The organism is Bremerella cremea (assembly GCF_039541315.1).
Taxonomy (GTDB): Bacteria; Planctomycetota; Planctomycetia; order Pirellulales; family Pirellulaceae; genus Bremerella; species Bremerella cremea.
Genome location: NZ_BAABFZ010000004.1, coordinates 576,717 through 634,387 on the forward strand (window position 1 = coordinate 576,717; position 57,671 = coordinate 634,387).

The following is a 57,671-nucleotide window of genomic DNA, read 5'->3' on the forward strand; positions in this document are numbered from 1 at the left end:
GCGGATGCTTATTCGCAGTTCTGCGACTGGTCGGCGATGCTGAACTTCATTTCGATGGGAAGTGACTTGCCTCAAGCACGGATGTCGCTCAATGCGGAAGTGAAGAGCCGTGGGGCCGTTCCGACCGAAGTTCGTAAGACGATTCGGAATGCCGATCCATCGAAGATTGTCTCGCTGAAGAGCCGCCACGAATATCGTTGGACGCTCAATGTCTCGGATGACAAGCTCATCCAGTCGATCGAGGCCGATCTGGCCAAGGCCAAGCCGGTCAAATTCGATGCTTACATCAAGCGGGCTTCTGCCGCACAAAAGTAAGTGGTTGCTGGATTGCGGAATAGCTCTCAGGTAGGATGAGAACAGTATTTGCTGTTCACCCCTTCGATATCCCACCCGAGTCCTAAGGATATGCCGCGCATGCACCGCTTGTTCAGTCTGCTGTTGCTTCTCAGTTTTGCCAGTGTTAGCGTCGCTCAGACGTATGAAATCACGCAAGAGGAGGACGGGCTCACCGTTCACTACGATGGCAAACTGGTCACTCGCTATTTGAAGAAAAGCGGCTCGAAGCCGATTCTATATCCTTTGCTCGGCCCTGATGGCGTGCCGATGACGCGTCGCTATCCGATTGAATCGGTCGGCGAGAATGAAAAGAACGACCATCCTCATCACCGCAGCGTCTGGTTCACCCACGGCAAGGTGAATGGCACGGACTTCTGGCTGGAGAAAGAAGGCGAAGGGGGCGTGATCGTCCACGAGAAGTTCGAGAAGATCTCGGATGGTGAGACCGCCCAGATCGTGTCGCTCAATCGTTGGGAAACGCCGGAAGGCAAAGTTCTATGCAAAGATCGCCGGTCGATCACCTTCGGCCAGGACGAAGGCCGACAGTACTTCGATTATGACGTCACCGTGACGCCTGTCGATGAGCCGGTCACTTTTGGCGACACCAAAGAAGGGACCTTTGGGATCCGCGTAGCCGGCACGATGAAGACCGACGCCAAGATGGGCGGGACGATCGTCAATGACAAGGGCGTGAAAAACAAAGATGCATGGGCCAAGCAGTCGGCCTGGGTCGATTACTACGGTCCCGTTCAGGGCAAGACCGTGGGCGTGACTATCATGAATCACCCATCCAGCTACGGCTATCCAACCTATTGGCATGTGCGTACTTATGGTCTGTTCGCCGCGAATCCATTCGGCGTGCATGACTTTGTTGGCAAGAATGTTCAGTCAGGCGATCACACGATTAAGCCAGGCGAAGAAATGAACCTCCGTTACCGCGTGCTGCTGCATGAAGGGACGACGGAAGAAGCCGACGTCGCTGGTGCCTTTTCGCGATATGAAAAGGTGCAGAAGTAATATGCCGAAGCTCATACCTTTCTCACCGGCCCAACAGCGGCTGTTGGAGCGGTTTGAGCGAGCAGGTGGCGTCGTCGAGTTTTTTCTTTGCCAATCGACGACGCCTCATCTGATCGAAAGCCATCGCGAGGCTGTTCGCCTCGCGTTTCTCGAGCTTGGAGATCACAATGAACGCTGGGCACAGCAAGTCGCTCAAGTCCGTCAAATCCCGCGTTGCCGGCTTCCGAACATTCACGACGAAGCGGCTGCCATCGACAGACTGAATCCAAAAACGATCACCGTCGAGCAGTTTCTCGGGAATCGCTACGACCTCGCGCGACGCGAGCTCATCGTTGATGGGAAAAGGGATTATCCGAACTGTTTCTTCTATGCCCATGCCGAGCCGAAGCCAGCGAACATTTTGCCTCGGATCGATGGTGGCATCTCAGACGGCCTGGCGTACGCAATGTCGAGCCCGCCGTATCGTTTGGATGAGACACCGGAAGAAGTCGATCGCATGCTGCAGTCGATGCTACACGGCCTACTGAACGATCTGGCAGACGACCCGTTGCTGTTGAGTTGGCCAACCGATTGGTGCAACTACTTCGATGCTGGCAACGAATGGTGGGGAAGCTTTTTGTGGAGTGTCGGCGTGCCGGCATGGCAGCAGATTGTGGTGATGGCAGCCTCTTCAACCGACTAAGTTCTCGGGAAAACTAGCGAAATCGACTCAAGCCTGGAGGTGAATCGCCTGCAGGCTTTTTGTTCGCGCATAGATCGTAAATTTCCCATGCTTCCTATCCTATCTATGTCAAATTTTGCCGTCCCTATTGCCGATACCTAACCTTGCAAACACTTAACCTAGATTACCCAAACGGCCTATGTCTGGTGGCGACTAGAGATAAGCCGGATCAATACGGAGCATCCCCAACCTATGGCCGCTGAAACTCCGTGTTTCACTCAGTTGGAACACCTTCGGCAGTACATTTACCAGATTCTATGTGACAAAGAGCAACTAGAGCCGGGCGTATTCCCCATGACCGAGCGCGTGATCGTGCGAGCCAAAGATCCCTGTGGGATCTATTTCTGCTTGCATGGCCCTCGTAGCGTCAAATGCACGGCAATCTGGGAGACCGATACCAACACGATTTTGTTCTATGGAGCCAGTGGCGAGCGGTTCCTCAGAACGCAATTGTCGAGTGCTTCCGCCTTGCAAGTGGCTGCCTAACACCAGGCAGCCGCGGCCAATGGATTGGCCGCAAGTCGCATGATTTCTGGATTTCAATCATTCTTACGACCGCATAAACATGGAGGTTTATTCATATGCTAGTCCTTTCCCGCAAGGAAGGTGAGAAGCTTCGACTGGGCGAAGAGATCCTAATCACCGTTGTTAAAGTCGGAGCCGATAAGGTCCGTCTTGGAATCCAAGCGCCTTCCAACCTGCTGATCCTGCGCGACGAGCTGGACGTGCACGAGATCGCAGATGTTGAACAAGAAGAGCGCATCACGCTGGTATTCACCCAGGAAGTGAACCAGCCGGCCACGAAACCGATGCGGATCGCGGCCTAATCACGCCAGGGGCGGGTGTGATTGTAGAAAACGTAGGATGGCTACGCCCTTCACAGTGCGATAGCCATCATCCAAGTAAGGTGCGTCAGGCGGACATCGATGGCCGTCCGCTAGCGACGTGAGTAGCCATCCTACGAGAAGTGCGCGAAACCCGGCAGAAACGAACCATCAACTTTGACGATCGCGCATAAAAAAATGAGGGGTGCTACAATACCCCTCATTCATCTTGTATCATCCGATACGTCGTCAGCGAGAGATCACTCGCGAGGACGAATCGCTCCGGTCAGACCCGAGTAGTCGCAACGATCTTCTTCGTGCCACAGTGGTAGACCTTGTTCTACACGACGGCGAAGAACTTCGATCTTCGCTTCGGAACCGGCTGGGGCGTCGGTTGGGATGAACTCATCACCTGCATCCGGGACGAAGTCTTCGTCGTGGCCGAACTTCAGGATCGCATCGAAAACGTTCTTGATTTTCTGCATCTTAGGAAACACCTACTTTCAACATTTGAATCGCGCTGGGGCGTGACTTATATACGGCGTACGGTGCCGTTTGGTTTTGAATCGATCGAAGGAACTGGCAGTCAAATTTGTGCCAGCATTCCTTGCACGGGTATTAAGAGCAATATCCGTTCGCTCGTGAGACAGCACTAAGCCGAGAAGATAAATTTGGGGCTCTCGTCCCAACAGTTCTCGGCTTGCGATACTGACGGCCTCCACTTCGACCATTAAAAATTGGTAATTTCTTTGTGGGTCGGAAAGTCTTGAATCTTGGCCGTTGATCTCCCCTATGGATCCTCCTAGGTTTCGATCAAGCACACGATTATTTATTGATCGCTTAACGTGTCAATAGATTTTTCCGCTGGTTGCCGCAAGGGGAGTTGTCTCGTTAACGTTAAGAAGCTCAATATCTTCCGATCTAAAGAATAGGTCGGAAGTAGCAAAAGGCAAAAACTACTACCAAACGAGCAAAACAGCCTGCGTTAACGTCAGTTTAAAGGAAGCTTCTAGCCCGTACCCGGTTCACCTTACGGGTTGCCGAAGCCTCAATGTCTGGTGAAGCTGTAGCGATCAGACAGCAAGACCCCTTGCGAAAAGTTTTTTCCTTGCTCCAAATTTTTCACGAACATGAAGGCATATTTGGGGGGCCAGAATGACCTGGATTCAAAAAGAAATCACCCTACGTGCAAGATCGCGTGGGTTCCATCTCGTCACGCGTGACATCCTCAGCGAGCTGCCGGAACTGGCCACCATTCGGGTCGGTTTGCTGCATGTCTTTATTCAGCACACCTCGGCGAGTCTCGGGATCAACGAGAACGCCGATCCCGACGTCCAGGTCGACCTGGAGATGGCCTTCTCGAAGATCGTCTCAGAAGACTTCCCGTATGTGCATACGATGGAAGGTCCCGACGACATGCCTGCTCACATCAAAGCCGCCATGCTGGGCAGTAGCGTCACCATTCCGATCACCGACGGACGCTTGAATCTTGGTACCTGGCAGGGGATCTATTTATGCGAACATCGCAACCATGCCAGTCGTCGCCGCCTGGTGGTGACAGTCCAAGGCGAAGCTCGTTAGAAGCGGGCATTCTTCAACACCCCAAATGAAAAAGAGCGGGCAACCTGACAGGCTGTCCGCTCTTTCTTTGTGAGAATCGAATTGCTTGCCAGTGGCAAACTACTGTGGCGGTGCCAGCGTCGTCGCTGCCCCTGGTGGTGGTGGCAGTTGGATCGCCCCGTTCTCGGCAGCCATCGCGGCCAAGGCATCGGTGTAGGTGATTAGCAGCCCGTGAACATGCTGAAACTCGGGCCGCTGCGTCAGCGGAGCATAGTTGGCGTTGCCAGCGACCTGATCGTAGCGGGCGATCGCCGCTTGCAGGGCCTGAGGACTTGGGTGCGGACCTTGCTCGTAAACTTGCTTCGGCAAGGCCAGGTAGCCCCGCCATTGTTCGTCGAGAACACTGCCGAGCCGGTTCGATGCGGCGGCAAGTTCCATACGAAGCTGATCGATGCCGAGGCCATTCTGAGGGGGCACCATCGCAGGCATTTCGGTGGGGGCAGGCGTTGGCGTGGCGTTCGGATAGACCGTGTTCGGTTGTGGTTCGAGCACAGGATTGTCCGAGTAACGGGTGATCGTCTGCAGCAGTTCCGCGGCCGAAGCCGGCAGGACTGGCGTATTGGTGGCTTGCTGACCGGTCGGTGTCAGGCCGGTGCTGGCGTAATAGTTGCGATTTGCGGTGGTGTCGATCTGCAGCGAACTTCCATCGACCGAGGCCCCGACGAACAAACCACGGCTGCGGCTGTACGAGTAGATTTCACTCTTCAGCGAAAGGTCGGTACCGGCCGAAGCGTTGCGTCCCACTGGGCCCGCGGACGCAGCGGCGTCGACACCAATGGTGAACTTGCCACGCAGAAGCCCTTCGACGCTTTGCTTGGTCTGGAAGACGAGTACGACGTCGGTGGCCTGAATGCCAGCTTGCCAGCCGACGCTACCGCCGGTCATGGTGACGAATTGAGGTGGTTGCCAGACGCGGTTTTCATCGCGGACCAGCACCACACCGCGGCCATGTCGCACACCGACGACAAAACCCCCTTTGATCATGTTGGGGATAATAACGACCCCCTCCGCCTTTTCGAGCATCACGTGAGGGATGCCGCTGGCAGGAATGGCCATGATTTCATTCAGCACGGCGGTCGACTGACGGACCACCACGTCTTCGCGGCTTTGGGCACCAGGAAAGACTTGCTGAGCAAGAACGCTATGAACAGAAAGAAGCGACAGGGTCAGTGTCGCCAGCATGAGTGACGGGTAACGGGACATCTCTAAATCTCCTCCGTGAATTTCGGCCTTTGCTAGCATTGCAGACGCAGCGCTGCGGCCAGGGCTCGCCCAATGTATCGCAGTCGCAATCGGTGACAAACCTCGATTTGACGATGTTTGCCGGGCGATGATCAATTTGTTCTACGAAGGAGGTGGCTGATCGTTCAAACGTGCCGTGGTTTCATGGCTCGATCGTTGTTTCTTGCTGAGCCATGTATTTTTTCAGCTTCTTTTCAACCCCTGGGATCACCTTCGCGGCGTTCTGATGATAGATCTTCTTGAGCACCTCGTCAGGCAAGCCAATTCCGTAGATGTACCACAGGCCTTGCGGGGGCGGGACTTTCTCGGAGTAGGGGAAGTACTCGTCGAAGGTCTCGAAGAACCGCCAATAGTAGTGCAGCCGCTGTTCCGGCCATGGTCCATCCGTACCGAATAAGATCCGATCCTGATACTTCATGATGAACTCGCGGGAAGTATAGGGCTGGCGCCCCAGTTCTGAGATTCGCGAGGCAGGCTCGACGTAGAGGTTCGGATACCGCTCCAGCCACTGCGATAATGTCGCCAGGTCTTCCGAGTTGTTTGCAAAGTGCGCCCCGATGAAGGTCGTCTCTGGATGACGAGCAATCACGCGGTTGCGTGCCGCAAGAAGCTCTTCGCGCGACGGAAATTGGTCGCCGTAGAAGCTCCAGTCAGGATGCCGCGAAAGTTCTTCCCAGCGTTCGTTGGTGTTGTCGATCGGCTCGAAGAATGCGGCTGGATCGGCAGTGTGGATGATCACCGGTAGACCGAGGTCGCCGCAGGCCTTCCAGATCGGATCCCAGCGGGGGTCATCGATTTTCAGCAGCGAAGCATCAGCATCTTTGTAGCCAAGTCCGAATTGCTTGAAGAGCTTCAGCCCGCTGGCGCCTCGTTTCTTCACCTCGGCAAGTTCCAAGCTCATGCGACGACCGAAGTCAGGACGCTGGCAAGCCCAGGTTTCTGGCTTATCCGGATCCCCCTCGCCTTGCCAGTCAATATTGGCGTAGATCAGAAACCGATCGGGGTACTTCGTCCACAGATACTTCGCGTGATCGTCGAAGTCGTCACCCAGGCGACCATCCAGACTCACACACAGTGCGATATTGTTGCGATCCATCACGCCGACAAAATCGTCTAGTTGTTCAGGCGAGTGCTTCAGGCGATAGCGGAAGTGGGTGTGATCGTCGACGACCGGAAACTTGGCGTGCGTGAGGTTCGTCTGGCGAACCTTCATCGCTGGCTCGGGTCGAAACTCTCCGATGGCCAGTGGTCGCCCGTCTTTCCCGTCGAGTGGCTCGGTGGTTTCGCTGGTCTGGGCAAGCGAAACCGACGTGCCGCCTGCCAGCAGCAGCATGGCGACCGCAGGCAAACGCAGGTGTCGGAGAAGATTACGCATGAAAATTTCCTTTCGTCGTCAACATTTTTCGCCGGTAATAGAAAACCCTCGTAACGCTTTTCACGATGTCGAGGAAATCTGGCGGTTGGTAACGATTGGTTCCGAGGTTAATTGGCCGTAAAATGAGGCGATCATTCCAACCTTCCCCTGCTTGCGATGCTATGAGCCTGGACGAAACGCAACGACAAACCCCGGGACAACTCAGCGCGGCTAAAAATCTCAGCCGTCCCAAGGGGAAGCCTCCGTGCGAAATCCCGGGCTACGACCTCGATTCTTTGCTGGGTCGTGGGGCCTATGGCGAAGTCTGGGTTGCCACCGCACAGAACACCGGGCGACGGGTCGCCGTCAAAATCTACCACCATCGAGGGTCGCTCGATGAAAGCATGGTGGCTGCGGAAGTCGAGAAACTCGTCTTTCTTTCCGCAGATCGCTATGTCGTGCAGCTTTTGGAAGTGGGTTGGAACGCGGAGCCTCCCTATTATGTCATGGAATATCTGCCCAATGGCTCGTTGGAGGATCACCTCCGTCGGGGCGGAGCCATGCAGGTCGAAGAAGCCATCAACATCTTTCGCGATGTCGTGATTGGGCTTCTGCATGCTCATGGTAAGGGCATTTTTCATTGTGATCTGAAGCCTGCCAACATTCTATTGGATCAGGACGGGAAGGCACGGATCGCCGATTTCGGACAGTCCCGGCTTTCCCACGACCAGCGACCTGCGCTGGGGACGCTGTTCTTCATGGCTCCGGAACAAGCGGACATCGAAGCAACGCCTGATGTCCGCTGGGACGTATACGCCCTGGGAGCCATCCTCTATACGATGCTGGTAGGCGAGCCTCCGTTTCGCTCTTCTTCCAGCGTCGGCGAAATTGATTCTTCACGCGGACTGCGACAAAGGCTGGAAAAATACCGCCACGTAATAGCCACTTCACCCCCACCCGAAGAACATAAGAAGATCCCCGGCGTCGATCGTGAACTGATTCAGATCATCGATCGCGCGGTCTCGGTGAACCCGCGACATCGCTTCCACAACGTTCAAGAGGTGCTCGAGACGCTCAACGAACGAGAACGTCAGCGATATCGTCGCCCGCTGCTGTTGCTGGGGATTTTGGGGCCAGCCTTGTTGTTGACGATCGGGTTGTTCTTCGGCTGGCAGAACTACCAGACGGCGATGCTGGCTTCCGAGCACGCTATGATCTCGAAGGCGTACGAGAGCAATCAGTTCGCCGCAGAGTTGGCCGCGACCAACGTTTCCAATGCCATCAATGCCCGGTTCGAGGAAGTCGAGCGACTGGCCAGCGATCCAGAGTTCATTAAGCTAGTCGTGCAAACGATCGAAGATCCAGAGCTCAAACCTCTGCTTGCCAGGCTGCACGAGGTACGTGCCACCGGCCGAGATCAAACGCCTGACCGCGTCGCCTTCCAGCAGCACCCCAATCGCGAACCACTCCAGAAACGCGTTCGCGATCAGTTCGAGTTGCCTTCCCAGAAGAATACGGCGAGTTGGTTCGTGACCGATGCCCAGGGATTTCACCTGGCGTCCTCCTTCGATCTCGAGCCGTCGGTCTCGCCGATCGGTGGTTACTTTGGCTATCGAACTTACTTCCATGGCGGACGGGAAGATCTTTCCCCGAACGCTCCCACGCCAGCGCCCGATGAGACAACGCATCTTTCCGCCGTGTTTCATAGTACGGCTTCGGGAACCTGGAAAGTTGGTATGGCGACACCGATGCGGCACGAAGGAAAGATCGTGGCCGTCGTGGCGATGTCGGTCGATGTTGGCAAGTTCACCAGCTTGGAACCAGCCGAGCATCAGTTTGCCGTGCTCGTCGATGGACGCGATGCCCCGACCAACGGTGTGATTCTGCAGCATCCGCTGTTCGACCAACTGCTCGAGAAGCAGCAGCAGGTTCCAATCCGGTTTTCGGAAGAAGATCGTTACCGGGTCAAGCTCGCAAAGTTCGAGCAAGGGAAGCCCGTTGTTGGTAAAGATCCTTTGGGTGGCGACGAGCTTGGGAAAGAGTACGACCAGAACTGGATCTTCGCCGCGAAAGAAGTCCCGCTGCCACATCGCCCAGGCAAGCCAATCAACGTGGAGGGGGCCACAGGTTTGGTGGTTGTTGTGCAAGAGGATCACTCGTTCGCCGTGAAGCCGATTTATGAACTCGGGAACCAGCTCTCGCGTCAGGCGATCCTGGCGGCAACGTTGATTGTTCTCGTCGTTCTTACGTTGTGGTATTTTGTGTGGGGGGCTCTGCGGCGTGTGCCGAAGGGAGCCATGGCAACTGGTGATACTGGCAGCGTGATTCCACCGCACGAATTAACGACGATCGTCGCGCCCTCGAAGACGGGCGTCGATCCCTGATATCGAGAGCTAGATGGCCGAACTGTTTGCCCGAGATACGCTCTCTTCGCAGCGATGGCGGCGTCGACTGGTCCCTAACCAGCCGTTTGTTGTGGGGCGAACGACGTCGATCTTTCCTGTCTCATGGGACAAACAGGTCTCGTCCAAACATGCTTCGCTGACCTGGAATGGCGTTCAGCTCGAGGTCCGCAAGATTGAAGAAGCGGTCAATCCGGTCTTCTACGATTCACGGCCTCGCATCTCGTTCATGCTCGACCCTGGCAAGCACTTCGTGATCGGGCACACCGAATTTCTGCTCGAGAACAGCGAGCCGACGATGCCATTGCCGCATCGAAGTCCCAAGACGGAAGTGACCATTCGCCCGGAAGAGATCCGGGCAACCTCGTTCCGCAAGACGCCAGGCCGGATCGAACTGCTCACCGAACTGGTCTCGAAGATGACTGCTTCGACCGATCACGAGCAGCTGCTGACGATCATGCTGCAGCAGTTATTGCAAGGGATTCCACATTCAACCGACGTCGTGCTGCTAGAGAAAGAGAAGAGCGAAGTCGCCGCCTACATACCGGTCGCGTGGGATAGCCGCGATGGGATCTCGACCCCCGGCGGATGCAGCCAAGGGTTAATCGAGAACGCTACGAAGACGCAAATGTGCGTGCTGCATGTTTGGCCGGTCGATTCCGACAGCGATGCTTCTGACTATACCCAGGTCGCCGGGCACGACTGGGCCATGTGCATCCCCTTGAAGATCAAGTTGCATCAAGAGGCGGCACTGTACATCTCGGGGACGCGAGCACAACTCGATGGCAACCTGCCGGAAGTCGAACTGCTGCAAGACGACATTAAGTTTGCCGAGCTTGTCGGTTCAACTTTCGCAAATCTCTCACGCAACCTGGCGCTCGAACGTCGTCAGTCGCAGCTCAACCAGTTCTTTACGCCAGGGCTGCTCGATCATGTTGTGACCGACCTGGAAAGCTTCCTCGCACCTCGCGAAGCAGAGCTGATGGTGATGTTTTGCGATCTGCGAGGATTCACCTCCGCGGCGGAAGAACACTTCGATCGCTTGATTCCGTATTTGAATCAGACGAGCGAAACGCTGTCGCTGATTACCTCCGCGATTCTGGCTCAGCAAGGTGTGATTGGCGACTTTCATGGCGACGCGGTGATGGGCTTTTGGGGCTGGCCGGTTCCCATGGAAGAGAACCCACTCGGAGCGATCCAGGCCGCCTGGGAGTTGGTACAGAAGCTGGCCGGGGAAGACTTCCTTTGCGGAGAATCTGCACCCAAGGCAGGGATCGGTATGGCAGCCGGGCCGGCGGTCGCGGGCATGATCGGAAGTCGCGATCAGGTTAAAGTCACCGCGTTCGGTCCCACCGTGAACCTTGCCTCGCGCATCGAGGGACTCACCAAGCCGCTTGGCATTCCGCTGCTGCTGGACGAGAACGTGGTGGCCAAGTTGCAGTGTCATCCGTCGATGCCGCCCAGTTCCTTCGTCCGGCTGGGGTGTTTTCGACTGGCAGGTCTTCGACATCCAACCCAAGTTTTCACCGTGAACACCGGCGACCACGACTGGGTGCCGACGTTTTCTCAGGCTCTCGTTCAGTTTGAAGATGGCGACTGGCAATCGGCCGGGCGATTACTTCAAGAGATCCCTGGCAGCTTTGGGCCAGGCAAGTTGTTGACGCAATTCATGCAACAACATCAGCAGCGACCGCCAGCCGATTGGGATGGCGTCATTGCACGAACCGGCAAGTAGCATTAGTTAGCTGCGGTCGAAGTGGCCGCGTTGTGGTTGGCGTTCGTCTCGCTCCAAAAGCGTTTGAATTCGGCTGCAATAAAGAACGAGCCGGTGATGACCAGCACGTCGTTTGCAGTTGTTTCGGTAAGCGCTTCGTCAAATGCGGCCTTGGCATCTTCGGTCGTTACCATCGAGGACCCTGCTTGCGGGGCGATCTTTTCAGCAATCGCGAATAACTGGTCAGGGCTCGTTGCTCGTGGGCTGAAGCCGTACTTGGTAAGCCAGACTTTGTCGAACGCTTTGAGCAGTTGCCCCAGGACGGCCGCGTGATCTTTGTCGCCGCTTGAGGCGAAAACCATGCGGCGGCGCGCCTTCGGGAAGTGCTTTTGAAGGACGCCTACCAGTGCGGCGGCGGACGCATCGTTGTGAGCCGCGTCGACGATGACGACCGGGCTTTCCGAAAGACACTCGATCCGGGCGGGCAGGGCAGTGGTGGCAAGGCCTTCGCGGATTGCTTCCCTGGAAACGGCGTGGCCTGCATCGTTCAGCAAACGAACGGCTGCGATAGCGAGCCCTGCGTTGGCAATCTGATGATCCCCTTTCACTCGCAGTGTGAACGATTGGGGTTTCTCGGACTTCCACTGGAAGTCGAACGCTTGTTGGAAGAGTGCCCCGTGAGCGTTCTCTTGCCACGAACCTTCGACCACGCGGCTTTGGAACTGCTCGCCCAAGTGATAGAGCGGTGCTGCGTGTTCGGCAGCGACCCGGGTGATAACAGTCTGGGCTTCGTCCGCAGTTACACCGCTGATAACCGGGATGCCTTGCTTGATGATGCCCGCTTTTTCACCTGCGATCTCGGCAAGTGTATTGCCCAGCAGGGCGGTGTGGTCTCGGCTGATGCTGGTGATGATGCAGAGTTCAGGTTCGCAAACATTCGTCGAATCGAGTCGACCACCCAGGCCTACTTCGACCACGGCGAAGTCGACGTTTTCCTGTGCAAACAGCAAGAAGCTCATCGCGGTGGTGATCTCGAAGAAGGTCAGCCGGTCGTCCGGGGTCGCCGTTTCGTCCATCTTGGCGACGATCGGACGGATGGTGTCGACCAGTTGGACGATGTCTTCCGCCGAACAGTTGTCGCCGTTGAGCCAGAACCGTTCTTCCAGGCGTTCGAGGTGAGGCGAAGTGAATCGCCCGACGCGATAGCCTGATTTCCACAGGATGTTCGACAGAAAGGCCGACGTCGAACCCTTTCCCTTGGTGCCAGCCACATGGACGATCTTCAATTGACGCTCGGGGTTTCCCAGAGCATCCATTAAGGCCTGCATCCGGTCGAGCTTGAAGCTGCGGGAACGGTAAGGGATATCGGTGGTCCGCTCGTAGTTGATTCGCTGGAACAAATAATCCAGCGATTCCTGATAAAGGGGCGAGTCGGGGGCGGTTTGACTGGCGTCCAACGAGGTGGCTTTCCCAGAAAGTCAGCAAAAGGGTGGCCTGAAACTCCCTTCATCTTAACGGAAAAAGATTTCCGCTAAATGGAGTATTTGCCTGGGCGACGCTGTAGCCGTGTCGAAAGTAGCAAACTGATTGTCCCAGGTTCGAAATAAAAAAGGCCGGTTCACTGCGGGAAGTAAACCGGCCAGGGATCAGGAGACGGACGTTTGTTGTCAGAAACGGGAATGTATGTCGTTGGACAGACGAAACACACTCTTTTTGGAGGATTGCACGACTGTTTCAGGGAACGGACGTACGAGCTTGGTTGAGCTAATTGCACCCTGCGTGCCAATGGAAGATGCGATTTCAAAAAGAAAGCCGTAACTCAATTAGTATGTGCAAGTTACGGCGATAAAGAAAATCTGCGGCCTGAAAGTGCTAGCAATGCGGTTTGTAAGGATTGCAATTTGTACAAACTGCCATTGAAGTTCCTACCCAATCCGCACGGCTTGCCAGCATCTTAAAGCTTGTTGCGGAGGGAGACTTCGCCACCAAATCGGGTGGCAACCGTGCGATAGACGTTAAGATCGACGGTTTCAGTCACCTTGCTTACGCTTCCGTCGACAAAGGCGACATTCACCACGCCAGGATGGAAGCTGCGAGCGGTCACCGCGGCCATGCAGGGATTGTCGGCCACATCACCTGCGCCTTCGCCGTTGTTCACGAAGTCGGCTGGCTGCAGACGCCCATCGATGTTGAAGATTGTGTTTGGGGTAAAGAACGCCGTGAATCCGGTTTGCTGAACGTTGCCGCTGACCCACTGGGTATGTCCGCTGGGGGCACTGCCGGAGGTCACGTTCGCGTTGATCAGGCCTGCGACGTCGGAAAGGCTAGGCGGGCTGGTCAGCGAGTTGTCGTACTCGGAACCCTGATAAAACCGCGTGAAGCTGTTCACTTCCGAAAGAGCCATTGTATTGCTGGTGCCGTCAACGAACTCGGAAATCCGCGTGAAACGGTTCGCACCGAAGGCCCCGTCACCCCCTTGGGCTCCGTCGTAGACCAAAAAAGTGCCGTGCGACATGGCATAGTTCGAGGGGAAATGGTCCGGCACACCATCGCCAGTAACGTCGACCGCCCGGAGGTTCACTTCCGAAGGGCACTTGAACATGTCGAGCTCGATCGCTGGAAGGGGCACCCCGACATTCAGGATATTCGCAGCCGACCCATTCGACTGATAGGCGGTGTAAGACGTTCCCCAGTTGATTGCGGCTTCCAGTGGACCTTGCTCGATAAACGGCAAGATTCGAGCTAAGCCCGACCATTGACCGGTGCCATCCCACGCGGGCGGAAAGGTGTCGTAGGTATCGTGATAGACGTGGGTAGCCAGCGAAAGCTGCTTGAGATTGTTGGTGCATTGCATACGGCGAGCAGACTCTCGCGCTTGCTGCACCGCAGGCATTAACAAACCGACCAGCACCCCGATAATTGCGATCACGACCAACAATTCGACAAGCGTGAAACCGGCACGGCGATTCATTTCGAGGCGATCCCTGAGAAGTCTAGGCAGGAGGTCTGGGGACAAGCGGAACGCTCCCCCACGCTAGGTACATGAATGATACCCGCGTTGACTCCTCAAACCGAGTGTTTTTGACACGATTTTTGACGTTATTTTGTTCGCTAGTGACCTGGTCACACGAATCGAACCGTTTCGGCTGAAGGGAATGCGGTAGGCTTTAATAAGTGACAAGTCCCTGTTAGCTACATACCCCAGTCCACCAGCTATGTTCCGCAGCCGCGGCGCGCTGAGGATTCGTAAACAAAATCCCCTCAATCGTGTGGGGCAGGTGTGGCTACGTAAATCGCAGATCAAGCCCGCATAAGCGGTAGAATGCGGACAATAACAGGGGAAGATCCCATGAAGTCACCAAACTGCCCAGGTTTGGTTCCTTGTCACTGGGGGAAGCCCCATTTATAGTCGGACTTTTCCCTTAAGTTCTTTCCGCTTCGTAAGAAGGCGAGAGAAAAAGCAGGCAAAGCTAGCCGAACCAAGCTGGCTCCGCTGCGTAGACAGGGGATATCGGACTGTTTTGGCGCAAGATCGCCCGAAGCAGTTCACTATTTTCCTCATCTTATCTCTTTCGTACCAACCATCACCGTGGCTTGAAACAGGTTCCATGGCATCGGTAGACACTCAACCGCAATCGTCCGCTCCCTCGTCCAACAACGAAGTCATCATCGAGACGCGAAATCTGACCAAGATCTACCGCGACTTCTGGGGGCGTCAAAAAGTCCGAGCTCTGAAAGCACTCGACCTTGAAGTGCGTCGCGGCGAAATCTTTGGTCTTTTAGGACCAAATGGTTCCGGCAAGTCGACCACGATGAAGTTGTTGCTGGGGCTATTGTTTCCCACCAGTGGTCAGGCACTTGTCTTCGGGCAAGATCCGACGAACATCGCCACGAAGGAACGCATCGGGTATCTGCCGGAAGAGTCGTACCTCTACCGCTTTCTGGATGCCCGCGAAACGCTGAACTTCTATGGCCAGCTGTTCAACATGCCAGCCGACGTTCGCCAGAAACGGGTGAACGACCTGATTGAAATGGTGGGTCTGAAGTGGGCGGCCAAACGCCAGCTGAAGGAATACTCGAAAGGTATGACCCGTCGTATTGGTCTGGCCCAGGCCTTGATCAACGACCCTGAGCTGATCTTCCTCGACGAACCAACGACCGGGCTCGATCCGATCGGTATTCGTGAAATGAAGGACTTGATCCTGAAGCTCAAGGACGAAGGCAAGACCGTTCTGGTCACCAGCCACCAGCTGGCCGACTTGCAGGACGTTGCCGACCGAATCGCCATTCTGCACCAGGGTGAATTGAAGGAATTGGGCCGTGTCGATGCCTTGTTGAAGGTGAGCGACGAAACCCAGATTCGTGCCAAGGGAGTCAGCGAAGAAGCGAAGGCTGAGATCCGAGCCATCCTCGAACGGGAAAACGCCGAGAACATCTCGGTCGAAAACCCAACGACCACGCTCGAAGAGCTCTTCTTGAACATTGTCCGCGAAAGCGAAGCCCGACCTGGCCGCCGTGCCGGTTCGGATCGCTCGTAGAACCATTGTTCAGCCCGTTTGGCCCTCCTTTCCACGCGAACCTTCGAGTAAGAAACAATCACCATGGGGATCGAAGATAATATTCAGCCGCTAAGCGAGTGGCTCCTTCCTATCCCGGGCGAGCAGTTCGGCGGCTTGCTTACCTACCTGATTGCCTTGGTCATCCTGATTTTGGCCGGGCTGGTATTCGGGTTTATCGTCTCCGTTTTCCGCAACGGTCCGTTCGAGGCTTTCTATGCCGTCTTCGGAACCGCTGTGAAATCGGTGCCGGAACTGCTTTCGATCTCGCCACGCCGTGTCTGGGCGATGACCTGGCTCGCGTTTCAGGAAGCGATTCGCAAGAAGGCGTTGCTCGTCTTCGCTTTGTTTATGGTCGTCCTGTTGTTCGCCGGGTGGTACATCAACCCAAGTGCCGAACAGCCGGTCCGTTTGTACCTGACGTTTGTGCTTACCTTTCCGAAGTGGTTGGTGCTGCTGCTCGTGATCGCGCTCAGCGTGTTCAGCCTGCCAGACGATATCAAACGCCGCACGATCTACACCATTTACACCAAGCCCGTTCTGCCGAGTGAATTGTTCCTCGGTCGTTTGTTCGGTTTTGTGGGCGTTGGTACGATTGTCCTCTTCGCGATGGCCTTCGTTTCGTACTTGTTCCTGATGCAGGGCTTCAGCCACAAGCATTACGTCAACGCTGACCAGCTGGTCCAGGGCGAGAACGAAACTCTTATCGGCGAAACGACCGAGACCGCCGGTCACAAGCACGCGGTGACGATCTATCCGAACGACACCGCTGAAATCGATCGCGTCCACGAACATCGTCACGATGTGACCATCAACGAGAACGGCGGCCCGGAAGACAAGTACGTCCTGAGCGGGCCGAACGACATGTTCCAGGCCCGTGTGCGTCACATCGGGTCGGTTCGCTTCCTCGATCGTTCCGGCAAGAACGCCGCCCCGCGTGGTATCAACGTCGGTAAGGAATGGGAATACTTCAGCTATATCGAAGGTGGTACGTTCAGTGCCGCAGTTTTCACCTTTGAAGACTTGAACGACGGCATGTTCGCCGAAGTAGTCGACGGCGACGAAACCAAAGAAATGTTGCCGCTCGAATTCAACCTGAGTGTCTTCCGTACCTACAAAGGTACCATCACCGAAGGTATTCGCGGTAACTTCTACTTCAAGAACCCTGAAACGGGCGAACGAAGCATTGCGATTCCGTTCACCGCGTCGGAAGAATCGGACCTGCATTACATCCCGCGAACCTTGTCCAACTTCAAAGCCAATAGCGACAAGCCGGAACTCGACTTGTTGGAAGATCTCGCCACGCAGGATGGCGGCCGTTTGGAGCTTTGGATCCAGTGCGCCGAGCCGGGCCAGTACTTTGGTGTCGCCCAGAACACGGTTTACGTTCTGGAAGACAATCGCAGCTTCCTGCTGAACTACGTTAAGTGCTACGTCGGCATCTGGTTGCAAGTCGTCCTGGTGATCACGTTCGGTTTGGTGTTCAGCACCTTCCTGAATGGTCCGGTCGCCTTGCTCGCCTCGTTCCTCTCGCTGGGCTACGGTAGCATCGCCGACGATGTGAAAGGCCTGGCCCGCAACGTGATCTTCAACGAGAAGACCGGTTGGTACGGGGGTGGTCCGGCCGAGGCCATGGTGCGACTATACACTCAGAAGAACATCATGACCGAATTGGAAGGTGCCATCTGGGTCGACGTCGTGAAAGCGATCGACACGGTCTTTGCCTTCATGATTTACGCCTTCGTCAACATGCTGCCTGACTACAGCATGTTCGATACCCAAGGCTTCGTGGTGGATGGTTACAACATCCCAGGAGCCGTTGTGGCAGAACAATTCATCACCGTCCTCGGCTTCCTCGTCGCGCTAGTCGCGGTTGGGTACTTCTTTCTGAAATCGAAAGAAATCGCAGCATGAGCAAGAATAAATCTTTTCAGCACAAGGTTGTTTACGGCGTTTGCATCATCGTGATCTTGATCGCGGTGTCGTTGATCAGCCGACCAGCAACCTCGAATCAGCCTGGCGGTATGCTCGCTCAAATGCGGCGCGAGTATCGCATCTCTGACGCTCAGCTGGGCAAGGTCGACCCAGCGAGTGAAGCGATGCGTTTGTCGTTGCTCGGTTTGGACGGCGTGGCGATCACGTTCCTGTGGAGCAACCTGAACGAATATCAGAAGACGGAACAGTACACCCTGATGGAGGCCACGGCCAAAACCATCTCGTACTTGAATCCGCACTTGTTGAAGGTTTGGGAATTTCAGGCCTGGAACCTGTCGTACAACGTTTCCCGCGAGTTCGATAACTACAAGCACCGTTATCTGTGGGTCAAACGGGGTATCAACTATCACATGGATGGTACCGAGTACAACTACAACGAACCCCGCATGATGAATTCGATCGGTCACTTCTTCGGCAACAAATTCGGCAACGCCGACGAGAAGAAGGAATACCGCGAGATCTTCCCGGACGACGACATCTTCCACGAAGAAATTCAGAAGCATCTGGAAGGTACGAAGTACTCGGTCGTTGAAGGTGCCGAAGGGGTTCAAGAGGGCAAGCCAGACAACTGGCTGGTTGCTCGTCTGTGGGACCAATGGGCCACGGAAGTGGTCGACAACGGCCTGGGTAGCATCGGTGCCATGTCGCCAACGATCTTCTATCAGTACCCTGCAAAACGCCTGATGAACTTCGGCGAAGCGGCCGAGAAAGATGGCAACATCTCGGAAAAGGCTCAGGCCGCTTGGGCTCAAGCCTATGACGAATGGCGTGAATATGGCGACCACGAGTTACCATCGACGTACGGTATTCCGATCAAGCTGAACGACGCAGATCGTCTGAAAGTTGAAATCGAAGAAGTCGGTAAGAAGTTCGACGACGCCTACGGACAGTACAAAGAAAAGGTCTATGCCGAGAAGTTCGCCAAGCTTCCTGAAGAGACGCGTAAGGCAATCGAAACGCCGAAGGCCGAACGCACGGAAGAGCAGATGAGCCTCGCCCGCATGGCCGAGCCATCGGTGAACGTTTCGCGATTTGAAGTCGTCGCGTACATGCGTGACAACAACATCGACGGCGTGCTGGAAGCTTCCAAGCTGGCCAACGTGCTGGATGAAACGGAGTTCATGCGAGGCGTGATCAACCGTCAGAAAGACATCGTCGCTTTCAACTACTGGCTGACGCGAGCCAAGTCGGAACGAACCGACCGTACCGTCGAAGCCCGGAAGTTGGTTTACGATGCTCACGAAGCCTACAAAGCGGCCGACCTTGTGAAGGCTCGCGAACTGTACGAACAAGCCTGGGAACTGTGGACCGGTATCTACGAAGAGTTCCCAGAACTGCGAGAAGATGCTTCGTCCGATGTGCTGGCCGACTCGATCAAAGAGTACCGCGAACTGCTGAATCACTTCGATCAGGACATCTCGCCAAACTTCCCGCTGATCGACATCTTGCGGGCCGAAGCGGGCGGCGATTTCCAGGAACCAGAATGGGTTCCGGAAGATGCTCCAAAGTCGGATGAAAAGGCCGAAGCCGAAGCGGGTGAGATGAAGTCGGAAGAAGCTCCGAAGGAAGAGCCTGCCGATGATCCGATGGAAAGCAAGCCTGCTGAAGTATCGGAGAAGCCTGTCGCCGAACCGAAGAAGGAAGAAGCTTCCGCCGAGAAACCAGCTGAAGAAAAACCTGCTGACGAAGCCGAGGCGGAAGAATCGAACGAGTCGAAGCCAGCCGAGGCCGCTAAAGAATCGGCGGAGTCGGGCGACGAAAAGAGTGCTGACCCAGAGTAGGACTCTGCTTCGTGGACAACGCTTTGAACGAAAAGACCGAGGCTCGATCCGGTGCGGATCGAGCCTTTTTCATTTACCAGCGGTTGGTCGCCTTGTTCCTGCTGCTGTTGATGGCGGCGACCTATCCGCTATGGATCGATCTCACCAGCTTCCCCGCCGTGCCGGTTTGGTCCTTTCTGTGTGATGTTCCGCCGATCGCCGATCAGATCTTGGCTGGCGGATTGGTCCTGGTAGCTGCAACGCTACTGATCGCCGGACCGCAAGGAACGCTCGCTTCGCGATTGTGGCTGACGCTGGCCGGAGTACTGCTGCTGACGTTTCTGTTGAACCAGCATCGCTTTCAGCCTTGGGCCTATCAGGTCGCGGTACTGAGCTGCTTTTTCGGCCTCGTGCCGGGAAGTCTGGCTCGACGACTGACGATGGCGGTCGCTTTGAGCGTCTACTTCTTTTCGGCTGTCTCGAAGCTGAATACCTCGTTCGTCAATGAACTGGGAAACGACTTTCTGGCGACGTTGTCCAGCCAGGTAGGAATGGCCTGGCGACCGGATCTTTGGAGCAGCGACAAGTGGTTTGCTCTCGCCTTTCCAGCGTTCGAGTTGATCACATTCGTTCTGCTCTGCATCCCGAGAACCAGAAAGCTTGGCGTTGTTGCCGCGTGTGCCATGCACATCGGTTTGATTGTTGTGCTGGGGCCGCTTGGGCTATCCCATAGCTGGGGCGTGCTTCTCTGGAATGTTTTCTTCTTCGCCCAAGCCATTCTGTTGTTCTGGTTTCCAGCGAACAGTGAGGAACAGCCTGTCGAAGCAACTTCCCCTTGGCGCGTTCGTTCCGCAATCGCGATTTGTGGTGCTGTGGTTTTGTTTCCACTATTGGAACTGGCAGGGATCGGCGATCCTTGGCCTGCATGGGGTTTGTATGCCTCGCACGTCGGTCGGACTTATCTGTTTGTGCCACGACACGTGTTGGGTTCTCTGCCGGAAGAGATGCAGCCCTACGTCGACGAGCAATCGAGTGAAGACTGGTTCGTGCCGATTCTGTTAGATCGTTGGTCGCTTGAAACGACCGGAGCACCGATCTACCCAGGCGAACGGTTCGCATTCGCCGCCGCGCGTTCGTTTGCCGTGAAGACCAAGACGGTCAACTTCGCTCGACTCGTGATCGAATCGCCCGCCGATCGTTTCTCAGACGAACGCCGGGCCGAGGCGTTCGCCGGTGATCAAATTAGTAAAGAAGCCCAACGCTTCTGGCTCAACACCGAGCCGCGTCGCGCGTACCTACGAGGCAACTAGCCTGCACTGCCTGCGAACATCGCGACCGATCCTTCGATGGCGATTTCAACCGCTCGCAGTTCGCCAGAAAGAACCTTCTGGAGCAAGTCCACCGAATCGTTCTGATTCCCAAAAATCCCGCGGCGATTGTACGATGCCATCACGCGACGTCCTAATCGACCTTTCGGGCGAGGCTCACCGAGGATCGTAGCTCCGAACAAGATTCCGCCTGGTTCCAGCGTGGTGGCCACGCGGCGGATCACTTCGCTACGGAATGACGTATCGCCCGGTAAGCAGTGCAGCACATACATCAGCGACGCTGAGCGGAAGCGTGGCAGCGTGGAGGGAAGTGGCTGAGCAAGATTGGCCAGCACAGTTGTTGGTTGAAGTCTCGCGATTCGTTTCGACGCGGTGTTCAAGCAGTTCTGGTTGGCATCGAGCAGCGTGACCTGGCTGGCAGAGTTCAGCCGCTGAGATCGATCGAGAAATAAGCCCGTTCCGACACCCACGTCGAGATGGCAATCAGTCACATGCCGATCGAACCAGGCCTGAAGTGTCGCCGTACGGCAGTGCCACAGAAAGCGATTCGAGAAACCATGCACCGCCAGATCGTACAGCGGCAATGACCACGATGTGTAAATCCGATGGCCTGCATCGGTGTCGATCGAAGATGGGTCAGTCGAGGCGTTCAAAAGTCGTGGCGGTATCTCGAAAACAGGTTGCGGAAACAAGCAGCCGACAGCGTAGCAGGTTCTCGCCTCGAAGGCCAAGGTACGCACTTGCTCCGGCATGAACGGTGCGTTGATCGCCGTAGCGGGTAGGGCTGTAACGTTCGTAGCGATTGTCGGATGGAAGTGGGCTCGGTTTCGGGAACCCGACTATTGTTTCCCACCAAGGTTCGGGGAATCCCAACCCGAATAGCGTCCTATGGTTGACCAAACGGGGCTGTCTATTCCTTATCCGCAATCGTATTCGCTGTGCACGATTCTCCGCCTCAAAACGATTCCCATCCGCTACGGTCATGGTCTGCTTGGGCCATTGTCGCAGGCACGCTATTGGCCGTTGCCATCGCCGTCAGTCCGAATGGTGCCGATCCCGATCTGTGGGGTCATGTGCAATATGGACGTGATGCTCTGCAGGAAGGTCTCGCGCGAACGACAACGTACAGCTACACCGCCAACGGTTATCGCTGGATCAATCACGAGAACCTCAGCGAACTGGCGTTGGCGATCGGTATCGACGCGATCGGCCCGAACGGACTGCTGCTGGTGAAACTGCTGTTGGGACTTCTGATCTGCAGCGTGCCGTTTTGGAAGACGAAAGACTTTGCCAGGTATCCTCTGCCGGTGATGGTGGTCTCGCTGTTGATGGCGACCAACTTCACCAATCATTGGAACGTGCGACCGCAATTGTTCAGCTTTGGCTTCTTTGCCTTGCTGCTCGTTCTGCTCGATCGCGCTTTCGTCGGTTGGCAGGGACATTGGAATCTGCCTTGGCTGACGTCGCTACGCCGTGGTGAAACGGCCGACGCTGGTAGCTGGAGCCACAAGTCGATGCGGCTTCTGTGGCTGGCGATTCCGCTTTGCTTTTTGTGGACCAATACCCATGGCGGCTTTATGGCTGGCGTTGGGGTGTTGGGCGTTTACCTCGTCTGCCGCATGTTCGAAGCAGTCGCGATGCGTGGCTGGGAAGCCTCTGGCATGCTGCGTCGTCTTAGCTTGATGCTATTCGGTGCGGTGATCGCCACGCTGGTGAATCCTTACAGTTATGAACTTCATCAGTGGATGCTGGAAGCTCTGCGTGTGCCTCGGCCTGAGATCACCGAGTGGCATCCGCTGTACTCGCTTGACATGTTCAGCGTGGCTTTCATCGCCTTGTTAGGGCTGATGGGCTTCTCGCTGGCTTATTCGAGGAAACCGCTCGACTTCACGCACTTGGTCGTGATGTTGCTGGTTGCCGCGCAGGCCACCATGCATCAGCGACACGCTCCGTTTCTAGCGATGCAATGTGGTTTCTGGGTGACTCCGCATGTGGTTTCCGCCTGGAATCGACTGACGGCGGTGAACAACGCAAATCAACGTAATCTGAACCCCGCAATTGCCTGGGGTGTGGTGATTCTGGCTGCAGGCATGTTTGCCTGGCCGTTGTACGGAAGGCTGAGCGTGATGCGTGTTGACCGCGATGTCTATCCGGTCTCGGCGATCGAATACATGGACCAGCATCACCTGCATGGCAAGACGATCGTTTCTTACAACTGGGCCCAGTACTACATCGCGGCCCGATGTGTCGATGGTGCTTCGAGCGTGCAGTTCGATGGCCGTTTTCGGACTTGCTATCCGCAGTCGGTCGTCGACCGGCACTTCGACTTTATTCTTGGTGACGCGCCAGGAATGCGTTTCCGCAAATTGCCCTCTCCGGTAAATCCGACGGCCGCGTTGGTCGAAGGCAATCCGGCACTCGTATTGCTTGACCGAGGTCAGCCCCACTCGGAGCAAACGATGGAGTCGGTACCAGGATGGACCCTTTTGTACCAAGACTCACTTGCTCAGGTATGGGGACGAAGCGACTTGTTCAACAATCCCCAATCACCTGAATTTGTCGCCCCCAACCAGCGTTCGATTTCGGACGCAAACCAGCACGGCTTTGTAGCCTGGCCTGCGATTCCATCGCAACCAGCCGGAGCCAACCCATCATCGCAACTGGCACGTGCCGTCAGCACGGCAACTCAAAGAGGGCAACCATGACCACCACGCTTTTCCCTTCGACTTCTCCCGCATCTACCTGGGAGCATCTCGACGACCACCCTTGGGACCTCGCACCATGGGAATTTCGTCTGGCGGAAACCGAGCATTTGCTCGACGAGCTGGAAACCGACAACCAGCAGCCAACCGACACACTCGACTATCCACTGCCAGTCGACTTCAAGCTTTCGGTGATCGTGCCGGTTTTTAACGAAGAAGCAACCACCGCCACGGTTGTCCAACGATTGCTTCAGCTTCCGTTTCGTACGGAAATCGTCATCGTTGAAGATGGCAGCACCGATCGAACCCGCGACGTGCTGACCCGGCTGGCCCACTTCTGCGATTTGAAGATCATCTATCACGCTCGTAATCAGGGCAAAGGAGCGGCGATTCGCACGGCACTCCGATATGTGACCGGCGACGTGGTGGTGATCCAAGATGCCGATCTCGAGTACGAACCGCAAGACATCGCCCAGGTCATTCGTCCGATCGTGACCGGCGAGGCCGATGTTGCTTACGGCTCTCGTTTTATGAGCGAAGCCAAGTACGACAGGGATTCGTGGCTGCATCGCCTCGGGAACCAGGCGTTGACCTGCGCCTCGAACCTGCTGACAGGCCTTCGCCTGACCGATATGGAAACCGGCTGCAAGGCATTCAGCCGCAACATTATCCAGCGGATCGAAGTTCAGCAGAACCGATTCGGCTTCGAGCCTGAAATCACCGCCAAGCTGGCCAAGCGGAAGTATCGCTTCGTCGAATGCCCAATCCAGTTCCGTACCCCGAACTGGGCCGCCAGCAACAAGGTTGGCTGGCAAGAAGGGCTATCGGCCTTGTGGTGTATTTTCAGGTACCGATTCTCGGACTAGCTCAAAACATCGTCACGGGATGGCTATCTGCCTCCTCCGCAGGTAGCCATCTCTTGTGGCGTTTAATTCTTAGGCTTCAATGGTTGAACCCGCGGTCGCCATGCTGGCAGGCGATTTCATTGCGGTCATCCGTCAAATATCCCCCAGAAGTCACAGCATACACCCCAAGAGGGTGTCTTTTTGGTGCCGAAAACAGCTCAATTCGGTTGAACCCTAGGCCCGCAAAGCCTATCCTTATAGTTTGGATCAATGTCCCTTCTCCCTCTCTATGGCAATAGGGCCTTCTGCGAAGGAGGTGGGCAATCGCGATCGGGCATCGGTTTGCCTTGCGATTGGATTCCGAGGAATCTGTTTCAATCACCGGAGAGAATCTGTGAGTACTTCGACTGAAAAAGCTACGAACAACCAAGTCATGCTGGGCGCCGACATTATGATCGAATCGCTGGTACGACATGGCGTAGAAGTACTCTTTGCTTACCCGGGCGGTTGTAGCATGCCTCTGCACCAGGCGTTGACCCGCTACAAGGACAAGATCCGCACGATCTTGCCACGTCACGAACAAGGTGGTTGCTTCGCGGCCCAGGGCATCGCTCGTACGACCGGTAAGGTCGGGGTGGCCATGGCCACCAGCGGTCCAGGTGCCACCAATCTGGTGACCGCGATCGCCGACGCCAAGCTCGACAGCATTCCGCTGGTCGCGATCAGCGCTCAGGTGCCTCGCGCCGTCATCGGTAGCGATGCCTTCCAGGAAACGCCGATTGTCGAAGTTTGTCGTGGTATCACCAAGCATCACTACCTGGTGACCGACATCAAAGACCTGTGTCGGATCATGAAGGAAGCTTTCCACATCGCCACGACCGGCCGTCCAGGCCCAGTGCTGATCGACATTCCGAAGGACGTTCAGCTGGAACAGTGCGTGCCTGACTGGGACTGCAAGATGAACCTGCCGGGCTACAACATTCAGCCTCGTCTGGCCAAGCCAGAACAGATTCGTCAGGTCGCTGCCGCGATCAAACGAGCCAAACGCCCGGTGATCTACGCCGGTGGTGGTGTGATCACTTCCGGTGCTTCGGAAGAGCTGCGTGAGTTGGTCAAGAAGACAGGTATTCCGATCACGATGACCGTGATGGGCCTGGGTGCTTACCCGAACGCCGATCCGCTTTCGCTCGACATGCTGGGGATGCACGGTACCGTATACGCCAACCTGGCGGTGAGCGAGTGTGACTTGCTGATCGGTTTGGGCGTTCGATTCGACGACCGCGTCACCGGCAAGCTGACTGAATTCGCCAAGGACGCCAAGATCGTTCATATCGATATCGATCCGAGCGAACTGAACAAGAACAAGCAGGCTCACATTCCGATCGTCAGCGATCTGAAGCCTGCCTTGCAGATGCTGAACGAAGTGGTCGAAGCTCCTGAAGACATCTCGGACTGGGTTGCCCATTGCCAGAAGATGAAGAAGGACGATCCGTTGACCTACAACAAAGAGTTCGACGGCATTCTGCAGCAGCACGCCATTGCCGAACTGTCGCGTTTGACCCAGGATCGCGAAACGATCATTTCGGTCGGCGTCGGTCAGCACCAGATGTGGGCTGCCCAGTTCTATCAGTTCAAGAAGCCTCGCACGTGGCTGTCGAGTAGCGGTCTGGGAACGATGGGCTTCGGTCTTCCGGCGGCCATGGGTGCCCAGGCAGCCAACCCCAACGCCCTTTGTATCGACATCGAAGGGGACGGCAGTTTCCAGATGAACATCCAGGAACTGGCGACCTGCTTCTGCGAAAAGCTGCCGGTTAAGGTTCTGTTGGTGAACAACCAGCACTTGGGCATGGTAGTGCAGTGGGAAGACCGCTTCATGGCTGGTAACCGTGCTCACACCTACCTCGGCCCAATCGATCACGATGAATGGGAAGGCAAGGGTAACGACATTTACCCAGTCGAACGTTACCCAGACTTCGTTCAGATCGCCAAGGGCTACGGCTGCGGTGCGGCAACGATCAGCAAGAAGAGCGAGTTGATCCCAGCTCTGGAAGAGATGATCAACTACGATGGTCCTTACGTTCTGGACGTGGCTGTTCCTTACCAGGAACACGTGCTGCCGATGATCCCAAGCGGCATGACCGTCAAAGAGATGATCAAGTCGTAAGCACGAACAGATCATCCATCAAGAAAAGCCAACGGGGAACGAGCAATCGTTCCCCGTTTTGCTGCGCGGCCACCTGAAGTGGATAGCCGGTTGCCGCATCTTATTCGCGTCCACTACAGCTTCGGAATCGGCACCTTTTTGTCGCTCTTGCGGCGACGGGTATCGAAGTAGTACGGACGCAGGCCAGAGCCGAAGCCGCGTTTGACTTCCCAGGCAGCACGCGTTGCCCAGGGGGTTCCGGCGTATTCTTTGGTCACGAAGGTGAGAAGTTCCTTTGCCCGATCAGCGTCGTCCTGAGTCTTGTCGGGGGCGACCAGATTCGAGTTCGTTCGTAGTTCCCAGCCGCGGAACTCCATGTAAGGTTCACGCTTCGGATCTGGCGGAGTTGGGTTCTTCAGGAACAGTTCGCTACTGACACCATACTCGTAGGCTCGACAGCGGTAGGCATACAGTTGCCCGAGCATCAGGTCGTAGTTTGCTTGCCAACGCAGCGAGGTCGACGCATCACGCAGGTCGCGGTTCTTTTCCAGAACCTTGATCGCCTTGTCGAGATATTGCCCGTATGGGATCACGTCGGCTTGTTCTTTGCGAACCTGCTTGGCCATTTCGTTGGGATCTTTGCTGTACCAATGGCGAATGGTCAGCACTTCCTTACGGTCTTCCTGGAATGGATTCAGGTCGTAGACGACATTCGTTACCAGGCTCTTCAGGGCGTCTCCTTTAATCTCGGAAACCTGGGCGGCGCGAGGTCGCAGGTCAGGGCGATAGAAATCCATCGTCTTGGCGTCGTACTTCCGATCGGTCACGTAGTGGATGTCGTCCTCTTGCCCTGGCAGCATAAAGAACCTTCCACCTGTTTCTTTGGCTAGGCGGACTTGCTCGTACGGACCAAATCCGCTGGTCATCGCATCCCAACGTTTGCCATAGCCATCGGTTTGAAGCTGTTCGACGTAGGCCGTTTCGGGCCCACGATCGATCCGCAACAGATGCATTTCGCCACTGAACGGGTGGCGCCATTCGTAGTGGGCATAGGGATAGCCAAACATCGCTTCGCGCCCCATCACGAACAAGCGGCAGTCCATCTGCTGTGCCATCTTGATGGCGTTTTCGAGCTGGGCACCATTGTCGTTCATGTTGCCGCTTTCGTCGGTGACCATGATCAACGCCACCTTGCGATCGGCGATCTGGGCATACTTGCGATGCCGCGACAAGGCTTCCATCACAGCGGAACAGGCCATCTCTTCGCCAGATTGATCAATCTGAATGGCATCGATCGCCGCCTGAATTTCAGAAAGGTTGGAAGTGGGGGCCTGAGTGAGTTGCTGGAAGCCTTGGCCGTAGCTGGTTACCGCGGTGGTCAACACATCGCCCTGACCTTCTTCTGTCAGGCCGATCTCGGTGTAAACGCGACCAATGCGTTCGCGGATTCGCTGCTGGTCATCCTTCATGCTTTCCGACTGATCGAAGAGCCAGATCACCAGGACCTTATTCTTCGACATCATCCAGATCAGCTCCTGGGTGATCTGGTCCATCGCTTCCTGATAGTTCGATACCACTTCCTGAGCCGAGCCGATGGTGCCTGAGGGGATCTCGCGAATGAGTGAATCGCTGTCGGTCGAGATCATGGCAATGTCGGAAAGCTCGACGCGAACGGTCTCGGTCGGATCGAGGGCCTCTTGCTGCAGTACCGGGGCCGACATCGAAGCGATCGCTTCTCCGGCCATGCCCATTTCCGATACCGGCATGCTGGCGGTCGCCATCTCGGTCGAGACGACGTCGAGCTGGTCGAGTTCAATCTCGAACGTTTCGAGGTCTTGGACCATGTCCGGCTCGATGACCGTTACCAGCGGTTGGGTGCGTTTTTGGCTGGTCAGCGTGAACATCGCCAACACCATGATCAACGCAAAGTGAAAGATGAATGACGTCAGGAACGCGGCCGAATGGTAGGCCGAGTGAGCCAAACGCTTCAGTAGCCCGCGCGGAGCTTCGTCGTAGGTTTCGATTTGGGGAATGGATTGGCTTTCCGAAGCAGGCAATTGCTGCGAGGGGAGTGGTTGCATGGGTCGGCCAAATGGGAAGAGGTTCGTCGAGCCAAGAAATTGCAAAAAGCTTCAAGCAAAATGCATTCCATTACCCATTGTGGCCGATAGGACCCGCAATTGCGACAAGAAAATGCCCTGAATGGGGAGTTTGGCGTGTCAACTCAGGTGACATGTATGCCGCTTGAATCGACATGCTAGAGGTAGCCAAAAGCTCGCAGAGCAGTGTCGACTTGTGCTTCAACCTGGGCCTTGGGGGCGCGATGGGCTTTGCCGAATAGGGCACTTAAATGATGGCGAGCCAACGCCGCGCTTAGCACGGTCGAGCTCCACTGTTCGTAGTCTTCCACCGCTGGGCCGATGCCTGCGTCGGCTGCCTGACGAATCGCTTGTTTCAAAAACTGTCGCCCCTTCGCGATCACCCGATGATGAAAGTCTTGGGCCAGCTTCGGTGTCCGTTCCGCTTCGGCGATCAACAGTCGCGTGAGACGGACCTGGCGGGGCGAGAGGATAAACGTGACCATCGCCAGCAAGCGTCGCCGGAGTTCTTCAGCCGGTGGAAGAGGAGGGGCAGCTTCAGGATTTTCCCAGGGGCAATCACCAAGCGAACCGACAACACCTTCGAATAGTCTCTCTTTATCAGGGAAGAGGGTGTACAGGGTCTTCTTCGACATGCCAGCCAGGCGAGCGATCTCTTCCATGGTGGCCGCTCCGTAGCCGATGGTGGTGAATACCTCTTCGGCTGCCCGCAACAAGAGCTGGGATCGCTCTTCTTCCGAGTAAACCGGCGGGCGACCTGGTTTAGAGCGAGACGTCGATGTGGAAGATCGCGGGGCCATTGGCGTTGACTTTTAGGTAGCTAAGCAATATTGTTCTATTTAAGAAACGATAGCGTTTCCAAATGACAAAGACAAGTTCTTGCCCCTGAAGTCGCCATGCAATCCTCGAGCCCGACCGAAACTCCTCCGCAGCTTTCGCCTTGGTTACTCGCGCCTGTGCTGGGCGTGCTCGGGGCGTTGGGGCCGATGTCGATCGATCTTTATCTGCCCGGGATGCCGCAGATTGTCGAGTCTTTAGGGATCGATGAAGGAACCGGCCAGCTCAGCCTGATGACCTTCCTCGGCGGGCTGATGCTGGGGCAATTGTTCTATGGGCCGACGTCCGATCGATTGGGACGGAAGCCGATGATCTTTGTCGGTCTGGTTCTGTTCTCGATCGCTTCATTGGGTTGTGCGTTCGTGCAAACCGGAGAGCAACTGCTCTTGCTGCGATTCATCCAAGGCTTGGGCGGGGCGATTGGACGAGTCGTGGGAATGGCAGTCGTTCGTGATTTGTACCGTGGCAAAACGGCGGCGATGCTGGTGGCCATGATGATGCTGGTGCTCGGGCTGGCTCCGATCGTCGCACCTCTAATCGGCTCGGCTATTTTGCTGGTGGCACCTTGGCAATGGCTATTCGTTTTTCTTACCTTCTTCGGCCTGGCATGCATTGTGATGGTGGCGGTTGCCTTGCCAGAAACGCGATTGGAAGCCCAGCGTACGTCGAGTCATCCCGTGGTGGCGATTCGCAACTACGGCGGGCTGCTGCTCAGCCGACAATACATGCCGTACGTGGCTGCTCTTTCTCTGGCCCAGGCAGGCTTCTACGCATACCTTACCGGATCGTCGTTCATCTTTATCAACCTGTATGGACTGTCGCCCACGATGTATAGCGTGCTCTTCGCAACCAATGCGGTGGGGCTGCTCATCGGGGCTCAGATTGCTCCGCGGTTGATCGGGCGTTTTCAGGCAGAGAACATCGTCCGTTCCGGACTGGTCGCGTACACGATGGCCGCCATGTTGCTGGTCACCTTACAACTGACCGGTGCGCTGAATGTCGTTCTGCTGTCGGTCTTGCTCTTCACGATCATCGTTTCGCTGGCGTTCGTGATGCCGATTGCTGCGGTGTTAGCACTGGAATCGCAAGGCAAGATCGCAGGCACAGCCGCGGCGATGCTTGGGGCGTGTCAGTTCGGCTTCGGCACGGTCGCGGCCTTGGTGATTGGCTTGACGGCGAACGGCACCGCGATGCCCATGGTCATGGTGATCGGACTGAGTAGCCTGGCAGCGATCTCGATCGCGTTCCTCACCTTCCCCGGCACTGAAGAAGTGTACCTGCAGGAAGAGGCGGCCTAGATCGCAGGTTTGTGATCGGCTTTGAAATACGCTCAACCCATAGAAAGAACCCGTCACTCAACTTCGACGACGCGGTGTCTTGCTGATTTTTAATTCGATAGACGCATAGTCGCCGAATCACGATCGGCCACTCCGGATCGACCTCGCGGAACTGGTTTACCGGAGGGCCTTCGGTAGCGATGGCAAGGTTGATGAGAATCTACCCGGGATCGAATAGGCCAATCGGGCTGGCCTTGGCCGGTTCTCGACTTCATTAGGGGAGGTCAGCTGTTCTTCATGGGGCAGATCCATGGCGAGTGTTTACTGGCAGGATCGTTCCGTTTCTATCAATTTTTCGCCCCGATACCGGGTTAATTGCCATGCCCGCCTTAGCGAGTTAGGATTAATTTCCCTATTCTTCATTCACCAACTCAATTTCTCTGCCCCCTTGGAGATCCCGCCCATGCGTTTTTCCCCCCTCAGCCTCGCACTCGCTCTATGCGCCGCGATTGCCGCCCCAGTCGTTGCCGACGATGTGAAAAAGACGATTGGCGAGATCGAACGTCTCGATCCAGCATTTGACAAGTTGGTTGCCCCTGAGGCCAAGATCGAAGTTCTGGCCGATGGTTTCGAGTGGTCAGAAGGACCCGTCTGGGCTCCGGAAGGGTTTCTGCTGTTCAGCGACATTCCGAACAATCGGATCGTGAAGTACAAGCCGGGCAAGGGAACCGACGTCTTCATGCAACCTGCTGGCTACACCGGCATGCCGAAGTTTGAAGGTCAGGAACCAGGCACCAACGGTCTTGCATTCTCGCCGGAAGGTAACCTGACGATGTGCTGCCACGGCGATCGCAACATCACGCAGATTGTCGATGGCGAACGCAAGGTGCTGATTTCGCACTACGAAGGAAAGCGACTCAATAGCCCGAACGATCTGGTCTTTCACGCTAATGGCGATCTCTACTTCACCGATCCTCCTTACGGATTGCCCGGCGGGTTGAACGGCAAGGAAGCCGAGCTCGACTACTGCGGCGTTTACCGCCTGGCGAAGGATGGCAAGTTGACGCTACTTACCAAAGAGTGCCCACGCCCCAACGGCATTGCATTGTCGCCAGATGGCAGCACGCTGTACGTGGCCGACTCGCAGGAATGTTTCGTCAAAGCATTTCCGATCCAAGAGGACGGCAAGCTGGGTGAATCCAAGAAGGTTTATGATGCCGCCGAGTGGAAGGGTAAGCGACCTGGAAGCTGCGATGGTTTGAAGGTCGACACCGACGGCACGCTGTGGATCACGGCCCCAGGCGGCGTGGTTGTTGTCACTGCCGAAGGGAAGCAATTGGGACGAATCAGCACTGGCGAGCGAACCGCGAACTGTGCATTTGGTCCTGATGGTACGTTGTACATGACTGCAGATATGTACCTCTGCCGCGTAAAGACGACCGCCAAGGGAACGATCGGTTCCGAGTAGGCAAACTCACCATAGGGTCTGCTGGGCGGACGGGAAGTGGATTGGTACCCTGTAACAGTACCTTCAAGTTTCTTGCCCCACCGACAGACCCTGAGCCATGCCTGCTGCCCGACAAACGACCGGTATTCCTAAACTCGACGAGCATCTTGGGGGCGGGCTGATTCCTGGCACGTTGACTCTGGTCATCGGAGCAACCGGAATCGGCAAAACCCAAATGGGTGTTCACTTCGCCCATGCCGGTCAGGCAGTCGATGGTCACAAAGGGGTGTTCTTCGATATGAGCACCCGGGGCGATTCGCAAAGCCATGTCGAATACGCCGACCGTATGTTCGGGTGGAAGCCGGTCGCGGCCGACTCGAACCAGGTGCCAGAACTCGAAAACTTCTTCGAGACGGAATTGACCCGCGGCGAAATGCTGCACGTCTTCGACTATCAGGGCAAACGGGTCTCGCGACGCGATATGGACTGGGACGAACTTGGGCACTGGCAGCGTCAGATCAACGAGAAGCTCGCCACGACGATTGGCTTTCTGTATGGCAACTTTGCTCATGGTTGCCGCCGCGTGGTGATTGATGGCCTGGAACCAGTGGACGTGCCTGCCGAATCGATTCAGATTGAATTGTTCGAGTACGTCTATCACCAGGTGCTGCGAAAAGACCCAATGTGGGTGGCTCGCGACTTGTTCCGGCAGACGTTCCGCAAGAACAGCGAGATGGCCGAAAAGCATTGCTATGCAACCGAAGAAATCGGCTGCATGATGCTGCAGACGTCCAAAGAAGCGATGCTCGATCAATTGATCTCGCGAAACCTGGACGAGGGAGACTTAATCAGCGGCGCGAATACCGTGATCTACATGGGAAAGATCCTCGACGGAACCAAGATCCGCCGAGCGATCTATATCAGCAAGCATCGTGGCAGCGCCGCGACCGACGAGATTATCCCGTACCACATCGACGACGCTGGCATTCAGATCGATGGCTAACCGAGCGAACTACATCCCGCCTCGGGAGGCGTCCGAGTGGTGCTTGGCTTGCTCCGCTTTCTCGATGTACACCGGATCGCGAGTCACCTCAAAAGCCTTCTGGTAGGTGACGCTCAAGGCGGTAAAGTTGAACGGATCGCCTGGCTCGAGCTGGCAGGCCGTTTCGGCGTGATAGCAAGCCTCGGCAAACTGGTTCAAGTTGCCGTAAGTGACGGCCAGGGCCATGTGCGAGAGAACGTGTTCCGGCTTCTCGGCCAGGACCGCTTTGAATTTCTCGATCGCTTCCTCGTATTTCCCTTCGTCTCGCAGCTTTTCGCCTTCGCTGTAAAGGGTAGACGTATCAGACATGGTCTCACATTCGTGTTAAAAGACGCAAAAGGGGTTGGGAACGTGCCTAGATTATATGAAAACGCCCCCGATTTGACACGACCCCGGACAGCTACCTCTTCCTGGGGCTGCTAAGTTTGGCCATGCTGGCACAGCATTGCTATCGCAAATTAGAGCGGAAGTCCGTAGCAAATAATTGGTTTCGATCGATCGGGCTAGACAGATTTTACCGATATAGCTTATCTAGGAGCGTTGACGCGCGGATCAGACAGCCAGGATGGCCTCTTTTCCTCGTAGCCCTGGAATCGCAATACCCATCTTCGACCTTCAGCAAAAGGATTTGCTGTGACTCAGATCCACCCTTCCGCAATCGTTCATGCTACCGCGGAAATCGGCCACGATGTCACGATCGGACCGTTCTGCGTCATTGAAGAAAACACGAAAGTCGGGGATGGATGCCAGATTAACTCCTTTGCGTCGATCAAAAAGGGGACCACTCTGGGGGCCAACAATAAGGTCCATGAACACGCCGTCATCGGCGGGCCTCCTCAGCATCTTCGCGCCGGGGTGGAACTAGGCGAAGTCATTATTGGTACGGGCAATGTCTTCCGAGAGTTCGTTACCGTTCATCGCGGTTTAGCTCCTGGCAAGAATACCGTCATCGGCGACAACAATCTGCTGATGGTCCAAGCCCACGTCGGCCACGACACCATCATCGGAAGCAACACGATCATCACCAACAACGTCATGTTGGGTGGCCACGTCGTCATCGAAGACCGAGCCTACGTCAGTGGTGCCGTCGCTGTGCATCAGTTCTGCCGTGTCGGCCGCAACGCCATGGTTGGCGGTCAGGCCCACGTCGTTCAGGACGTCGCACCTTTCGTCACGGTCGATGGCTGCAGCAGCCTGGTCGTTGGTTTGAACACGATTGGTTTGAAGCGAAGCGGCTATTCGCCGGAACAGCTTTCGGAATTGAAGCGTGCCTACCGCATCATCTTCCGCTCGAACCTAACCAACCGCGAAGCCCTAGAGCGGGTCCGTCGCGAGTTCCCTCAGAGCCCAGCGTTGCACTTCGCGACCTTCCTGGCCGATAGTGAACGTGGCTTCATTCAGGGACGCAGCCGTGGTCGCGGTGTCGACGTCAGCCGTCCGCAACTTCGCGTTCTGTCGGACGAGAAAGACAACGCAGCCGATTCCAACCGTCGCGCTGGTTAAGCAGGCCTCGCCGGTAAAGTCTCATTTGCTTGCTGGCCTCCATTCGCTGTGCTAGTTTGGCCGAAGCGTGTTTTCCATTCTTCGAGGCCAAGCCATGAGCAAACATTCCTTCTCGAGCTACACCGGCTTCATCTTTATGGTGTGCCTGGTGTTGGGAATGGGGCTTTCACTTGCCGTATTGTCGCCGCCTCTTGGCATTGGCTTTTTGCTGTGTTGGGCGTTGCCCAGCCTGGTGCTCGCCATGTTGACCATTGCCCGGCACTCAGACGATATGCCCTTGCCATGGGAAGATCAGGTCATCGCCGTCGTCGTATCGTTCGTCCTGCAGATTCCTCTTTGGATCGTAGCGAACTTCTTTGGATTTATGTTCGGCGGCTTGGTATTCGATCTGACGGTCGGAAGAGCGGAAGCGGCTTCGATTGTGCAGCTTCCGTTGATGACCATGAATATGCTTTGCTGGGCGGCGACGACCTGGGCGACTTATTGCTGCCTATTCATCGGGCTGCTCGTCTGGGGACGTGTTGGGGTCTACAACGATGATCCCAACAGCAAGCTGACCAGCATTCGCGACGCGAAAGCCGTTCATCATCCGTTCTAGGACCGACTAGCGGGCCTTCTCGACTTTGAAGTCGATGACGTTGGGCCCATCTTGGACTTCGGCCTTCAAGGGAGATTGTCCCTGGTTGGCGTACTTCTGATGGATCGGCGAGCTTTGACCGTAGTCGCTGCTGCCAATGACGGTCACTTCATAGCGTCCCTTCGGGGCACCATCGGTTTCCGAAAACGTGCCCAGCTCGTAGGTGCCATCTTCTTTAATGTAGCCGATCGAGCTCGAGTTTTCGTCGAGCGACGCAAAGACGATCGTGCCACCCTTGATCGGTGTGCCATCTTCAAAGGTGACCGTGCCGGTGACTTGTTCTGTGGCACCATTGGAGCCACTGCAGCCAACCAGGCCGAGCATGGTTACGGCGCAACACAAAGAGACGATCGACAAAAACAAAACTCGCATGATGGACATTCCTTCTTATTCCTGTGGGATTGGAGACCAAAGGCGGCCAACGCTCGGAAGCGTTGCCGCCCATATCTGTCAAATGCCAGCGACCGGAGATGACTATTGGTCGTAATTGTTCACGCGGCCGTCACGGCGATCTGCCATCAGCAGGGTGAACTCTGGATTGACGTTGTTGGCAACGTTTCGCACGCTACCATCACCCATCAGGAATTGGCTGATACCTGGGTGGAAGCTACCCATGCTCTTGCGATATTCGCCCGACGTGATGTTCGGGCCACGAAGGAGTGGGAACTTGGAATTTCGGATAATCATCCAGGTCTTCCAGTCGTCGATGTGCCAGTAGTACATCGTGCCGTCACCCACATTAGCGTGGCGGTTGAGCGAGCTGATAGGAACGTACTTTTCGCCCAGGATCGAGGTGTTCGACAGACCGTCGGTGATGCTGGCGAAGTTCGTTTGCGACTTCCAACCGGTCAGACGACCGCCACTGTCGACATTGCCACCCTTGGCTAGAACCAACGCACTGTAGTGCAGGGCAGGGGTCGCGTTATCGGCGTCCAAGCGATCGCATTCGTTGGTGCTTTCGCGGTTGCCGGTGATGCAGTAGTCGGTCGCGGCACCTAGTTCCGAGATCTGCGAACCGCTACGACGGCTGGGACACAGCAGGCCCGGCACACCAGCAGCATCGGTCTTGATGAACGTGTTGTTGGCGCCCGTGGTCATCGGCAACGCCAGGTCGAGCTGGTCGACGACGTTCTTCTGTTCCAGGTACGGCATGATCAGCGGGAAGAAGCTGGCGTATTCATTTCGCAGAGCCGCTGGCGGAAGCGAATTGAAAGTGTCGTGGAAGTTGTGGAAGGTCAGGCCGAGCTGCTTGAGATTGTTGCTGCACTGCATGCGGCGGGCGGCTTCACGAGCTTGCTGCACGGCAGGAAGCAAAAGAGCGATCAACACGCCGATGATGGCAATCACGACCAAAAGCTCGACCAACGTAAAGCCCTTTTGGGCTGCATGATGGGACTTCATCGATACCTCGAGTGACAAGATGAGAAAAGGTGCTTGTTACCTAGCGGAATTAAGAAGCTAGGAAAATAATTCGCAATGAATCGTAGCCAGCACGTCTCGAGGAGGCAACCTAAGGTGAGGCCATGTTGCGTAAACCCGCGTGTTTAGGGTGATAAGTGGCCGTAGATAGCAGATGCGGATGCCGAAACAGGTCTCAGTAGGATCGCCAGGGAACTTATTTTATCCCCGGGTGGGTGTCCTGGGGTTAGTTCGTATGGGTGTTGATTTGGGATAAATCCAGTCCATACATGATCGTGTTATAGTCGTAACGGGGGGTTGGGAATTTTTTTGCAGAAAATTGTTTGGTGTAGGTGCCATCAAAGTAGATTCTTCGCCCCCCATCCTGGTCGAGGAAGTCGTGGTGAACTGGGTTGTAGAAGGTGTAATGGTCGTGCGTCACGACCTTCTCTGCCTTAGACCACTGGCCCGGCAATGTCTTGGAAGTCAGGATATAGACCTCTCCGAGATTCGACGACTCGCCGTAGATTTCATTGGCGATCATCACCCAGCAGTCGAGGTAATCGTTCCAGCGGACTGAGCCACGATGCAGAACGATCTTCCGGCCTGATTGTGCATCGACCGTTTGAATCCAAGCTTCTTCCTGCTTGATCTCGCCTCGTTCGACGAGCTGTCGCTGCTGCTCGGCTCCGACCAGGTCGGTGTTCTTTCGCCAGGCATACTGCAACTTGCCATCCCCATCGCGAGCGAGCGCAGGCTTCTTTAAGTCGAGGTCGAAACCTTCTTCAAGGCAGGTCCAGGCTTCGTACTGCGTCGGATCGAGAACCGCGTCCCAGCGAGCCGCGACACGGATCAGCGGGTAAGGCGTGGCGAAGTAGATGTATTCCTGACCGTCGTCGACGTGGTGAAAGGACTGACCGCGAGGATAGAGCCGAGCTGGTTCCTCGAAGCGAGTGACCTGATCGAACTGCTCGGTCGACTCGTTGAACATCGCGATTCCTGCCCGGCGTTCTTTGCCGAGGCCTTCACGAATCGAATAGTGCGTCAGGACCTTCGTCTGCCCATTCGGGGCATCGACGGTGCACATGCCATGCATCCAGATTACGGTGCCAGGGATATCGTTCACGAACATCGGTTTGCTGAAGCCATCCTGGTCGACCAGGTACTGCTGATCGATCCCAATCGACGGATCCATTCCCCCCTTGGCCGGCAGCTTTGACCAGGCGCCTGAGGTTGCAAAGTTGCCCAGTGGATACGAGGGGCGAGCCGTATCCCCCCAGGTCCATAAGATACGATCGCCAAGTTGGATCGCCTGGGTCGAGTCTTGCCCCATCACTTCGCCGTTGAGATTGGCGTACTCCCAGGGAACTGGTTTGCCAAGCTTCACGCTGTGATGGAATTGCCCCTGACCAGTAACGCGATAGAGTCGCTCCGCCAGGTTGTGCCGCTGAATCTTGATGGTTCCAGTTTCGCCCGGTCGGACATCGAAGGCCTGGCCTCGATTGCCGAAGCCATCTGCTGGAAGCGAATAACCGTGCGATTTCACCGAGAAATAGACCCGTTGGTTCATCAACCCCGGCTCGTCGAAGGCGATCCAGCCTGCGTTGTCGGTGATCAGTCGGATATCGTTGGTGGTCGTCAGTTCGACCAGGGGAACACCGCGCCCTGTTTGTTCGTCGACAACCTGAATACCAAATGGGGCCGAAGTGGGAGAATCGATTGTTTGAGCGGAGAGGACGGTATGGATGAGCCACGCCAATAGAAGCGAGGCCAGGATCATCGTCCAGCGCGTGGGAGAACGAGACATGGGATTGCTGCTTGGATGGAAGGGTGCCGACAAGGTCCTGTCGAACGCTTGCCAGTTGGTAGGATCAGTGGGGAAGGGAGTTTTGATCAGTGAGTTTTATGATAACGGGTTTCCCCGGACTTTGGCCAGAGAATAAAATGCCTGGCTGATCGAGCGGGCGGAAAACCAAACGGAACGACTTCGCTAGCTTCGCCTTCCTTTGCTCAACCAGTGGGCACAAAGCAGTTGGAAGTCGCCAAATCGCATTCTACGATTCGCGTCTCGGTTGGACCTCTAGGATTCTCGTGGACACCATCTGCCCCTAAGTGCTCACGAAATTGCTTGCAATTGCCTGGGGCCGTCGTGAAGATGAGCCAAGGGGACCATTCGGCGATAGACACCATTCGCCGAAAACCAGAAAGGTAATCTCGAGTGTTCGCAATAGCGTATGCAAGTTACAGCACCGTCGATGCAGGAAAGCTCGACCTGGATGGAATAGCACGGGAAGCTGCGGTTAAGAACGCCGCACTCGGGATCACCGGGTATCTTTGTTACGACCATGGTGTCTTCTTTCAGTATCTGGAAGGGGAGCGACACACCGTTCTCGAACTGATGGATTCAATCGAAAAAGACCCGCAGCACGACGTGATCAACAAGGTGATACTGGGCGAATATGACCAGCGGGTATTTCCCGATTGGAGCATGCGGTACCTGAACCGCAGCGACCTCCGGCGTGTCGATTTGGAGCATGTCTTGGAGCATTCGCTGTTTCACATGGACTCGAAGCTGTACGGCCAAGAGAACATCGTGGCCCTGATTCGGGCCTTGGCAGCGAACATCGCGGCTCGCCAGGCACACCTGAAAGCGGCTTGATTTTCCCTTAGGGTCTGCTGAGGGCAGCTTGCAGCGGTTTTTCTGGCGAATATTGGAATCAAGAACAAAATTTGGTCGCTGGGGTCCTTGATCAAATGGGGTCTGCGAGGCATAAATAGTTCTTTCCAGCACACAGCTTAGGCCGAAGTGGCGGAATTGGCAGACGCGCTAGGTTCAGGTCCTAGTGGGGGTTAACCCCGTGGAGGTTCAAGTCCTCTCTTCGGCACTCAATAAAAAAACCACGATGGCGATTCCATCGTGGTTTTTTCATGCGCTGAGCTGGGCGAGCTTCGCCCGGCTGGCTTAGTTCTCTGAGAACATCGCGTTGGTGCGATCGCCTCGCGAAAGCAGGTAAGCCATCAGGTCCTTAATTTCTTCTTCGGTGAAGTTATCGAGGAGCCCTTCGGGCATCATCGAGGTTTCCGAAGGCATGATTTCGTCGACCTGATTGCGGTTCACGTGCGTGATGGCGTTTGGATCAAGCATGTTGGTGTTGATCTGCATGTTGTCGCCATTCAGGTTCACGATACGGCCAATCACCACGCGACCATCTTCGGTCAGCACCTTGATGGCCTGGTACTGATCGCTGACCTGCTTGCTCGGCAGGATCGTCGATTCCAGGATATCACGCGGGCTGAAACGGCCAGCCAATGCGGTCAGGTCAGGACCGATCGCGCCGCCCTGCTGGGCGAAACGGTGGCAAGCAAAGCAGTTTGCTTCGGCGAACAACTGCTGACCCTTGTCGAAGTTGCGGCCCTTCAGCGTGGCTGGATCGACAACGGTCGCCAAATCTTCCACGGTCCACTTCTTCACCAAGGTACGAGGCTTTCCGCTGACGGTTGGCATGCTGGAATCTGGCTTGTGATCGAGGATCGAAGCCAAGGCCGCCTTACGTTCGGGCGAGAGGTTCTCGACTGCTTCCTTCTTAATGTCCTGAACGAACAGGTCGAAGCTGGCACCACCACGGTAGTTAGCCGCCTTGTGGAACCAACGGAAATAGCGTTCCTGAAGTTCGTCGTTCCAGCCAGCCTTCAGCAGGCGAAGGCTCTTGGCCAGTTCGATCTGCTGTTCCTGGGTAGGAGCGGCTTCGAGCAGTTCCACCAGACGTGGGGCGGCAACTGGCGATTGCAGACGAACCAGCAGTTCGGCCAGCATGCGGTTTTCTTCCGGCGAACCGGCCGGCAGCAGCGGTTCAAGCTTCTTCAGGTAGCGATCACGTACTTCGGCGTCGTCACCCATACGCATCAGAACCAGGCCATAAGCCCGCAGCAGACCGAGCTTCTGCTGTTTGGTGGCTGAGGCATAATCGATCGCATCGAGCTTGTCGAGCAACTGGCCACGCAGCGAGTCGTCGCCAACGCGGGCAAGAGCAATGGCCGTATCGATCACGGCATAGGTGTTATCCAGCGCGATCGCCTTGTCTTGCCACTTGGCTGGGTCTTGATGTTCCAGGGCGATGCGAGCCGCCTGACGAATGAAGCGATCTTCGTTGCCCAAATTGGCCAGGGCCAGATCGATCCCGGCAGGGTCTTTCGAGACGTGATATTCTTCGAGCTGACGACGCAGCTTCATGGCGTCATTCAGCCCTGTGGGGGCGGCGTCCGCTGTCTTTTCGCCAACGTAAGTCACACGATACAGACCCGACTGGGTCTTACGGCCACCGACGGTGAAGTACAGAGCCTTGTCCTTCGGGCGAACGATGATGTCGGTCAGCGGCAGCGGGGTGCCGGTGATGAACTCTTCAGGCGTACCTTTGTAGGTCGCACCGTCCGCTTCGAGATGCACGGCATACAGCTTACCGTAGCTCCAGTCGCAAGCGTACAGAGCGTCTTGATACTTCTGTGGGAAATCGGTGCCATAACCGAAGGCAACACCGGTGGGCGAACCTGGGCCGATGTCGACCAGGCCTGGGGTGCTGTCTTCGTAGTAGGCTGGCCACTTGCCGGAACCATTACGCCAGCCGAACTCGGCACCGCTCACAGCGTGGCAGATACGGGTTGGACGATACCAAGGGGTATTCAAGTCCCATTCCATGTCGGCGTCGTAGGTGAACAATTCGCCGTCACGATTGAATGCGGCGTCGTATTCGTTGCGGAAACCAACGGCGAGCAGTTCCCATTCTTTCCCTTCTGGATCGATCTTGGCGATGTAGCCGCCGGGGGCCATCTTTTCTCGCATGAAGCCACGACCGTAAATACGTGGCAGCACCAGGTCTTCGTCCCAAACTTGAGGAACACGCGACGAAGCGAATTCGGTCTCGTTGGTCTGGTTGCCGCAGACAATCACCAGGTGTTCGCCATCTGGATGCAGCATCACAGCATGCGGGCCATGTTCGCCGCCACCACTTAGCTTGCGAAGCTGCGTCACTTTGTCGAGCTTGCCATCGCCGTCGCTATCGGTCACTCGATGCAGACCGCTGGGGAACTGACCGCTGTTGACCACCACGTACAAGCTGTCGAACGCCCAGACCAATCCTTGGGCACCACCAATCTGAACATCGATTGGCGTGACGGTGACTTCTCCCTTCTGACCTGCATCAGGCACGGCGACGTTATATAGCTTGCCGTATTGATCGCAGACGATCAGGTTGCCATCCGGGCCAACGCACATGCTGACCCACGAACCTTCTTTGTCTTTGGGAACCGAGTAGAGCAGTTCCACCTGAAAGCCGTCGGCAACTTTGAAGTGAGAAGGATCGGTCGCAGTTGGTTCTTTTGCCTGGCTGAGATTGGTAAGGCAAAACGCAACTACCAAGGTGCTAAGGCAGCACCACACCGTTTTCATTGTCATCAGGAGGATTCTCGCGAGGTAGGCTTAGGTGATTTCGAGAAAAGTGTTTTGAGTTGGTTTTCGCAACCTGCTCTAGAATAACCATAGCACTTTAGGCCGTTCAACTCCCGCAAATCAACGCGCAAGTGAATTTGCCACAAAAAAAGGCCCTGGAAAAACTCCAGAGCCTTGAACTTTTTAGTCAATAAGGGGGCACTTATCGACGCAAGTCGTAGCACATCAACTTATCCTGCTCTCGCAAGTAAAGCTTGCCGTCAACGATGACTGGGTGAGCCCAACTCTCCCGTTCCTGGTATTCCGGGGTAAGTGTCCCTTTCAGGACGTATTCCTTCGGATTGGCTTCTACCAGGGCCAGAATGCCCGATTGGTAGCGATAGATAATGTTGCCATCTGCGAACAGAATCGCGGCCGAACCCTTACCTTCGGGACGGAAGTCGCCACCCCACTGCACTTTGCCAGTTTTCATTTCGACGCAGATCGGGAAACCAGCGTTGTGCTTGGTGCCGGCGTAGATGTAGTCGCCAACCTTCACCATCCCACCATGGTGGTTCTGGAAGGTCTTCGAGTCGAGGAAGTAAACTTCTTCCGCGACAATCTTGCCACCCTTGTTCTGGATATGAACCAGGCCCGCTCCGGTCTGATAGCCGGTCGAAGCGAAAATGTAATCGCCATCGATGATTGGATCGGGGATGTTTGCCGTGCCGTTGGCAACCGCGTTGTACGACCACAGCAGTTCGCCAGTGTTCGCGTCGACACCAATCAAGCCGCGGCCGATCAGTTTGACGTATTGCTTGCGACCGGCTGCGTTGCAGACCAGCGTCGATGAATAGCCTGCTTCGTCCTTGCCCTGGTCGCCCAGTTCGGCGTCGCCGCGTGGGGTGACCCAGATTTCTTTACCCGTCTTCTTATCGAGGCAAACCAGCAAAGCCTTCGACGATCCAGCACCACAAATCAGGCGATCTCCGTCGATCAGTGGCGATTCGGCAAAGCCCCAGGTCGGCAGCGAGGCGCCGTATTCTTCCTGCAGATTACGTTTCCAGACGACGTCACCCGACTTGCGGTTCAAGCGAGCCACGGTCCCTTCCGACATCACGACGTACAAGTCGTCGCCATCGACGGTTGGTGTACAACGCGAGCCTTCGTAGCCGTGACGTGGCACTTTGTCAGTCAGAATCTTCTTCCAGGCGACCTTCTTCGAGTTCAAATCGAAGGCGACAACAGCCTGGCCGTCGTCGAAGTTGCCCGTGGTGTAGAGGTCGTCGCCGACGATTGAAACGCTGGCGTAACCGGCTCCCAGGCCTTCACCCATCCACAGCAACTTGGGCTGCTGATCTTCCCAGTTCGAGATCAGACCGGTCGCCGACGATTTGCCGTCACGATCGGGACCACGCCACTGGGGCCAATCCTTCGCGGTTTCTGCAGCGAAACCAGGAACGGCAAAACCAAGTAAAAGGATGGCAATCGCGCAAAGCCGGGTATTCATGCAGATTCCTTGATGCAATAAGGGGGAACTCAAGTTTGTCAGGCGACAATGGAAGGCAGGTTCGCCGTTGGATAGAATAGAGGCGTCTTATCTGCCAAGGGGAACCAGGTCCGGCGAAAGTTTAGACCGCCGTAAATTCCCTTGCAACTAATCGTTATATTCACTTATCCACAGTGACGACAGCTTCCCCACGCGAATTTAACGGGCCAGGCTCCAGAAAATGGGCTCGTTTTATCAGTCGGGAATGGTGACCGAACCCCTCGTTGTGCCCCTTTGTCGTAGGAATGGATCGGCCCGCATGCCTTCGCCCTCGTCCAGTTCAACTCAATCTGAATTGCGATGGTATTACGCCGTCGACGATGCCCACGTCGGTCCCGTTTCTGCCACCAAGTTCTGGCAATTGGCTGAAGAAGGTGTGATCAAAGGCGAAACACTCGTCTGGTGCACCGGCTATACCGATTGGGTCCCAGCACGCACGATCGATGGTTTATTCCGCTCTCGATTGGGAAGGTCGAGCGACTCGAGCTTCTCGGGCAGTTCGGCCAGTTCCTCCCAATTGCAGCCCACACCGATGAAGCCGCCGGTGGTTGAAACGCCCGAAGTCGAAAACGACACGACGCTGCTGATGCAAATCGCCAAGTCCGGAATCTTGCTCGGACTGCTCTGCGTCGTGTTTACCCGTGGCTGCGATCAAATTGATCAGGCTCGCGTGGAAGGTCTGGCAGCGGAACGAAGCATTTCAGAACAAGAGTTCGAGCAGCGCGAACAATCGGAACTGCGACCGCTGCAAGACAAAGTGACCGAGTTAAGTGCCCCCAATTACGTTACCGCCGAAGACAAAAAAAGTCTTCAGGAAGCGGTCGAGGTGTTGAAGACATCGAAGGTGCTATTCGCGACCGAACGAGAGCAACTCGAAAAAGAAGAATGGGGACCTCTTCGAGCGGAAGAGAAACGCGTCGCATCGGAAAAACAATCGGTGCAGATGTTCCGCAAGATTGCTTCGCTGTTAGGAACAACTCTGACGCTGCTCGGCCTCGGCGTCGCTCTATTTTATGGGCCATCGGACCAGCAACTGGGGATCTGGATTGTGCTGGGTGTGGTGATCGCGGCGGCCTATCTCGCATAATTATCAGGTTGCCTCAGGGTTGTAGTGATTTCTGCACGAACCCCAGCGATTTTACATTTGCCGGGGGAACTGTTTGGATTCGGTCCGGCAAGTTTTTACATTAGGCCTAGAAACTTTCCTGACACCCTCCCCTGCCCCTCCTCGGAAAGCTGATCCATGCCCCTGCCCTGTCCTTTCCTGCGCGGATCTGTCGCCGCATTGCTTCTCGCGACTTCTTTGGCCTTGCCATCTTTTGCGGCTGAAAGCGATCAACCCTTTGTACCTCGCCGGCAAGCGGGCGTACCTGGTCCGCCCCTTTCGCCTGAAGAAGCCATTGCCAAGATGTCCGTGCCGGAAGGTTTCTCGGTCGAGGTCGTGGCGGCCGAACCTGATTTGGTGAATCCAGTGGCGATGACCTTCGACGAGAAGGGACGCATCTGGGTAACCGAGAGCCTGGAATATCCTCGGTTCGAACCGGGCCCCGGCCGCGACCGAATCAAGGTGCTGGAAGATACCGATCAAGATGGCAAGATCGACAAGGTGACGGTCTTCGCCGAAGGGCTCAACATTCCTTCAGGCATCGCGGTTGGTTATGGCGGCGTTTGGGTGGCCAACGCTCCGGATATCCTCTTTCTGCAAGATACCGATGGCGATCTGAAGGCCGACAAGAGGGAAGTCGTGGTGACCGGCTTCGGTCGGACCGACACCCACGAGCTGCCGAACTCGTTGACCTGGGGGCCCGACGGTTACTTGTACGGGCTCAACGGCGTGTTCAATCACAGCCACGTCAAGCATCGTGGGAAAGACTTTGTTTTCACGTGTGCCCTGTTTCGCATTGATCCCCGGACCCGAGAATTCGAGCTCTTCTGCGAAGGGACGAGCAATCCTTGGGGTATCGCGTTCGATCCGAATGGCGAAGCCTTCGTGAGTGCGTGCGTGATCGATCATCTGTGGCACCTCACCGAGACTGGCTACTATCACCGACAAGGTGGACCGTATCCTCCACATACCTGGAAGATTGGTTCGATCGTTAAGCATAAGCACCAGATGGCGGCTTATTGTGGGATCGAGTATTTCGATAGCGATGCCTACCCAGAGGAATACCGCAACTGCTTGTACATGGGCAACATTCATGGTGGCTGCGTCAACGTCGACGTGCTGCAGCGTGATGGCTCGACGTACTTCGCCAAGCCTCGTCCCGACTTCATGACCGCCAACGATGTGTGGCACATGCCAGTCGATCAGAAGACCGGACCCGATGGCTGCTTGTACGTGCTGGATTGGTACGATCGCTACCACTGTTATCAGGACGCATTGGCTCGCCCGGCGGATGTCGATCGGTTGAAAGGACGACTCTATCGGGTTCGCTACCAGCAAACGCCCCGGGCCGAACCTTACGACCTGACCCAGGAATCGGACGAACAGTTAATCGCTCGGCTCGGTTCACCGAATTTGTTCTTTAGAGAGCTGGCTCAGCGTGTGCTTTCCGAACGCGCGAGCGAATCGGCTCGGCCGAAGCTGGAAGCGCTGGTGCTCGATTCGGCTGTCTCGCAAAAGATCCGGCTGCATGCCTTATGGTCGTTGATCGGTGCGCGACAGATCGAAGACGCATTCACGCTGAAGCTGCTGAGCAGCGACGACGAGCAGCTTCGCCGCTGGGCGGTTCGTTATCAAGGGACCGTGCCTTCTGCCAATGCCGACGTGGCTGCGAAGATCCGCGAGTTGGCCCACGATCGAAGTGCCGATGTTCGCCTGCAAGTCGCGATCCTGGCACCTCAGGTCGATTACTTGCCGACGGTCGAAACGCTGCTCGAGGTTCTGCAGAACTCTCCCGACGACAAATTGATTCCGCACATTGTCTGGCAGAACTTGCATCCTCAGCTCCAAAAGGAAACGCCCAAGTATCTGACGCTGATGAGTGCCCCGCCTTACTCCACCAGCCCTACGGCGTTGTCGCTGTTGCCAAGGGCCGCCGATCGCATTCTGGGGACGCCAGGGCTTTCGGTCGAGCATGTCTCGCGGCTCGTTCAGTTGTTGGCTTCGCAGCCAGGACAGCAAACGCAGCTCGCGGCTTGCCTCGCTCGGATCTCGGATCAAGCGCGCTCACGAGAACTAACCGGCGAGCGGTTGGCTCAACTGAAGAACGACATGGCGGAATCGCTTTCGTCGATCATGAAGGCCGGGCCAGATCATCCAGGCTATTACCATGCGGCGAATCTCGCCTTGGCCTGGCACGATGCTGACGCGATGAAGATCGTTCCAGGCGTCTTTGCCGCGGCGAAGACCGCGACCCCGCAGCGTGTCGCCGCTCTCGATGCGATGCTTTCGGCCGGCCATCCTCAGGCGATCGAACTTGTAACGACTTACCTGAAACAACCATCGGTGAACGAGGCCGAAGTGGGGCAGGTCATTCAAACGTTGGGCAAATCGACCTCGGATGAAGTAGGTCAGTTGCTACTTGCCCGGCTCGATTCGTTCTCGACAGCAAATCGCCCGAAGGTGATCGAAGTGCTCCTGCAGCGACCGCAATGGACGTCGCAGTTGTTGTCGCAGATCGAAGGCGGCCAACGCAGCAAAGATCTGCTCTCGGTCAACCAACTCCAGCGATTGGCCAGCAGTTCGACCGACTCGATCGGAAAGCAGATCGCTGCGATTTACGGCAAGATCAGCACCGGTCGCGATCCTTCGCGAACTTTCGTCGTGGCGCAGATGCGGCGGCTGGTAACTTCCGCTGAAGGTAATCCCCATCGCGGCATCGAGGTCTACAACAAGCTGTGTGGACAGTGCCATAAGCTGCATGGCGAAGGTCAGGAAGTCGGGCCAGAGATCACCGTCAATGGACGTGGAACGCTGGAGCAGCTTCTCTCGAACGTGTTCGATCCTAGCCTTGTCATCGGCAAAGACTACCAGGCCGTCACGGTGCTGACGGTTGAAGGACGCGTATTGTCTGGCTTGTTGGTCGAAGATAGTCCAGCACGCGTCGTCTTGAAGATGCAAGGTGGCAAACAAGAGACGATTGCTCGCGACGACGTCGACGAGATGAAGGTTTCGGACACTTCGCTGATGCCGGAAGGAATCGAGAAGCAGCTTTCGCCGCAAGAGATCGTCGACCTGTTCGCCTATCTATCGCTGACGAAGTCCCCCGACGATCCGGCAGCCGAGTTGATCGCAGGCGCCGGCACGATCGATCCGGCCAAGATTGTTCTGCCAGCGACGGCTCGCAATCTTTTCGTCGATGCTAAGGTCGCCACGAACATCGCTCAGTTCGATGCCGGCAACCGGGGGAATGCTCGTGACATGATCTTTGTGCCCGGGCAGAACAAGTTCGACCGCAACTCGCAGTGGCACGAGGCCGGCGTGGCCGGTGGTGCTGACCTGGGCGTGTTGGCGGAAGAAGAGGCAGTCACATGGACCGCAACGTGGGAGAAGCCGGTGGAAGTGAACTTCATCACGCTCTCGGGCGTGTATCCCAATCAGCCGCAGCCAGATACCGCTTGGGCAGTCGAAGTTCAAATCAATGGCAACTGGCAGACGCTCGAGCGAGGTGTCGGCGGCTGGTATAACAGCGGCCGATATGTTTGGGGCTGGCCGGGTGCGGTGAGTGTCTCGATCGAGGCCTTACGAGTAAAGGTGTTCAGCTCGAACGAAAAAACCCCTGTCCGCAGCGTTCATTTTCGCGGCGAAGAGGGGTTCTCGTGGTTTGCTGGCAGCCTACCGCCGGAAGCGAATGTGATCCGGCAGTAGGTTTAATCGGCTTCGGTTAGCTTGCCTTGCGGGTCGCAACGGTGACCGAGCCTTCGCGGTTGGCATGGAAGACGCCTGGATCATCCGTGCCATCGCCGTCCCAGTCGCCAACGGTTGGGATGTCTTCCCAGTCGCCGAGTTGGAAGACCTTGTCGGTTGGATCCATTTCGTGGTTGCCGTTGTCGTCCAGCATCCACTGGCCGCCACGGTAGACACCGATTTCGTCGATGCCGTCGCCATTCCAGTCACCTACAACTGGGATGTCGCCTTCCTGGCCGTAAGCGAAGATCTGATCGACTTCTGGATTCCAGCGACCGTCGCCATCGGAATCGATGTGCCACATGCCACCACGGAAGACAGCGATCGTGCTGATGCCGTCACCGTTCCAGTCGCCAACCAGGCCATGATCGCCACCCACACCGAAGTGGAAGGTGTGGTCGATCAGGTCTTGGCGGAACTTGCCATGCTGGGCGACCTTCATGACGCGGGTACCCAGTGGAGCATGTTCTTCGCGAGGCGGAACGTTCTTTGGCTTCTCGATCGAAACCAACTTGTTGGCAACGTCTGGTAGACCTGGATCTTCCTTGACGGCCCGTGGATCGTTGGGCCATGCCTGGCCATAGATACCGATGTCGTCTTTGCCGTCGCCATCCCAGTCACCCACGACTGGCTGATCGCCGTCGTAGCCGAGCTTGGCGTACATGTCTTCTTCGTCCCAGCGACCATTGCCGTTGAGATCGATGAACCAGTGGCCATCGATGAAGACGCCCAGTTCTGTCACGCCGTCTCCGTTGAAGTCGCCTGCGACCGGAATCGCATCCTTCGAGCCGAACAAACGTTGCAGCAGTTCGGATTCTTCACCATCGTCTCCTTCGGTCATCAAAGTCCAGCGAGCCTGGCCGAGGTTCTCGAAGTTCCACGGATTGATCTCGCCGCTGGCCGAAGTCAGCCAGAACGATTCCGATGTCGCGACCGGTTCTTTACCACGTGGGCTCCCGGCATCGACGATGCTGAGGTGCCAAGTGTAACCAACCGCTGAGCCACCGTAAGGTTGGATCAGCAGCGGCAAGTTCAGCAGTTCTGCCGGTGGAATCAAATCTGGTGTCGTCGGAGGAATGGCCACGATCGGTGGAGTAACCGGAGGCGTTCCTGGTGGAATTTCCGGTGGCGGAATGAACGGCACGACGCGGATTTCGCTGAAGTTGTTTTCCTGCGACTCGGTACCACCCACCACAAAGATGCGAATGATCGCGTCGTTGCCTGGATCGACCGACAGCGACGAGACTTCGGCACCGGTGGTGCCTGGGTTCACGGCCAGACCGCCCGTGGTACCAACAGAATCGATGCTGTCGATGTATCCTTCTGGGTGGATCTGATAGACGGCGTAGAAGCCAGTCTTCAGGCCCTCGAACTTGTAGAAACCATTGGCATCGGTCACCACGCGGATGGGACCGTCGCCGTAAATGCCTTGCAGCACCAGGTCGCTACTGCCGTAGATTGGCTGACCTGTGAAGCCATCTCGGAGCTCGAGCACGACACCGGCCAATGGCGTATCGTCAGCGGTTCGTTGACCGTCACGCAGCGAGCCGATGTTGTCCGGCACTTCGCCTGAGGCACTGCTGATGACATCGCCATCCTGGAACACATAACCTGAGAGAGCCGCCGGAGGCAGTTCACAGAAGTTGTGCTCGTCCAGGTGCTCGCCCGAGTGGGTTACGATGTTCGAGATGCGGTCGGTCACCGAAGCATCGGCCAGGCCATTGTGGTCGATCTGACCACCCTGGAAGTAGCCAGTCGGCTGAGATTCGACGACCGTGTAGGTACCAGGTGGCAAGCCGTTGAACTGGTAATGGCCGTTGGCGTCGGTCGTGGTCGTGGCGATCACGTTTCCGTTGGCGTCCAACAGGCTGATCAGCACGCCTTCGATTGGATCTTCATCAGGATCGAAGATGCAGTCCTGGTTCGGGTCGACATGGACGAAACCACCGATCGAAGTTGGCAGCACTTCGCCAAAGTCATACTCGATACCGGATTGACCGAACTTCAGTTCGATCGTGTGGATCACATCGCCAGGATTCGTGGCCGAACCCTTCGTGGTTCCATTGACCGTACCGGCAGCATCCAGACCGTCGAGGTAGCCGGTTGGCTGCGTTTCGACAATGCGGTAGATACCCTTGGTCAAACCAGTGAAGTGATAGTAACCGTTCGAGTCGGTCACCAGCGTATCGACCAGGTTGCCGTTCTCGTCGAACAAACGAACGGTCGTTCCGGCGATGCCTTCTTCGCCTGCTTCGCGGATACCGTTGTTATTGCGGTCGTGATAGACGTAACCCGACAGGTCGGCCGGTTCGCTTTCGCAGAAGTCGTATTCAACACCGTTTTGACCGGCCATCAGGACGATCGATTCGATGCGGTCGTTACCGTTGAACTGGCCGACAGTGATGCCCTCGATCGTACCGATCGAGTCGCCACCATCGATCAACCCCGGAGGCGTGACTTCGACAATCGTGTAACTGCCTGGCAGCAATTCGCCGAAGAAGTAGTCGCCGTTGGCGTTGGTGGTGGTGGTCTTCAGCAGGTTGCCATTGGCATCGTACAGATGAATGGTGACCCCTTCGAGCGGACGCGACGTTTCCGATTCGTGATCGCAGTTACCATCTTCGTCGGTCAGGTAGACGCTACCCGAGATCGACGCGTAAAGGTATTCGCCGAAGTTGTAGTTGATACCATGCTCGTCGGAACCGATCGTGATGCCGTTGATTTCGTCGCCAGGATTCACGGCGACACCGCGGATCGAACCGTTGATGGTACCTGCCGAGTCGAGACCATCCTGGTAAGCGATCGGATGGGTTTCGATCACGCGGTAGTTGCCTGGCGCCAGGTTCAGGAACTCGTAGAACCCGTTTTCATCGGTGGTGGTGATGAAGGTTTCGTTGGTGTCGGTGTTGACCAGCGTGACGGTCACGCCGCCGATACCTTCGTCGCCACTATCTTTGGTGCCGTTGATGTTCTGGTCGTGGTAAACGTACCCGCTCAACGAACCATGTTGGATTTCGCCGAAGTTGTACTCGATACCTTCGTCACCCCATTTGACGTCGATCAGGGTGAGTTCGTCGCCAGGGTTGATGGCGGTACCGACGGTCGTGCCGAAGATGGTACCGGCCGTGTCGAGACCATCGATGTATTCAAACGGTTGGATTTCCGCGATGCGGTACTGTCCCTTCACCAGGTCAGTGAACTGGTAGAAACCGTTGGCGTCGGTGATTGCCAAACCTGCTTGGATGCCGTTCTCGTCGAACAACTGAACCAGCACACCCTCGATGCCTTCTTCGCCTGCTTCACGGATACCGTTGTTGTTACGGTCGTGGTAGACAAAGCCAGACAACGTGGCTGGCAAGTGTTCGCAGAAGTCGTAGTTCTGACCCGAGTCGCCTGAGAACAGTTCGATGTTCGCGACTCGGTCGTTGCCGTCAAGGTTGCCAACGTTGATGCCGTTGATGGTACCGACATGGTCGCTACCATCGATCAGCCCCGGTGGGGTGATTTCTTCGATGGTATAAACGCCTGGCATCAGGTTGCCAAAGTAGTAGTTACCGTCGGCATCGGTCGTGGTCGTGGCGACCAGGTTGCCATTGGCATCGTACAGATTGATCACGGCACCTTCGATAGGCGTCGTGTCGATCCCTTCGCCGTAGCAGTTGCCTTCTGGATCGGTCAGGTGAACGTGGCCGCTGATTTCAGCCGGACGGATTTCGCCGAAGTTATAGTTCACGCCGGACTGGCCACCCTTCAGCGTGATCGCGCCGATGCGGTCGCCAGGATTCGTAGCGTTTCCCGTCGTAACACCGTTAACGGTACCAGCGGTATCCAGACCATCCTGATAGGTTGGCGGCTGGACGACTTCGATCACTTCGTACACGCCTGGTGGCATGTTGGTGACTTTGTAGTAGCCGTTGGCATCGGTGGTCACCAGGAACGACTGCGGATTGCCCAGTACGTCGACCCCTTGCACGCGGATCTGGACGCCAGCGATACCTTCTTCGCCTGCTTCCTTGACGCCGTCGTTGTCGCGGTCGTGGTAGACATAGCCATCGATCATCGCTGGCGTGGCTTCCGCGAAGTCGTAATCGACCGCGGCGGTTCCACCGAGTGGAATTTCGATTTCGGTCAGGATGTCGGGATCGCCGTTGACGATCGATCCGCTCGACGTGCCGTCGACGCTACCTGGGACGGCACCCACGCTGAAGTAACCGGTTGGCTGCGTTTCACGAACCTGGTAGGTGCCTGGATCGAGACCCAGGTCGGTACCAAACAGGTAGTTGCCATTGGCGTCGGTGACGACCGTGTGACCGGTGTTCACGAAGACGCCATTTTCTTTCTTCCACAGCGTCAGCGAAACGCCAGCGATCCCAACTTCGCCAGGATCTTGAGTCAGGCTGAGGTTTGGATCGTGATAGACGGTACCACTGATCGAGATTGGCAGCGGATCTTGCAGGATGCTGCCGAAAGCACCGTCGGTTCGGTCGCGGTGGCCGGTCGAATTGTCGGCGGGTAGGTCCAAGCCCGAGGCAATCAACTTGGGATCGTAGGCATCGATGAACTTGGTGTTGACGGTCGCATCTTTGTAGTGCGGTGCCGAGAATTCACCCGTCAGCAGCGTCCCGTGGAATTCGGCACCCGAAGCGATTGGGTCGATCAGCGTTTCGGCTGGATTGTTCGGATCGTAAATGATGATTTCATCAACGTCGATCGAGAAGCGGAGTTCTTCGCCTGCATCGAAGCCAACAAAGTCAATGATCAACCTCAAGCCGTCGTCCGAAACGGTTGCGACGACCGAATCGATTCCATTGGCCGAGATCAGCTGAAACGGGAAGAAGGCATCGGCACCGAGGCTACCTTCGGACGTGTCGAAGATCACGTCGCCTGCGCTCAGGCCAGGGATGTTGCCGAAGTTTTGGATCTGATCGCCATCGATAATCAGGCGAGTCAGTTGGGTGCCTTCCGCACCGCCATCGAAGGTCACGATGAACGTATCACCATGTTCGTCACCACCGGCGCCGTCTTCTTCGTGATAGATCGCACCCAGTTGGATGGGATCGGCGTCCATGACGCGTCGTGCTTCGAGAGCCTCGATGCCGCGCGAACGAACTGGACGATTGAAAGCTGCGTTCTTTCCGCCGCTGAAAAAGCTACGGAAACGTTGCAATGCATCTTTATAGTGGAAACCCATCAGGCGACTCCTGTGCCTTCCTTTCGCATCCATGCGAAATTGGTGACCAAATTATTTCGAGAAACGGCTGACCGGGACCGTTAACACGGGGGGGGATTTTTGCGCGGTGCCCAAGTCCCAAACGCGGATCGTGGTATCGAACCCGCTTGAGATCATTGTTTGCCCATGGACATCGAGCGTTGCGACAGTGCCTTCATGGCCTGCCACGTGATCAACTTCCTGATACGACGTCAGGCTCCACATGCGAACCTCGTTATCGCTTCCACCAGTGGCGACGGTGTCGTCGTTGGCGAGCGAAACGGAAAACGTCTTGGCATCTCCTGTCGAGATCGATGCCAATTGATGCCCGGAAGCGGCATCATGAATCTTTAGGGTGCGGTCTTCACCGCCCGAGATGACTTTGGAACCATCGGCCGAGAAAACCAGGCCATGGATACGGTCGGCATGAGCGCGGATATCACGAACACGCTCGCCGGTGTTGGTGTTCCAGATGCGGATGACGCCGCTACGTCCGGCGGCTGCCACCTTCGAGCCATCGGGCGAAAAGCAGACGGTTCGCTGGTCTTCACTGGCAGCCTTCAGCTTGTGAAGGACATCGCCGGTGGCTGGATTGTGGATCGCAATCACGTCGGCGAAGCCTGCCACAGCCAAACGCGAGCCATCGTGGTTGAAGTCGAGTGCCGTGACGACCGACGGAAATTCGCCGGTGCTTCGGAGTTGAATGTTCTCTTGGACATCCCACAGCAGCAACTGCTGATCGTTACCGGCAGTGGCCAGTGTCTTGCCATCGGGCGAGAAGACAGCGGCACGAACCCAATCGGTATGATCTTTCAGCGTGAACAGGACGCGACCGGTCGAGATCTCCATGATCCGGACATAGTGGTCGTCGCCTGCGACGGCCATCAGCTTTTCAGCTGGATGGATGGCGACTTGGGACACGACCGGTGGGTGAAGCCGATCGACCGCAGGCTTCAACGTAAGTGCGTGTGACAACCGAACCGGTGGAGCCTGGGCAAGGGTGATTGACGGAACGACCAGAGTGGCGACCGCAGCCGTGGCACCGAGAATGTGCTTATACATCGTGATGTTGCGTCTCCCTCGCTGAACCGATGCCTCGGACTATCCGTAGTTCCAAGGCGTACGAGGGTATTTATCGACACAACAGAAAGGACTTCCTCAGGCGATCGCCGAAAGTTCGCTGAAATAGGTAAACTTTTCCGGATGCGCGACCGCATGCGCTGCTGGCAATACGGGAAAGTCGCAAGGTCCGTTCAAGTTTATGGGGCCTGCGAATACCTATGAAAAAAGGACACCCGAAGGTGTCCTTGATCGTTGGTCGTGATTCGTCGCCAGCGATGCTATCGCTTTTCGATTGGGACGAATTCTCGCTTCTGCTCGCCGGTGTAGATCTGACGTGGTCGACAGATTCGCTTGGTTTTCGAGCCGTGCATTTCTTTCCAATGAGCGATCCAGCCAGGCAGACGGCCCATCGCAAACAGGACAGTGAACATCTGAACCGGAATGCCGATCGCTCGATAGATAACACCGGAGTAGAAGTCGACGTTCGGGTAGAGCTTGCGTTCGACGAAGTATTCGTCGTTGAGAGCAGCTTGCTCCAGCTTCTGGGCCACGTCGAACAGCGGATCTTTGATATCGAGCTTATCCAGCAGGCGATCGCAGGCCTTCTTGATGATGGTCGCACGTGGATCAAAGTTCTTATAGACACGGTGACCAAAGCCCATCAGGCGGACCTTGCTCTTCTTGTCTTTCGCCAGCTCGACGTATTTGTCGACGTCGCCGCCGTTGTCGATGATCTCGTCCAGCATGTTAACGACCGCTTCGTTGGCACCGCCGTGCAGTGGTCCCCATAGGGCACTGATCCCGGCCGAGATCGAAGCGAACAAGTTGGCATCGGCCGAACCGACCATACGGACGGTCGAGGTACTGCAGTTCTGTTCGTGGTCGGCATGCACAATCAGCAGCAGGTTCAACGCGTCGACAAAATCGGGGTCGACGTGGAACGGTTCGCTTGGGACTGCGAACATCATCTGCAGGAAGTTCTCGCAGTACGACAGGTCGTTCTGCGGGTAGATGAATGGCTGGCCGAAGGACTTCTTATAGCTGTAAGCGGCGATCGTTGGCAACTTGGCCAATAGGCGGTGAATCGAAACTTCCACCTGTTGTGGGTCGTGTGGGTCGAGCGAATCCTGATAGAACGTCGACAGGGCACTGACCACGCTGGACAAAATTGCCATCGGGTGAGCGTCGCGTGGGAAACCGTCGTAGAACGATCGCATGTCTTCATGCAGCATCGTGTGGCGACGGATCGAATTGCGGAAGTTGGTCAGCTCTTCTTCGGTCGGTAACTCGCCGTAGATCAACAAGTACATGACTTCGACGAAGTCACAATTGGCGGCGAGTTCTTCGATCGGATAACCGCGGTACCGCAGAATCCCTGCTTCGCCGTCGAGGTAGGTGATCGCACTGGTGGTCGAACCAGTGTTCACATACCCTTCGTCGAGGGTGATGAAGCTGGTATCGCCACGCAACTTCGAGATGTCGACCGCCTTTTCATCTTCGGTACCCACGACTACGGGTAGATCGATCTCTTTACCATCGACGATAAGCTTGGCAGTGTCGGACATGCAGACTTCCTCACAGGGGGCGTGCGCAGTTTTCCCAGATGCTTTCAGACTAGCATTTTTCCGCAACGATGAAGGCATCGCAAGAAGGGCAATGCGGCCAATAGGAGGCGCGGAAACAAACTCTGGTCAGGTTCTTTTGATCGCTACTTTACTCGATTGTTCGACCCAACAAAATAGGCGGTCATGAAACAATCGTAGCGCATTAGCTCTGCTTATCCTGGTTCTTCCGAAGGGCGAGACTATTTCTTGGTGAAAAGCACCAACCAGGCCCTAGATGAACGCCTGGGAAATCCGGGTAATTTTCAGAGGATTTCCCAATTGTGATAAGTCTGTCAGCCGTAGATACCCCACAGGGAGGCGGCTGAGAGCATTACTTCTTTTCGTCGAAGATGGTCCAGACCTGAGCTTTAGACTTCACGTCCTTCAGGTAGGCATCCATTTCGGCCTGACGACGACCGTTCTGGATCTTCTCTTTGATGCCGACCTGGGCCTCGGTAAAGGGAACCATACCCGATTCCTTCCGATCAACAACGCGGACGATATGAAACCCCTCAGCCGACTCAATAATCGGGCTGAGTTGGCCAATCGGCAGGCTGAAGATCGCCTGGTCGACGGTTTCGTTCTTCAAGCTACCCTTGGTGGTCCAGTCGTACTGACCGCCGTTGGCAGCTTTGATCCCCTGCGAGTGGCGTTTGGCCACGGCATCGAGCGGGGCGCCTCGCAGAACCTGGTTCCCCATCTCGGCGGTCGCTTCCCAGGCCGCTTGGCGGTTAGGGAACTCGGAGAACTTCACCATCAATTGTTCCCACTTGGCCTTCGCGGACACTTGGTATTCGTCGCTATGCTCTTCGTAAAAGTCGAGCATCTGCTGGTGGGTGACCTCTTCGTCCTTTTTGATCTTCCGTTGAATCTGTTGCTGGGCGACCAGTTTTTCGACGAACTGGCGTTTCTTTTTCGCCAACGATCCGCCCATTTCGCGAAGTTTCATGTCGAGTTCGGCCTGCGTGGTGACCTCGGCATTCTTCAGGTCGGTCTCGAGCTGGTACTCGTCGTAGTTCTTTTCGAGCATCTGCTGCATCTCTTCTTTACGATCGGATGGGACCGATCGCATGAAGTCGAGATAGACCACCTTAATGTCAATCAGCCCTGGCAGCATTTGCTTGAGGGCCTGTTCTTTGAACTGATCGATCTCTTCTTCCGAAACCGCGGCACGCTG

The 57,671-nt window shown here is 56.1% G+C and carries 41 protein-coding genes and 1 tRNA gene (2 of these 42 cut by a window edge); 24 read left to right on the top strand and 18 right to left on the bottom strand.

Features of this window, described 5'->3' with window-relative positions; translation table 11 throughout:
- The 5 genes from ABD890_RS16970 to ABD890_RS16990 all read left to right on the top strand — a co-directional run.
- Positions 1 to 315, top strand: partial view of a hypothetical protein gene (locus ABD890_RS16970; protein ID WP_345092291.1) — the end only. The gene continues 465 nt to the left of window position 1, outside the view; only the last 315 of its 780 coding nucleotides appear in the window; the start codon falls outside the window, past its left edge; its stop codon occupies positions 313 to 315.
- Positions 316 to 414: 99 nt separating this feature from the next.
- Positions 415 to 1,353 carry a DUF6807 domain-containing protein gene (locus tag ABD890_RS16975; RefSeq protein WP_345092294.1) on the top strand — a complete coding sequence of 313 codons (939 nt, stop codon included), beginning with the start codon at positions 415 to 417 and terminating at the stop codon, positions 1,351 to 1,353.
- Position 1,354: 1 nt separating this feature from the next.
- A complete protein-coding gene (locus ABD890_RS16980; protein ID WP_345092297.1) occupies positions 1,355 to 2,035 on the top strand; it encodes a hypothetical protein in 681 nt (226 codons plus the stop codon).
- 333 nt (positions 2,036 to 2,368) lie between these two features.
- Positions 2,369 to 2,560, top strand: a complete 192-nt coding sequence (locus ABD890_RS16985; RefSeq protein ID WP_345092300.1) for a hypothetical protein — start codon at positions 2,369 to 2,371, stop codon at positions 2,558 to 2,560.
- 95 nt (positions 2,561 to 2,655) lie between these two features.
- On the top strand, positions 2,656 to 2,901 hold the full coding sequence (locus tag ABD890_RS16990) for a carbon storage regulator (protein ID WP_345092303.1): 246 nt from the start codon (positions 2,656 to 2,658) through the stop codon (positions 2,899 to 2,901).
- Between the two features lie 257 nt (positions 2,902 to 3,158).
- On the opposite strand, the gene ABD890_RS16995 is transcribed toward ABD890_RS16990, so the two are convergent.
- Positions 3,159 to 3,383 carry a hypothetical protein gene (locus ABD890_RS16995; RefSeq protein ID WP_345092306.1) on the bottom strand — a complete coding sequence of 75 codons (225 nt, stop codon included), beginning with the start codon at positions 3,381 to 3,383 and terminating at the stop codon, positions 3,159 to 3,161.
- A gap of 670 nt (positions 3,384 to 4,053) precedes the next feature.
- Here ABD890_RS16995 and ABD890_RS17000 point away from each other — a divergent pair.
- Positions 4,054 to 4,479, top strand: coding sequence for a secondary thiamine-phosphate synthase enzyme YjbQ (locus tag ABD890_RS17000; RefSeq protein ID WP_345092309.1), 426 nt, complete (start codon positions 4,054 to 4,056; stop codon positions 4,477 to 4,479).
- Positions 4,480 to 4,578: 99 nt separating this feature from the next.
- Here the strand turns inward: ABD890_RS17000 and ABD890_RS17005 are convergent, their stop codons facing one another.
- Both ABD890_RS17005 and ABD890_RS17010 read right to left on the bottom strand, forming a co-directional pair.
- Positions 4,579 to 5,721, bottom strand: coding sequence for a lipid-binding SYLF domain-containing protein (locus ABD890_RS17005; RefSeq protein WP_345092312.1), 1,143 nt, complete (start codon positions 5,719 to 5,721; stop codon positions 4,579 to 4,581).
- Between the two features lie 181 nt (positions 5,722 to 5,902).
- Positions 5,903 to 7,093, bottom strand: a complete 1,191-nt coding sequence (locus tag ABD890_RS17010; RefSeq protein WP_345092430.1) for an amidohydrolase family protein — start codon at positions 7,091 to 7,093, stop codon at positions 5,903 to 5,905.
- Between the two features lie 203 nt (positions 7,094 to 7,296).
- Between ABD890_RS17010 and ABD890_RS17015 the strand changes: the two genes are divergently transcribed.
- Both ABD890_RS17015 and ABD890_RS17020 read left to right on the top strand, forming a co-directional pair.
- Positions 7,297 to 9,498, top strand: a complete 2,202-nt coding sequence (locus ABD890_RS17015; RefSeq protein ID WP_345092315.1) for a protein kinase domain-containing protein — start codon at positions 7,297 to 7,299, stop codon at positions 9,496 to 9,498.
- 13 nt (positions 9,499 to 9,511) lie between these two features.
- Complete coding sequence (locus ABD890_RS17020; protein ID WP_345092318.1) at positions 9,512 to 11,251, top strand: adenylate/guanylate cyclase domain-containing protein; 1,740 nt, start codon at positions 9,512 to 9,514, stop codon at positions 11,249 to 11,251.
- 2 nt (positions 11,252 to 11,253) lie between these two features.
- Here ABD890_RS17020 and ABD890_RS17025 read toward each other — a convergent pair whose 3' ends face one another.
- Both ABD890_RS17025 and ABD890_RS17030 read right to left on the bottom strand, forming a co-directional pair.
- Positions 11,254 to 12,687, bottom strand: coding sequence for a bifunctional folylpolyglutamate synthase/dihydrofolate synthase (locus tag ABD890_RS17025; RefSeq protein ID WP_345092321.1), 1,434 nt, complete (start codon positions 12,685 to 12,687; stop codon positions 11,254 to 11,256).
- Positions 12,688 to 13,184: 497 nt separating this feature from the next.
- Entirely contained in the window at positions 13,185 to 14,201 is a 1,017-nt protein-coding gene (locus ABD890_RS17030) for a DUF1559 family PulG-like putative transporter (RefSeq protein ID WP_345092325.1), read from the bottom strand.
- Between the two features lie 637 nt (positions 14,202 to 14,838).
- Here ABD890_RS17030 and ABD890_RS17035 point away from each other — a divergent pair.
- From ABD890_RS17035 to ABD890_RS17050, 4 genes are all read left to right on the top strand, one after another.
- Positions 14,839 to 15,768, top strand: a complete 930-nt coding sequence (locus ABD890_RS17035; protein ID WP_345092327.1) for an ABC transporter ATP-binding protein — start codon at positions 14,839 to 14,841, stop codon at positions 15,766 to 15,768.
- Between the two features lie 63 nt (positions 15,769 to 15,831).
- Positions 15,832 to 17,700, top strand: coding sequence for an ABC transporter permease (locus ABD890_RS17040; RefSeq protein ID WP_345092329.1), 1,869 nt, complete (start codon positions 15,832 to 15,834; stop codon positions 17,698 to 17,700).
- Entirely contained in the window at positions 17,697 to 19,562 is a 1,866-nt protein-coding gene (locus ABD890_RS17045; protein ID WP_345092332.1) for a hypothetical protein, read from the top strand. The genes ABD890_RS17040 and ABD890_RS17045 overlap by 4 nt, the downstream gene beginning before the upstream one ends.
- A gap of 11 nt (positions 19,563 to 19,573) precedes the next feature.
- Positions 19,574 to 20,851: a MauE/DoxX family redox-associated membrane protein gene (locus ABD890_RS17050; RefSeq protein WP_345092335.1), complete on the top strand. Its 1,278-nt coding sequence runs from the start codon at positions 19,574 to 19,576 to the stop codon at positions 20,849 to 20,851.
- Here the strand turns inward: ABD890_RS17050 and ABD890_RS17055 are convergent.
- The gene (locus ABD890_RS17055) at positions 20,848 to 21,621 is read right to left on the bottom strand and encodes a class I SAM-dependent methyltransferase (protein WP_345092337.1); all 774 of its coding nucleotides are present in this window, start codon (positions 21,619 to 21,621) and stop codon (positions 20,848 to 20,850) included. The genes ABD890_RS17050 and ABD890_RS17055 overlap by 4 nt on opposite strands.
- A gap of 264 nt (positions 21,622 to 21,885) precedes the next feature.
- Here ABD890_RS17055 and ABD890_RS17060 point away from each other — a divergent pair, with 264 nt between their 5' ends.
- The 3 genes from ABD890_RS17060 to ilvB all read left to right on the top strand — a co-directional run bounded on the left by ABD890_RS17060 (position 21,886) and on the right by ilvB (position 26,580).
- Entirely contained in the window at positions 21,886 to 23,574 is a 1,689-nt protein-coding gene (locus ABD890_RS17060; protein WP_345092340.1) for a hypothetical protein, read from the top strand.
- Positions 23,571 to 24,437, top strand: a complete 867-nt coding sequence (locus ABD890_RS17065) for a glycosyltransferase family 2 protein (RefSeq protein ID WP_345092343.1) — start codon at positions 23,571 to 23,573, stop codon at positions 24,435 to 24,437. The genes ABD890_RS17060 and ABD890_RS17065 overlap by 4 nt, the downstream gene beginning before the upstream one ends.
- 412 nt (positions 24,438 to 24,849) lie before the next feature.
- A complete protein-coding gene (ilvB, locus tag ABD890_RS17070; protein WP_345092433.1) occupies positions 24,850 to 26,580 on the top strand; it encodes a biosynthetic-type acetolactate synthase large subunit in 1,731 nt (576 codons plus the stop codon).
- 113 nt (positions 26,581 to 26,693) lie between these two features.
- On the opposite strand, the gene ABD890_RS17075 is transcribed toward ilvB, so the two are convergent.
- Positions 26,694 to 28,640 (bottom strand): vWA domain-containing protein, encoded by a 1,947-nt coding sequence (locus ABD890_RS17075; protein ID WP_345092346.1) that lies wholly within the window; start codon positions 28,638 to 28,640, stop codon positions 26,694 to 26,696.
- A 176-nt stretch (positions 28,641 to 28,816) separates the two neighbouring features.
- On the bottom strand, positions 28,817 to 29,458 hold the full coding sequence (locus ABD890_RS17080) for a TetR/AcrR family transcriptional regulator (protein WP_345092348.1): 642 nt from the start codon (positions 29,456 to 29,458) through the stop codon (positions 28,817 to 28,819).
- Between the two features lie 96 nt (positions 29,459 to 29,554).
- On the opposite strand from ABD890_RS17080, the gene ABD890_RS17085 reads away from it, so the two are divergent.
- The 3 genes from ABD890_RS17085 (at position 29,555) to ABD890_RS17095 (ending at position 33,222) form a co-directional block, all read left to right on the top strand.
- The gene (locus ABD890_RS17085; protein WP_345092351.1) at positions 29,555 to 30,793 is read left to right on the top strand and encodes a multidrug effflux MFS transporter; all 1,239 of its coding nucleotides are present in this window, start codon (positions 29,555 to 29,557) and stop codon (positions 30,791 to 30,793) included.
- Positions 30,794 to 31,235: 442 nt separating this feature from the next.
- On the top strand, positions 31,236 to 32,240 hold the full coding sequence (locus ABD890_RS17090) for an SMP-30/gluconolactonase/LRE family protein (RefSeq protein ID WP_345092354.1): 1,005 nt from the start codon (positions 31,236 to 31,238) through the stop codon (positions 32,238 to 32,240).
- A gap of 97 nt (positions 32,241 to 32,337) precedes the next feature.
- Positions 32,338 to 33,222, top strand: coding sequence for an RAD55 family ATPase (locus ABD890_RS17095; RefSeq protein ID WP_345092357.1), 885 nt, complete (start codon positions 32,338 to 32,340; stop codon positions 33,220 to 33,222).
- A gap of 9 nt (positions 33,223 to 33,231) precedes the next feature.
- On the opposite strand, the gene ABD890_RS17100 is transcribed toward ABD890_RS17095, so the two are convergent.
- Positions 33,232 to 33,570 (bottom strand): tetratricopeptide repeat protein, encoded by a 339-nt coding sequence (locus tag ABD890_RS17100; protein WP_345092359.1) that lies wholly within the window; start codon positions 33,568 to 33,570, stop codon positions 33,232 to 33,234.
- Positions 33,571 to 33,894: 324 nt separating this feature from the next.
- Between ABD890_RS17100 and lpxA the strand changes: the two genes are divergently transcribed.
- Together lpxA and ABD890_RS17110 are read left to right on the top strand one after the other, a co-directional pair.
- Positions 33,895 to 34,764 carry an acyl-ACP--UDP-N-acetylglucosamine O-acyltransferase gene (gene lpxA, locus ABD890_RS17105; protein ID WP_345092361.1) on the top strand — a complete coding sequence of 290 codons (870 nt, stop codon included), beginning with the start codon at positions 33,895 to 33,897 and terminating at the stop codon, positions 34,762 to 34,764.
- A gap of 94 nt (positions 34,765 to 34,858) precedes the next feature.
- Positions 34,859 to 35,362, top strand: a complete 504-nt coding sequence (locus ABD890_RS17110; RefSeq protein ID WP_345092364.1) for a hypothetical protein — start codon at positions 34,859 to 34,861, stop codon at positions 35,360 to 35,362.
- A 6-nt stretch (positions 35,363 to 35,368) separates the two neighbouring features.
- On the opposite strand, the gene ABD890_RS17115 is transcribed toward ABD890_RS17110, so the two are convergent.
- From ABD890_RS17115 to ABD890_RS17125, 3 genes are all read right to left on the bottom strand, one after another.
- Positions 35,369 to 35,773 (bottom strand): carboxypeptidase-like regulatory domain-containing protein, encoded by a 405-nt coding sequence (locus tag ABD890_RS17115; protein ID WP_345092367.1) that lies wholly within the window; start codon positions 35,771 to 35,773, stop codon positions 35,369 to 35,371.
- A gap of 102 nt (positions 35,774 to 35,875) precedes the next feature.
- A complete protein-coding gene (locus ABD890_RS17120) occupies positions 35,876 to 36,802 on the bottom strand; it encodes a DUF1559 family PulG-like putative transporter (protein ID WP_345092370.1) in 927 nt (308 codons plus the stop codon).
- A 244-nt stretch (positions 36,803 to 37,046) separates the two neighbouring features.
- Positions 37,047 to 38,606 (bottom strand): glycoside hydrolase family 183 protein, encoded by a 1,560-nt coding sequence (locus tag ABD890_RS17125; protein WP_345092373.1) that lies wholly within the window; start codon positions 38,604 to 38,606, stop codon positions 37,047 to 37,049.
- 411 nt (positions 38,607 to 39,017) lie between these two features.
- Between ABD890_RS17125 and ABD890_RS17130 the strand changes: the two genes are divergently transcribed.
- Positions 39,018 to 39,458 (top strand): BLUF domain-containing protein, encoded by a 441-nt coding sequence (locus tag ABD890_RS17130; RefSeq protein ID WP_345092376.1) that lies wholly within the window; start codon positions 39,018 to 39,020, stop codon positions 39,456 to 39,458.
- 141 nt (positions 39,459 to 39,599) lie between these two features.
- Positions 39,600 to 39,684, top strand: a tRNA-Leu gene (locus tag ABD890_RS17135).
- Positions 39,685 to 39,761: 77 nt separating this feature from the next.
- Here ABD890_RS17135 and ABD890_RS17140 read toward each other — a convergent pair.
- Together ABD890_RS17140 and ABD890_RS17145 are read right to left on the bottom strand one after the other, a co-directional pair.
- Complete coding sequence (locus ABD890_RS17140; protein WP_345092378.1) at positions 39,762 to 42,248, bottom strand: c-type cytochrome; 2,487 nt, start codon at positions 42,246 to 42,248, stop codon at positions 39,762 to 39,764.
- Positions 42,249 to 42,444: 196 nt separating this feature from the next.
- Positions 42,445 to 43,731, bottom strand: a complete 1,287-nt coding sequence (locus ABD890_RS17145) for a PQQ-binding-like beta-propeller repeat protein (protein ID WP_345092381.1) — start codon at positions 43,729 to 43,731, stop codon at positions 42,445 to 42,447.
- Positions 43,732 to 44,029: 298 nt separating this feature from the next.
- On the opposite strand from ABD890_RS17145, the gene ABD890_RS17150 reads away from it, so the two are divergent.
- Positions 44,030 to 44,857: a DUF4339 domain-containing protein gene (locus ABD890_RS17150; protein ID WP_345092385.1), complete on the top strand. Its 828-nt coding sequence runs from the start codon at positions 44,030 to 44,032 to the stop codon at positions 44,855 to 44,857.
- Positions 44,858 to 45,013: 156 nt separating this feature from the next.
- Positions 45,014 to 48,580 carry a PVC-type heme-binding CxxCH protein gene (locus tag ABD890_RS17155; protein ID WP_425548483.1) on the top strand — a complete coding sequence of 1,189 codons (3,567 nt, stop codon included), beginning with the start codon at positions 45,014 to 45,016 and terminating at the stop codon, positions 48,578 to 48,580.
- Between the two features lie 16 nt (positions 48,581 to 48,596).
- Here the strand turns inward: ABD890_RS17155 and ABD890_RS17160 are convergent, their stop codons facing one another.
- The 4 genes from ABD890_RS17160 to ABD890_RS17175 form a co-directional block, all read right to left on the bottom strand.
- Positions 48,597 to 53,810: an SdrD B-like domain-containing protein gene (locus tag ABD890_RS17160; protein ID WP_345092391.1), complete on the bottom strand. Its 5,214-nt coding sequence runs from the start codon at positions 53,808 to 53,810 to the stop codon at positions 48,597 to 48,599.
- A gap of 51 nt (positions 53,811 to 53,861) precedes the next feature.
- On the bottom strand, positions 53,862 to 54,890 hold the full coding sequence (locus ABD890_RS17165) for a WD40 repeat domain-containing protein (protein ID WP_345092394.1): 1,029 nt from the start codon (positions 54,888 to 54,890) through the stop codon (positions 53,862 to 53,864).
- Between the two features lie 278 nt (positions 54,891 to 55,168).
- A complete protein-coding gene (locus ABD890_RS17170; RefSeq protein ID WP_345092397.1) occupies positions 55,169 to 56,455 on the bottom strand; it encodes a citrate synthase in 1,287 nt (428 codons plus the stop codon).
- Between the two features lie 370 nt (positions 56,456 to 56,825).
- On the bottom strand, positions 56,826 to 57,671 hold the 3' portion of the coding sequence (locus ABD890_RS17175) for a peptidylprolyl isomerase (protein ID WP_345092400.1). It continues 636 nt past the right edge of the window; 846 of the gene's 1,482 nt are visible here — the last part of the coding sequence; the start codon falls outside the window, past its right edge — the gene reads right to left on this strand; the stop codon is at positions 56,826 to 56,828.

What these genes read in the sequence shown, in the direction of transcription:
- ABD890_RS16975 (WP_345092294.1), top strand. Translation starts at nt 415, where the DNA reads ATGCACCGCTTGTTCAGTCTGCTGTTGCTTCTCAGTTTTGCCAGTGTT.
- ABD890_RS16980 (WP_345092297.1), top strand. Translation starts at nt 1,355, where the DNA reads ATGCCGAAGCTCATACCTTTCTCACCGGCCCAACAGCGGCTGTTGGAG.
- ABD890_RS16985 (WP_345092300.1), top strand. Translation starts at nt 2,369, where the DNA reads ATGACCGAGCGCGTGATCGTGCGAGCCAAAGATCCCTGTGGGATCTAT.
- ABD890_RS16990 (WP_345092303.1), top strand. Translation starts at nt 2,656, where the DNA reads ATGCTAGTCCTTTCCCGCAAGGAAGGTGAGAAGCTTCGACTGGGCGAA.
- ABD890_RS16995 (WP_345092306.1), bottom strand. Translation starts at nt 3,383, where the DNA reads ATGCAGAAAATCAAGAACGTTTTCGATGCGATCCTGAAGTTCGGCCAC.
- ABD890_RS17000 (WP_345092309.1), top strand. Translation starts at nt 4,054, where the DNA reads ATGACCTGGATTCAAAAAGAAATCACCCTACGTGCAAGATCGCGTGGG.
- ABD890_RS17005 (WP_345092312.1), bottom strand. Translation starts at nt 5,721, where the DNA reads ATGTCCCGTTACCCGTCACTCATGCTGGCGACACTGACCCTGTCGCTT.
- ABD890_RS17010 (WP_345092430.1), bottom strand. Translation starts at nt 7,093, where the DNA reads ATGCTGCTGCTGGCAGGCGGCACGTCGGTTTCGCTTGCCCAGACCAGC.
- ABD890_RS17015 (WP_345092315.1), top strand. Translation starts at nt 7,297, where the DNA reads ATGAGCCTGGACGAAACGCAACGACAAACCCCGGGACAACTCAGCGCG.
- ABD890_RS17020 (WP_345092318.1), top strand. Translation starts at nt 9,512, where the DNA reads ATGGCCGAACTGTTTGCCCGAGATACGCTCTCTTCGCAGCGATGGCGG.
- ABD890_RS17030 (WP_345092325.1), bottom strand. Translation starts at nt 14,201, where the DNA reads ATGAATCGCCGTGCCGGTTTCACGCTTGTCGAATTGTTGGTCGTGATC.
- ABD890_RS17035 (WP_345092327.1), top strand. Translation starts at nt 14,839, where the DNA reads ATGGCATCGGTAGACACTCAACCGCAATCGTCCGCTCCCTCGTCCAAC.
- ABD890_RS17040 (WP_345092329.1), top strand. Translation starts at nt 15,832, where the DNA reads ATGGGGATCGAAGATAATATTCAGCCGCTAAGCGAGTGGCTCCTTCCT.
- ABD890_RS17045 (WP_345092332.1), top strand. Translation starts at nt 17,697, where the DNA reads ATGAGCAAGAATAAATCTTTTCAGCACAAGGTTGTTTACGGCGTTTGC.
- ABD890_RS17055 (WP_345092337.1), bottom strand. Translation starts at nt 21,621, where the DNA reads ATGCCGGAGCAAGTGCGTACCTTGGCCTTCGAGGCGAGAACCTGCTAC.
- ABD890_RS17065 (WP_345092343.1), top strand. Translation starts at nt 23,571, where the DNA reads ATGACCACCACGCTTTTCCCTTCGACTTCTCCCGCATCTACCTGGGAG.
- ilvB (WP_345092433.1), top strand. Translation starts at nt 24,850, where the DNA reads ATGCTGGGCGCCGACATTATGATCGAATCGCTGGTACGACATGGCGTA.
- ABD890_RS17075 (WP_345092346.1), bottom strand. Translation starts at nt 28,640, where the DNA reads ATGCAACCACTCCCCTCGCAGCAATTGCCTGCTTCGGAAAGCCAATCC.
- ABD890_RS17080 (WP_345092348.1), bottom strand. Translation starts at nt 29,458, where the DNA reads ATGGCCCCGCGATCTTCCACATCGACGTCTCGCTCTAAACCAGGTCGC.
- ABD890_RS17085 (WP_345092351.1), top strand. Translation starts at nt 29,555, where the DNA reads ATGCAATCCTCGAGCCCGACCGAAACTCCTCCGCAGCTTTCGCCTTGG.
- ABD890_RS17090 (WP_345092354.1), top strand. Translation starts at nt 31,236, where the DNA reads ATGCGTTTTTCCCCCCTCAGCCTCGCACTCGCTCTATGCGCCGCGATT.
- ABD890_RS17095 (WP_345092357.1), top strand. Translation starts at nt 32,338, where the DNA reads ATGCCTGCTGCCCGACAAACGACCGGTATTCCTAAACTCGACGAGCAT.
- ABD890_RS17100 (WP_345092359.1), bottom strand. Translation starts at nt 33,570, where the DNA reads ATGTCTGATACGTCTACCCTTTACAGCGAAGGCGAAAAGCTGCGAGAC.
- ABD890_RS17110 (WP_345092364.1), top strand. Translation starts at nt 34,859, where the DNA reads ATGAGCAAACATTCCTTCTCGAGCTACACCGGCTTCATCTTTATGGTG.
- ABD890_RS17115 (WP_345092367.1), bottom strand. Translation starts at nt 35,773, where the DNA reads ATGCGAGTTTTGTTTTTGTCGATCGTCTCTTTGTGTTGCGCCGTAACC.
- ABD890_RS17120 (WP_345092370.1), bottom strand. Translation starts at nt 36,802, where the DNA reads ATGAAGTCCCATCATGCAGCCCAAAAGGGCTTTACGTTGGTCGAGCTT.
- ABD890_RS17125 (WP_345092373.1), bottom strand. Translation starts at nt 38,606, where the DNA reads ATGTCTCGTTCTCCCACGCGCTGGACGATGATCCTGGCCTCGCTTCTA.
- ABD890_RS17140 (WP_345092378.1), bottom strand. Translation starts at nt 42,248, where the DNA reads ATGACAATGAAAACGGTGTGGTGCTGCCTTAGCACCTTGGTAGTTGCG.
- ABD890_RS17145 (WP_345092381.1), bottom strand. Translation starts at nt 43,731, where the DNA reads ATGAATACCCGGCTTTGCGCGATTGCCATCCTTTTACTTGGTTTTGCC.
- ABD890_RS17150 (WP_345092385.1), top strand. Translation starts at nt 44,030, where the DNA reads ATGCCTTCGCCCTCGTCCAGTTCAACTCAATCTGAATTGCGATGGTAT.
- ABD890_RS17155 (WP_425548483.1), top strand. Translation starts at nt 45,014, where the DNA reads ATGCCCCTGCCCTGTCCTTTCCTGCGCGGATCTGTCGCCGCATTGCTT.
- ABD890_RS17160 (WP_345092391.1), bottom strand. Translation starts at nt 53,810, where the DNA reads ATGGGTTTCCACTATAAAGATGCATTGCAACGTTTCCGTAGCTTTTTC.
- ABD890_RS17165 (WP_345092394.1), bottom strand. Translation starts at nt 54,890, where the DNA reads ATGTATAAGCACATTCTCGGTGCCACGGCTGCGGTCGCCACTCTGGTC.
- ABD890_RS17170 (WP_345092397.1), bottom strand. Translation starts at nt 56,455, where the DNA reads ATGTCCGACACTGCCAAGCTTATCGTCGATGGTAAAGAGATCGATCTA.